General features: G+C 37.4%; 54 protein-coding genes and 1 tRNA gene (2 of these 55 running past the window's edge). 27 read left to right on the top strand and 28 right to left on the bottom strand.

The window, feature by feature from the left end; translation table 11 throughout:
• The 4 genes from pheT to KX723_RS05145 form a co-directional block, all read left to right on the top strand.
• On the top strand, positions 1-2,131 hold the 3' portion of the coding sequence (gene pheT, locus KX723_RS05160) for a phenylalanine--tRNA ligase subunit beta (RefSeq protein WP_218813369.1). It extends 254 nt beyond the left edge of the window; only the last 2,131 of its 2,385 coding nucleotides appear in the window; the start codon falls outside the window, past its left edge; it ends in the stop codon at positions 2,129-2,131.
• A gap of 116 nt (positions 2,132-2,247) precedes the next feature.
• A complete protein-coding gene (locus tag KX723_RS05155) occupies positions 2,248-2,547 on the top strand; it encodes an integration host factor subunit alpha (RefSeq protein WP_218813368.1) in 300 nt (99 codons plus the stop codon).
• 108 nt (positions 2,548-2,655) lie between these two features.
• Entirely contained in the window at positions 2,656-2,826 is a 171-nt protein-coding gene (locus KX723_RS05150) for a hypothetical protein (RefSeq protein WP_218813323.1), read from the top strand.
• A gap of 97 nt (positions 2,827-2,923) precedes the next feature.
• Positions 2,924-4,660 carry a hypothetical protein gene (locus tag KX723_RS05145; RefSeq protein ID WP_218813367.1) on the top strand — a complete coding sequence of 579 codons (1,737 nt, stop codon included), beginning with the start codon at positions 2,924-2,926 and terminating at the stop codon, positions 4,658-4,660.
• A 328-nt stretch (positions 4,661-4,988) separates the two neighbouring features.
• Here KX723_RS05145 and KX723_RS05140 read toward each other — a convergent pair whose 3' ends face one another.
• Genes KX723_RS05140 through KX723_RS05130 form a run of 3 tightly spaced genes read right to left on the bottom strand, consistent with a single transcriptional unit; the run spans position 4,989 to position 6,342 of the window.
• The gene (locus KX723_RS05140; protein ID WP_218813366.1) at positions 4,989-5,234 is read right to left on the bottom strand and encodes a hypothetical protein; all 246 of its coding nucleotides are present in this window, start codon (positions 5,232-5,234) and stop codon (positions 4,989-4,991) included.
• 34 nt (positions 5,235-5,268) lie between these two features.
• The gene (locus KX723_RS05135) at positions 5,269-5,427 is read right to left on the bottom strand and encodes a hypothetical protein (RefSeq protein WP_218813365.1); all 159 of its coding nucleotides are present in this window, start codon (positions 5,425-5,427) and stop codon (positions 5,269-5,271) included.
• Between the two features lie 24 nt (positions 5,428-5,451).
• Positions 5,452-6,342: an Rpn family recombination-promoting nuclease/putative transposase gene (locus tag KX723_RS05130; RefSeq protein ID WP_218813364.1), complete on the bottom strand. Its 891-nt coding sequence runs from the start codon at positions 6,340-6,342 to the stop codon at positions 5,452-5,454.
• A gap of 254 nt (positions 6,343-6,596) precedes the next feature.
• Here KX723_RS05130 and KX723_RS05125 point away from each other — a divergent pair, with 254 nt between their 5' ends.
• From KX723_RS05125 to KX723_RS05105, 5 genes are all read left to right on the top strand, one after another.
• Positions 6,597-6,932, top strand: a complete 336-nt coding sequence (locus KX723_RS05125; protein WP_218813363.1) for a hypothetical protein — start codon at positions 6,597-6,599, stop codon at positions 6,930-6,932.
• Between the two features lie 392 nt (positions 6,933-7,324).
• On the top strand, positions 7,325-7,891 hold the full coding sequence (locus KX723_RS05120) for a helix-turn-helix transcriptional regulator (RefSeq protein ID WP_218813362.1): 567 nt from the start codon (positions 7,325-7,327) through the stop codon (positions 7,889-7,891).
• Positions 7,884-8,558 (top strand): helix-turn-helix transcriptional regulator, encoded by a 675-nt coding sequence (locus KX723_RS05115; protein WP_218813361.1) that lies wholly within the window; start codon positions 7,884-7,886, stop codon positions 8,556-8,558. Before KX723_RS05120 ends, KX723_RS05115 begins: the two co-directional genes overlap by 8 nt.
• A 131-nt stretch (positions 8,559-8,689) precedes the next feature.
• On the top strand, positions 8,690-9,325 hold the full coding sequence (locus KX723_RS05110) for a response regulator (RefSeq protein ID WP_218813360.1): 636 nt from the start codon (positions 8,690-8,692) through the stop codon (positions 9,323-9,325).
• Positions 9,326-9,538: 213 nt separating this feature from the next.
• On the top strand, positions 9,539-10,558 hold the full coding sequence (locus KX723_RS05105; protein ID WP_218813359.1) for an FAD-dependent oxidoreductase: 1,020 nt from the start codon (positions 9,539-9,541) through the stop codon (positions 10,556-10,558).
• Between the two features lies 1 nt (position 10,559).
• On the opposite strand, the gene KX723_RS05100 is transcribed toward KX723_RS05105, so the two are convergent.
• Genes KX723_RS05100 through KX723_RS05085 form a run of 4 tightly spaced genes read right to left on the bottom strand, consistent with a single transcriptional unit; the run spans position 10,560 to position 13,049 of the window.
• A complete protein-coding gene (locus tag KX723_RS05100; protein WP_218813358.1) occupies positions 10,560-11,327 on the bottom strand; it encodes a queuosine precursor transporter in 768 nt (255 codons plus the stop codon).
• A 46-nt stretch (positions 11,328-11,373) separates the two neighbouring features.
• Positions 11,374-12,123: a VUT family protein gene (locus tag KX723_RS05095; RefSeq protein WP_218813357.1), complete on the bottom strand. Its 750-nt coding sequence runs from the start codon at positions 12,121-12,123 to the stop codon at positions 11,374-11,376.
• Positions 12,110-12,403 (bottom strand): hypothetical protein, encoded by a 294-nt coding sequence (locus KX723_RS05090; protein WP_218813356.1) that lies wholly within the window; start codon positions 12,401-12,403, stop codon positions 12,110-12,112. Before KX723_RS05090 ends, KX723_RS05095 begins: the two co-directional genes overlap by 14 nt.
• A 28-nt stretch (positions 12,404-12,431) precedes the next feature.
• Complete coding sequence (locus KX723_RS05085) at positions 12,432-13,049, bottom strand: S24 family peptidase (RefSeq protein ID WP_218813355.1); 618 nt, start codon at positions 13,047-13,049, stop codon at positions 12,432-12,434.
• Positions 13,050-13,448: 399 nt separating this feature from the next.
• Between KX723_RS05085 and KX723_RS05080 the strand changes: the two genes are divergently transcribed.
• The 5 genes from KX723_RS05080 to KX723_RS05060 all read left to right on the top strand — a co-directional run bounded on the left by KX723_RS05080 (position 13,449) and on the right by KX723_RS05060 (position 18,174).
• Positions 13,449-14,372, top strand: a complete 924-nt coding sequence (locus KX723_RS05080; protein WP_218813354.1) for a phosphotransferase — start codon at positions 13,449-13,451, stop codon at positions 14,370-14,372.
• Between the two features lie 11 nt (positions 14,373-14,383).
• Positions 14,384-15,529 carry a PAS domain-containing sensor histidine kinase gene (locus KX723_RS05075; protein ID WP_218813353.1) on the top strand — a complete coding sequence of 382 codons (1,146 nt, stop codon included), beginning with the start codon at positions 14,384-14,386 and terminating at the stop codon, positions 15,527-15,529.
• A 23-nt stretch (positions 15,530-15,552) separates the two neighbouring features.
• A complete protein-coding gene (locus tag KX723_RS05070; protein ID WP_218813352.1) occupies positions 15,553-15,927 on the top strand; it encodes a response regulator in 375 nt (124 codons plus the stop codon).
• 73 nt (positions 15,928-16,000) lie between these two features.
• Entirely contained in the window at positions 16,001-17,218 is a 1,218-nt protein-coding gene (locus tag KX723_RS05065; RefSeq protein ID WP_218813351.1) for an aminotransferase class I/II-fold pyridoxal phosphate-dependent enzyme, read from the top strand.
• Positions 17,219-17,262: 44 nt separating this feature from the next.
• Entirely contained in the window at positions 17,263-18,174 is a 912-nt protein-coding gene (locus KX723_RS05060; protein WP_218813350.1) for an aminoglycoside phosphotransferase family protein, read from the top strand.
• Here KX723_RS05060 and KX723_RS05055 read toward each other — a convergent pair.
• The 13 genes from KX723_RS05055 to KX723_RS04995 all read right to left on the bottom strand — a co-directional run bounded on the left by KX723_RS05055 (position 18,163) and on the right by KX723_RS04995 (position 30,283).
• Positions 18,163-19,035, bottom strand: a complete 873-nt coding sequence (locus tag KX723_RS05055; protein ID WP_218813349.1) for a PhzF family phenazine biosynthesis protein — start codon at positions 19,033-19,035, stop codon at positions 18,163-18,165. The two genes, KX723_RS05060 and KX723_RS05055, sit on opposite strands and share 12 nt — an antisense overlap.
• A 69-nt stretch (positions 19,036-19,104) precedes the next feature.
• Positions 19,105-20,079, bottom strand: a complete 975-nt coding sequence (gene virB11, locus KX723_RS05050; RefSeq protein WP_218813348.1) for a P-type DNA transfer ATPase VirB11 — start codon at positions 20,077-20,079, stop codon at positions 19,105-19,107.
• Between the two features lie 14 nt (positions 20,080-20,093).
• Positions 20,094-21,158, bottom strand: a complete 1,065-nt coding sequence (locus KX723_RS05045) for a TraB/TrbI/VirB10 family type IV secretion system protein (RefSeq protein WP_218813347.1) — start codon at positions 21,156-21,158, stop codon at positions 20,094-20,096.
• Between the two features lie 10 nt (positions 21,159-21,168).
• Positions 21,169-21,885: a TrbG/VirB9 family P-type conjugative transfer protein gene (locus KX723_RS05040; RefSeq protein WP_218813346.1), complete on the bottom strand. Its 717-nt coding sequence runs from the start codon at positions 21,883-21,885 to the stop codon at positions 21,169-21,171.
• A 1-nt stretch (position 21,886) separates the two neighbouring features.
• Complete coding sequence (locus KX723_RS05035) at positions 21,887-22,594, bottom strand: VirB8 family type IV secretion system protein (protein ID WP_218813345.1); 708 nt, start codon at positions 22,592-22,594, stop codon at positions 21,887-21,889.
• 35 nt (positions 22,595-22,629) lie between these two features.
• Entirely contained in the window at positions 22,630-23,631 is a 1,002-nt protein-coding gene (locus KX723_RS05030; protein ID WP_218813344.1) for a TrbL/VirB6 family protein, read from the bottom strand.
• The gene (locus KX723_RS05025; protein WP_218813343.1) at positions 23,625-23,978 is read right to left on the bottom strand and encodes a hypothetical protein; all 354 of its coding nucleotides are present in this window, start codon (positions 23,976-23,978) and stop codon (positions 23,625-23,627) included. The genes KX723_RS05030 and KX723_RS05025 overlap by 7 nt, the downstream gene beginning before the upstream one ends.
• A 158-nt stretch (positions 23,979-24,136) precedes the next feature.
• Positions 24,137-24,814, bottom strand: coding sequence for a type IV secretion system protein (locus tag KX723_RS05020; protein WP_218813342.1), 678 nt, complete (start codon positions 24,812-24,814; stop codon positions 24,137-24,139).
• Positions 24,804-27,224: a VirB4 family type IV secretion/conjugal transfer ATPase gene (locus KX723_RS05015; RefSeq protein WP_218813341.1), complete on the bottom strand. Its 2,421-nt coding sequence runs from the start codon at positions 27,222-27,224 to the stop codon at positions 24,804-24,806. Before KX723_RS05015 ends, KX723_RS05020 begins: the two co-directional genes overlap by 11 nt.
• Before the next feature lie 3 nt (positions 27,225-27,227).
• Entirely contained in the window at positions 27,228-27,524 is a 297-nt protein-coding gene (locus tag KX723_RS05010; protein WP_218813340.1) for a VirB3 family type IV secretion system protein, read from the bottom strand.
• A 25-nt stretch (positions 27,525-27,549) separates the two neighbouring features.
• Positions 27,550-27,861, bottom strand: coding sequence for a TrbC/VirB2 family protein (locus KX723_RS05005; protein ID WP_218813339.1), 312 nt, complete (start codon positions 27,859-27,861; stop codon positions 27,550-27,552).
• 87 nt (positions 27,862-27,948) lie between these two features.
• Complete coding sequence (locus KX723_RS05000; protein ID WP_218813338.1) at positions 27,949-29,655, bottom strand: type IV secretory system conjugative DNA transfer family protein; 1,707 nt, start codon at positions 29,653-29,655, stop codon at positions 27,949-27,951.
• Positions 29,639-30,283 (bottom strand): hypothetical protein, encoded by a 645-nt coding sequence (locus tag KX723_RS04995; RefSeq protein ID WP_218813337.1) that lies wholly within the window; start codon positions 30,281-30,283, stop codon positions 29,639-29,641. Before KX723_RS04995 ends, KX723_RS05000 begins: the two co-directional genes overlap by 17 nt.
• Positions 30,284-30,567: 284 nt before the next feature.
• On the opposite strand from KX723_RS04995, the gene KX723_RS04990 reads away from it, so the two are divergent.
• The 3 genes from KX723_RS04990 (at position 30,568) to KX723_RS04980 (ending at position 43,416) form a co-directional block, all read left to right on the top strand.
• Complete coding sequence (locus KX723_RS04990; RefSeq protein ID WP_218813336.1) at positions 30,568-37,932, top strand: ankyrin repeat domain-containing protein; 7,365 nt, start codon at positions 30,568-30,570, stop codon at positions 37,930-37,932.
• A gap of 497 nt (positions 37,933-38,429) precedes the next feature.
• The gene (locus KX723_RS04985; protein ID WP_218813335.1) at positions 38,430-41,111 is read left to right on the top strand and encodes a hypothetical protein; all 2,682 of its coding nucleotides are present in this window, start codon (positions 38,430-38,432) and stop codon (positions 41,109-41,111) included.
• Positions 41,101-43,416, top strand: coding sequence for a hypothetical protein (locus KX723_RS04980; protein WP_218813334.1), 2,316 nt, complete (start codon positions 41,101-41,103; stop codon positions 43,414-43,416). Before KX723_RS04985 ends, KX723_RS04980 begins: the two co-directional genes overlap by 11 nt.
• Before the next feature lie 43 nt (positions 43,417-43,459).
• On the opposite strand, the gene KX723_RS04975 is transcribed toward KX723_RS04980, so the two are convergent.
• From KX723_RS04975 to KX723_RS04945, 7 genes are read right to left on the bottom strand one after another with little or no spacing between them, the layout of a single operon-like run.
• Positions 43,460-43,957 carry a hypothetical protein gene (locus tag KX723_RS04975; RefSeq protein ID WP_218813333.1) on the bottom strand — a complete coding sequence of 166 codons (498 nt, stop codon included), beginning with the start codon at positions 43,955-43,957 and terminating at the stop codon, positions 43,460-43,462.
• Positions 43,945-45,285, bottom strand: a complete 1,341-nt coding sequence (locus KX723_RS04970) for an HsdM family class I SAM-dependent methyltransferase (protein ID WP_218813332.1) — start codon at positions 45,283-45,285, stop codon at positions 43,945-43,947. The genes KX723_RS04975 and KX723_RS04970 overlap by 13 nt, the downstream gene beginning before the upstream one ends.
• 35 nt (positions 45,286-45,320) lie before the next feature.
• A complete protein-coding gene (locus tag KX723_RS04965; RefSeq protein ID WP_218813331.1) occupies positions 45,321-46,712 on the bottom strand; it encodes a hypothetical protein in 1,392 nt (463 codons plus the stop codon).
• Positions 46,679-47,305, bottom strand: a complete 627-nt coding sequence (locus tag KX723_RS04960; RefSeq protein ID WP_218813330.1) for a hypothetical protein — start codon at positions 47,303-47,305, stop codon at positions 46,679-46,681. Before KX723_RS04960 ends, KX723_RS04965 begins: the two co-directional genes overlap by 34 nt.
• A gap of 19 nt (positions 47,306-47,324) precedes the next feature.
• Positions 47,325-47,966 carry a DUF6475 domain-containing protein gene (locus KX723_RS04955; RefSeq protein WP_218813329.1) on the bottom strand — a complete coding sequence of 214 codons (642 nt, stop codon included), beginning with the start codon at positions 47,964-47,966 and terminating at the stop codon, positions 47,325-47,327.
• 26 nt (positions 47,967-47,992) lie between these two features.
• Positions 47,993-48,913 (bottom strand): hypothetical protein, encoded by a 921-nt coding sequence (locus tag KX723_RS04950; protein ID WP_218813328.1) that lies wholly within the window; start codon positions 48,911-48,913, stop codon positions 47,993-47,995.
• 12 nt (positions 48,914-48,925) lie between these two features.
• Entirely contained in the window at positions 48,926-49,699 is a 774-nt protein-coding gene (locus KX723_RS04945) for a Cro/CI family transcriptional regulator (RefSeq protein WP_218813327.1), read from the bottom strand.
• 181 nt (positions 49,700-49,880) lie between these two features.
• Here KX723_RS04945 and KX723_RS04940 point away from each other — a divergent pair, with 181 nt between their 5' ends.
• From KX723_RS04940 to KX723_RS04900, 9 genes are all read left to right on the top strand, one after another.
• On the top strand, positions 49,881-50,189 hold the full coding sequence (locus tag KX723_RS04940; RefSeq protein ID WP_218813326.1) for a helix-turn-helix domain-containing protein: 309 nt from the start codon (positions 49,881-49,883) through the stop codon (positions 50,187-50,189).
• Positions 50,096-51,127: a tyrosine-type recombinase/integrase gene (locus KX723_RS04935; protein ID WP_218813325.1), complete on the top strand. Its 1,032-nt coding sequence runs from the start codon at positions 50,096-50,098 to the stop codon at positions 51,125-51,127. Before KX723_RS04940 ends, KX723_RS04935 begins: the two co-directional genes overlap by 94 nt.
• A 54-nt stretch (positions 51,128-51,181) precedes the next feature.
• A tRNA-Pro gene (locus tag KX723_RS04930) sits at positions 51,182-51,258 on the top strand.
• A gap of 294 nt (positions 51,259-51,552) precedes the next feature.
• Positions 51,553-52,164, top strand: coding sequence for a hypothetical protein (locus tag KX723_RS04925; RefSeq protein ID WP_218813324.1), 612 nt, complete (start codon positions 51,553-51,555; stop codon positions 52,162-52,164).
• Entirely contained in the window at positions 52,112-52,282 is a 171-nt protein-coding gene (locus KX723_RS04920) for a hypothetical protein (protein WP_218813323.1), read from the top strand. Before KX723_RS04925 ends, KX723_RS04920 begins: the two co-directional genes overlap by 53 nt.
• Before the next feature lie 222 nt (positions 52,283-52,504).
• Positions 52,505-53,371: a hypothetical protein gene (locus KX723_RS04915; protein WP_218813322.1), complete on the top strand. Its 867-nt coding sequence runs from the start codon at positions 52,505-52,507 to the stop codon at positions 53,369-53,371.
• Between the two features lie 70 nt (positions 53,372-53,441).
• The gene (locus tag KX723_RS04910; protein ID WP_218813321.1) at positions 53,442-54,515 is read left to right on the top strand and encodes an RCC1 domain-containing protein; all 1,074 of its coding nucleotides are present in this window, start codon (positions 53,442-53,444) and stop codon (positions 54,513-54,515) included.
• Between the two features lie 123 nt (positions 54,516-54,638).
• Positions 54,639-55,088 (top strand): universal stress protein, encoded by a 450-nt coding sequence (locus KX723_RS04905; RefSeq protein WP_218813320.1) that lies wholly within the window; start codon positions 54,639-54,641, stop codon positions 55,086-55,088.
• Positions 55,089-55,259: 171 nt separating this feature from the next.
• Complete coding sequence (locus tag KX723_RS04900) at positions 55,260-55,484, top strand: DUF378 domain-containing protein (RefSeq protein WP_126322690.1); 225 nt, start codon at positions 55,260-55,262, stop codon at positions 55,482-55,484.
• Positions 55,485-55,620: 136 nt separating this feature from the next.
• On the opposite strand, the gene KX723_RS04895 is transcribed toward KX723_RS04900, so the two are convergent.
• Positions 55,621-56,820: a DNA recombination protein RmuC gene (locus KX723_RS04895; protein ID WP_218813319.1), complete on the bottom strand. Its 1,200-nt coding sequence runs from the start codon at positions 56,818-56,820 to the stop codon at positions 55,621-55,623.
• 29 nt (positions 56,821-56,849) lie between these two features.
• Here KX723_RS04895 and KX723_RS04890 point away from each other — a divergent pair, with 29 nt between their 5' ends.
• On the top strand, positions 56,850-57,671 hold the start of the coding sequence (locus KX723_RS04890) for a transglycosylase SLT domain-containing protein (protein ID WP_218813318.1). Its footprint extends 1,026 nt past the window's final position; 822 of the gene's 1,848 nt are visible here — the first part of the coding sequence; its start codon is at positions 56,850-56,852; its stop codon lies beyond the right edge, outside the window.

Here is a 57,671-nt window from a genome sequence, read left to right as displayed (position 1 = left end):
ACGTGCTGGATTAAAAGTAGCCGTGGCGTGTGTGGGTGCAACTTTACCGAATGATATACGCATAAAAGAAGCAAAATTACGCGGTGCACTTTCTCAAGGCATGTTGTGTTCCAACGCCGAATTAGGCCTTGCTAAGGAATCAGAAGGCATTTTAGAGCTTCCTTTGGATGCACCGATTGGAAAAGATTTACGTGATTACCTGCAATTAGATGATTATGCTATTGATGTTCATCTAACCCCGAATCGTAGTGATTGTTTGAGTGTGAAGGGATTAGCACGAGACTTAGCAGCGTTAACAGATAGTTCGCTGATTACGCATGCCATACCGAAGCATGCGCAGGATATTTCCGATCAATTACCCATCACTATTAAATCGACTGACGATTGTCCGCGTTATTGTGTGCGGATTATTCGGGGAATTAATCCGGACGCACAAACACCGATTTGGATGATAGAGCGTTTACGTCGATCGGGTTTTAGAGCGATTCATCCGGTGGTTGATGTCACCAATTATGTATTACTCGAATTAGGACAACCGCTACATGCCTTTGATTTGTCACGTTTAGATTCAGAAATCATTGTTCGCCGTGCAAAAAAAGATGAAAAATTAGTTTTATTGGATGGTAAAGAAGTCTCATTAGATAAAGATACCTTAGTGGTTGCGGATAAAACACAGGCACAAGCGATTGCGGGTGTGATGGGTGGTCTTGATTCATCGGTATCTAAGCAAACAAGCGATATTCTTTTGGAAAGTGCTTTTTTTAATCCCACTGTGTTGGCCGGACGTGCGCGACATTATGGTTTAAGCAGCGAATCCGCTTACCGTTTTGAACGGGGCGTGGATCCTGATTTAGCACCACAAGCCATTGAACGTGCAACACAACTACTCATTGAAATTGTGGGTGGAAAAATAGGTCCTGTGGTTGAAAGTCAATGGGCGCTGGCTAAACAAACAGCTATTACGCTGCGCCAAGCACGGGTGAAAAAATTATTAGGTATCGTTTTAACGGAAGCGGATATTGAAGCTATTTTACAGCGTTTAGGTATGGTTTTTAGCAAACACAGCCGTGAAGAAAACAGTTGGCAAGTAACGCCGCCGCGTTGGCGTTTCGACATAGATAAAGAAGCGGATTTAATTGAAGAATTAGCACGCGTACACGGTTATCATAATATTCCTGAAACATCCCCTTGTGCAGCATTACATTTTATGGGGAATTCTGAAAGTAAATTACCCTTAAACCGAGTGCGCCGATTGTTAGTGGATCGTGATTATCACGAAGCGATCACCTATAGCTTTACATCACCACAACTACAACACAGTATTGATCCACAACAAACGCCTTTTACCTTAGTTAATCCTATTTCCAGCGAACTGTCCGTGATGCGCAGCAGCTTATGGCCTGGTTTATTAAATGCGGCGCGCTATAACCAAAAGCGTCAACAATCGCGCGTGCGCTTATTTGAGACAGGACTTTGTTTTCAAACGGTAAAGGAAGCATTATCACAAAATCCTATGCTAGCAGGGATTGCGGTGGGTGATAGTGCAGCAGAGCAGTGGGGATTAGCAAAAAAAAACTTAGACTTTTTTAGTGTGAAGTCCGACATTGAGGCTTTATTGCGTTTAACGGAACAGCTTTCGAATACACAATTTATTCCAACCTCGCATCCTGCCTTACATCCTGGTCAATCGGCGGAGTTAATACAAGGAGAAGAGGTTCTCGGTTATTTTGGTGCCTTGCACCCTAAATTATTAATGGAATTAGATTTGATAGGTCCGGTTTATTTATTTGAACTATCACTGAGCAAGATGATACAAAGCAAATTACCTTGTTTTGAGGCTTTTTCTAAGTTCCCGCTGGTGCGCAGAGATATTTCTTTCTGGGTAGAAGAAACATTTTCGGCTCAAGCTATTTTAGAACAGGTAAAAAAAGATGCTGGCGATTGGCTGAATGATTCTTATTTATTTGATGTGTATCACGATAAGGAAAAAGAAAAGGCTAAGCGTAGTCTTGCGTTGGCTTTGTTATGGCAACATCCTTCTAGAACTTTAGTCGATACGGAAGTTGATGATTTACTCAAGAAAGTCATTCAAGGTTTAGAACAGCATTTTACTATTCAATTAAGAGAATAGTATACTGTTTGGCTGCGTTCTCGCTAGCCTCGCAATCCTCATGTATGTTGTAGGAACGAAGGGGGCTTCGTTTTCACGGCATCTTGCCGAAAACCCAACTGCTGTGAGTATAAATAATGAATAAAGTCTTAACCAAAGCAGACTTAATTTCTTGCTTAAGGCAACAAGACCCTAATTTAAGTGGTGCTTTAGCCACGCAATTAACGGATGCGTTTTTTGAAGAAATTATTGATGCGCTTGAAAAAGGCGAGGATGTAAAGCTTTCAGGATTAGGCAGCTTCCGTCTTAGAAATAAAAAAGCACGTCCAGGGCGGAATCCAAAGACAGGCGTTAATACCATTATTTCATCACGCAATGTGGTACTCTTTCAAGCAAGTCAGAAATTAAAAGCAACGCTAAAAACTAAATCCTCTTAACTCCCTTGCGCTCACGTTTTTTTGTACATTTAACATCTAGTACTATTAGATAATGTACAGATACTTCCTTTTAAATGATCTTATTGGGTCAAGTAGTCGAATCGTACGATGAGACAGGAAAGCATTGTGAAAGCAATGCGAAGTCGAAGAGCCCGCGATAGGCGTGCGTTGACGGGCGAAGCAGGAAACGCATCACGCCGTAAAGTCATTTGTGGGAGGCACGGGCATGAACTCCGAAGGAGTGAGTGCGTGCCGGACGCAGGACGTATCGCGGCCTAATTTCAGTCGCGTCATGCGAACGAATTTCGGGGACACGATGGCCGAAATTCTTCGGGAGCATAGCGACTCACTTGTATTTTTTAAAAGGACATAAATCGTGCCAAGATTTACCCTAATTGAAGTGGTTAATTTTCCTGAACATGCCATTGATCTCATTGCGCTCCCTATTTATCTACAAAGGGGCGTGTATAGACATCGAGATGATATTGATTGTGCAAGCGAAACAGAAATTAAGGAGCTAGTAGAAAACTTAGAATTGCCAGAACCTACTATCACGCGAATGATTGTTGAATATGAAGATATAGGCGATAACAGAAGGCTAATTAATAGCCTTACTGTAAAAAATTATTTTCTTTTAGGTCAACACTACATTCCTTTTAGAAACCCCCGGAGTAGAATCCTTTTGTTCACTCATACTGATCAGGTGGGTAGAATGTATAGCGGCATGTTACCTGCAGAAATGCTGGTTCCTCTATTGCGTGCTAGAGCGAATAGACTTAGGGAACAGCAGCGAGATGATCAAGATATATTGCGTACGAGATTTAATGGACATGTAGCGCAACGACCTAGAATACCTGAAACACCTCCAATCATTACCATTAATTCAGCGCAGAATACGCATATACCCTCTGTGCGTCAGTCAGTTATTGAAGCAATTAAAAAGTTACAAGCACGTTATCAGGGTACATTGAATGAAACAAATAGCATCGATCAACTGGAAGCAATGCTGATAAAACTCAAGCCTAACGCTTTTTATCTGGCTCCTAGCATTATTAGGGGGGCAAAACAGTCTATAAATAGTTTGACTCGAATAGCGTATGAAATTGAGAGCGGTTCTGGGTTAACGGTGAACTATATTACTGCACTGGTTTGGACGGCAATAAATGATAATGATAAGGGGGTGCTTTTAGTTGAAAAAGAGGAGGCTTTAAAACGGCTTGTCTATAACCTATTTGAAATTCAACGCGGCGGTAATCTAGATGAACAGGGAAACGACAATGGCGAAGTTGAGAGCCCCATTTGTTTTCGCGGCACTATTAATAAGCTGGTAGATACACTCCATATTATTCATTCGGATGTACAGATAATCTATGCTTCAAAAGAGTCAGCGTTATTAAAGTTTCCTGCCCTGCTTAGGGAATATGCCATCAATTTTATTAAAAACAGCACTAAAAAAACGATACTATTTGAGCAAATGAAGCGTAATAAAGAGGGCGATGGCTATCCCATACCGGGATCTGTTTTAACAGGCATTAAAGAGGAAGTTGAAAAAAATTTTAAAGATGAATTTAAAGCCTATCTAAGTAATCAAGATCTGGATGAGATTTTTTCCAGTTATGGCTGCGTTAATCTGACAGAAAATAACTTTAATGCCATTAAAATATTTATAGATAAAGAATGCGCAGAAAAAATTGCCGTATTTCGAATGCATATCAATAAATTAAGCGAGCACTTGAGAGCTTCTGATATGGCAGAGAGAAATAAACACGCCATTGAAAGGCTAAATAATGCGCTTACTGATATGTTAGATGGTCTTATGGAGGTTGTTAATAAAGAAGGCGGTGCTGATGAAGGTTATTATGTGATGTTTAAAAGAAATTTTAGCCAACTATTGAATGAGAATGCGCTATTTGCTTCTTCTTCAACATTGGAAATATTACGCCAGCAAACTTTAATGTTGCTCAATAGGCTGATAGAGATTTTAATTGGAAAAAAAATAGCGTCTATTTCGTCTGGAACAGCACTTTTTAAGCAAAAACAAGCGCTACAGCTTAGCTTAAAAACTGATTTTGAATACGCAATAAATCATTTGTCAATTGCCTGTAGTCGCTAATAAGACTAGCAACGCCAACCCGCAAGCGGAGTTAGTGCGGCCTTGCGGGTTTTCTTTATGGGCATTACAATAGCTGCCTTTTCGGGGCGTAGCGCAGCCTGGTAGCGCACCTGCATGGGGTGTATAAGTTTTAAATTAAAAAATTAATAATAATCAACAACTTGCGATATTTTGGTTACTCTATAATGTATCAAGAACAACTACAATCTGCATATAAAGTATCACTTGTTGTTACAAATTTACTACACCACTTGCCAGCATAAATCATGTTCAGTCGCGCAAAAGTCGCGCGCGGAAATTTGCTTGATAGGGTGTATTATTTACAGAGTTAATGCAAGGTAGTTGAAGTATCAAGTCCCTCTACATCACAACCCGTAATGCGTTTAATCTTCTTAGGGGATAGACCTTCTTCTAGCAAGTCTTTGGCTATACGGAGACATACTTTATCGGAGAAAGCTAAAGCGGCACGATCCATTAATTCTAAAAGCGTTTCTTGCTCTTTTTTAGGGTGACCAATTTCGTCAAGAGCTTTTTTTAGTCTCGCGTCAAATGCAGGGTTAAGGGAATAACGCATAGAAAATTTCCTTGTTATTTTATAGATAGAGCTTTTAAGCTAGCTCCATAACTTCCTTTTCAGATAAGCCAGTTAGCCTTTGGACAGCTTGTGGCAGCATGCCTTCAGCTAGGAGATTCTTGGCTATAACAGTGGCCTTGTGGTGTTCACCTTCTTCTCGGCCTTTTTGTTCAAGTAGTTGAGCTGCGTTCATAACGTCCTTGCTATTTTGTAGGGGTTAATGGCTAACCAAATCCATGATTTCCTTTTTAGGTAAACCGGTTAGCTTTTGGACTGCTTGTGGGGACATGCTTGCTTCAGTTAGTAGTTTTTCAGCGATGGCTAATAGCCCCTGCCGTGCTTCTTCTCGGCCTTGCTGTAGACCCTGTTGTTTTAGTTGTTGTGCTGCATTCATGACATCCTCTCGGTAATCTTCGATAGATTTAAGCTTCTCGATAAGCTTATTAACATTGGGCGTTTCACCCTTCAAAAGCATATAATAAACTAATCCATTAAACAAATCATGCTCAGGTTGGATAGATTCCACTAATTTAGCCAGTTTATCAGCAATAGTATCTAAATCTCTGGTAAAGATGTGTTTTTGCACAATTTCTAAGAGAGCGAGTTTCTTGTGCGTATATATCTCTTCATCCGGCATTAGGTTTATATCTATAGCTATGGGGTCATCAAAAAAATGCTCTTTTGCAAATTCCTTGTCTTCAAAGCAATCGATAAGCTTTAAACTATACGGATACGGGCTTCTCCCGTGATAAAAAAGGATAGGTATAACGGCTGGTGCTTTTTTATGTCCTTGGTCAAGATGCTGTTTTATAATACCCAACTTGTAGCGAAACATACGAATAGGCATTAGTTCTTTAGGTGTGCTTTGGTGTTCGACATTGATGTATACGTAACCTTTGTGACCCGCTACCTTTAAAGAATATAAAATATCTGAATGGTGTTGACTTAAGTCATCGTCGACGAATGAACCTGGCTCAATTTTAAGAGTAGAAAAATCACATTTTTTCTTAATTTTTTCCGGTAGATAAGCTTCAAAAAAACTATTAGCTATTTCAATATCACTAAAAAATTTCCTAAAGATGGCATCGTGAGGAGTTGGCGTACTCATTTTTTATTTTCCTTGTTCTTATTTGAGTAACTAAAGTGTATCTAAGAAGGTAAAAAAAGATAATATTCGATTTATATTTTGAATAACAGATTATTTTTTTATATATTTTTTAATAAAAAATGACTGTTGAACAAATTATATATTGACGCTAGTATAAAAATTCATACAGAAGGTGCGTCCCCCAAGGTGAACTAGACCTTGAGGACAAACACAATCTAACAACCTTAATATTAGTATTACTAAGGAGCCAGTTTATGACCGCACGCGTCATTATTTTAAATCAATTTCCTCGTCTAGAACAGTCTGCTCGTGATTATCAGTTTCAAATTAAAGGTTTGATTCGGCAATTAAAAGAACTTATAGATGCAGCGACTAATCTTTTATTTCCGATACAAGTTAAATATAACTCTAGCGATAATCTATTAAAAAGTGGCAAGATCGATCTAATGGATATTAAGGAATTACATAAACTTTATTCTAAAAAGTTGATTGGATTAGAAGCGAGCGTGACCGCGCTAATCTCTCGTAAAAGAAAGCTAAATCAACGCTATCAAGATTCTTTCAGTCTATTGTTAAAAAAGAGGGGTTAAATATCAGTCCCCTCAACTTAGCATTGAGGGGACTATTTAAATCCGTATTGATTTCCTAACCGCCAAACCCCCGTGAAGGGGGGACAGCTACACAGGTGCTACGAACACCCTATCACTGTCTGGCCATTATCGGAGTGACCCGAAAATGACTATGAAAAGCTTAAATCGTTTTGCTGTTCTAAGCAAACTTAAAAATGTCAATATCCTGTTTTTGGAACTCCTGAAATTGGAATTCCAGTTTCAGGAGTTCCAAATTAAGGAATTACATATAAGTTTTTATCTATTCATAATAATTCTATCTAAAATAAAAATAGGATTAGGATGCGTGATGTATAGATATATTTTATTTTTAGTGTATCGCTGCACTAACTCTCAATTACGTGGGAGTTAATATGGCTCACGGTAAAAATAGAGAATTAGCTTGGTATAAGACCCTCATAGATCAAGAGCAATTTCTTAATTCTCAAGCTAAATTATCTCTTATTAAAAGAGGAGTTGATAAGCCTACAGATTTACAATTACGTCTAGAAACATTATTGCTTTCACATAAAAGCCTAAAAAATACTGTTTTTTTAGGTAACCTTTCAGAAAAAGAGCTTATTTGCCTTACTTTGACGGCATGGGGAGTAGAGGCGAAAGAAATAGCAGCCATGTTGTATATAGAGAAAGACTCTGTGCATAAAATTCATGCCAGAATCTGTAAAAAATTAAATGCAAAAAATGTTCCTAATGCCGTATTTAAAGCAGATGAAGCAGAATTTTTAACTATAGATAATATCGATTATATTGTCGATTTTATCCTAGAGTTCAAAAATAAAAATAAATATTTATCCAAAATAAATAAAGAAACGACAGTCAATAAGATTGACGATCTAAGAAATAATACCCAGCCATCCTACTCTAATAATAATGACTTTATAAGCGATACTACTTTACCCTCCAGGAGTCATCATGAGTAATGATATTAGCAAAGATGATATTTATAAACAGATAATGGAAATGCCAGAGCATAGCCATTATGCTAAAGACCTTAATTTTAGTTATATCGCTGATGGTTGTAATGAATCAACAGCAAAATATGCTGATGTTGATTCTCCTAAAAATTTACATGGAAAAACGGATTTTCAGTTAATTTGGGCTGATACTTCAGCAGAATCATTTATAAAAGGTGATATAAAAACATTAAGAGGAAGGCCTCAAGTTGGAGAAAAGGAGTTAGTACATGTATTTAATGGAATCGATGAATTTTTAATTACAAAAACGAAATTATTTAATAACAAAGGGGAAGTGAGGGGTATTATTGGGAGTAGCGTACGTCTTGTTGGGCTTGGAGTAACTGAAATAAAGGGGAAAATTGATATTGAAAAAAGAAGATTAAATTTAGGAAAGGCTTTTAACTACCAAAATTTAACGATAAGACAAACTGAAGTTTTTAAGGAATTAATGGAAGGGCATTCTACAGAAGAAATAGCTATTAAATTGAATCTTAGACCTGGAACAATAAGATTTATTATCAAAGAATTGCAAAGTATAACGGGATGCAGATCTTTATATTCTCTAATAATTACGGCTGTAAAATATGGCTGGCAGTATTTAATGAAAGATTACATTTTTTTTAAAAAATAAATTTAATAAATACACTAATTAACACTATATATTATAACAAAAAAGAATAATATTACCACCTGGCAGTGTTTTTAATTTTTTATACATTTCATAATTCTTTCTCTAATGAACATTCCTCAAAGGAGATGAAAATGAATAAAAAACAAGAACAAGAAACTATAGAAATACAGGTGACTAAAAAAGCCTTATTGATAGAAGATCATGAAATTATTCAAAAAATAGTAATGAATCGATTAGAAGAATTAGGCTATGACGTAGAGCTTGCTCAAAATGCAACCCGGGCTATAGAGTTATTAGAAAAAAAATCTTATTCGCTCATTGTAACGGATATCGGACTGCCAGATAAGTCCGGAACTGAGGTTATAGAAAAAGCGCGTCTGCACGAACTAAATCAAGGCACTCCACTTATTGTGGTAACTGCACATGCTAACGAGTCTGATAGGGAAGCTTACCTTGAGTTCGGTGCTGATGATGTTTTAGTTAAGCCCAGTGACTTAGAAACTTTGAGAGAAAGTATTCAATCTTGCCAATTAACTCCGTCTTATGAAAGAAAATTACATTATAAAATGAGGGTTTGTATTTCTGACTTTCATGAAAACCTAATAATCCCTGAAACAAAGGATGAATTTCAATTATTTATTGACCGCTTGAAGGTCACTTCAGATCAAGGCTTAAAGATTTTACAAGAATATCGATTATGGATTGATTTTGAAAACTTAAAAGACACTATTAGTAAGGAGGAAGAAAGTAGAAAAATGCTAGCGTAGCCGACATAATATATTATTGGTTTGGTACTCAGCAATGTAACCGAACACATCAAGCTAAATCTTAATATTTAGCTTGATGTACTGTCGCTACCCCCAATGAGTTGTGTAGAATTTATTAACATCAATTTAATAAATAATAAACAGAATTATTTTATATTGCATTTAAATTAATGAAATGCGTATCATATATTCTTTACACAAAAGGGGGTTTTTTTGAAACATAAAGTTGCAGTTGTGGGTGCTGGCATCATTGGAATGACCAATGCAGTTTGTCTTTTACAAGAGGGCTTCTCGGTTACCATTTTTACTAAAGATAAACCACTTGAAACAAATTCAGATGCGGCTGTAGCAACCTGGTATACGCCTGGTGATTCTAAGCCGATTTTACATAAATATTGTTTAGAAAGTTTAACTAAATTTAATGAATTAATAGAGTCGGAAACTTATTCCGGTGTGAAAAAAATTCCAATCATCCTGTACTTTAAAGGAGAAGAAGACTTTATAAACAGTGTTTGGGCAAAAGAACCCCTGAGAACATTAATTAATCTTACTGAGCCGCCGGCTGATCAGGCAAAAATACCAGGATTCCCCTTTTCAGTGATGGTGCATAATCCTCTTATAGACCCTACTATTTATCGGCCTTATATGCTGAAAAAATTTGAAGCATTGGGTGGGACGCTTAAAATAGAAAAAGTTGATTCTTTAACCGAGCTGACCGATCTGTATGACATTGTTGTGAACAGCGCAGGATGGGAAGCTAAATATCTAACTCATGATCCTTTGATATACCCAGCTCGAGGGCAAACAGAAACAATGAAAGTTCCTCAAGGTTTAGGAAATGGTTATTCTCTAAACGTTGAAGCGGTGGATGCTTATGTTGTTTTTCGTCCTTTAAGTGAGGATTGTGTTATTGGGACGACCTATCAAGTAGGTGATTGTGACAGAGCGGTAAGAGAAAGTGATAAAAAAGCAATTTTTCAAAAAGTTTCTGCTTTTTTTCCTTATGTTAAAGATAAGAATATGGAGGCAACCTCAAAAGCGGGTATTCGTTGTGGAAGACCTGAGGTGCGGATAGAGGGAGAGGAAGTAAATAATGCTCAGGGTAAACAATCGCTCATTGTGCATTGCTATGGGCATGGAGGCACTGGGTATAGTGCTTCTTGGGGTAGCGCAGATGAAGTGTTGAAGCATTGCATGTCGTTTTCTCCCACGATGAAGCCAGCTTTTCGGTAAATTAATTTTCTTCTGAGTTATTATCTTTTTTACGATACTGAATATTAAGGCTAAAAGGATTAAAGTCTGTTTTTGTATCGTAAATATCTAAGTTTTCAATAATTTTAGTATGTTTTGCTAGTCGTATTGCAAAGGGTAAAAGTAATAACTCAATAGAAACCATAAAAGCCCAAGAACTAAGTATATGATGGATGAAGTCATTGAGGTTAGGTATCAAGCCATAAAAAGCAATGGGCGCATACACTAATTCGTTGAAGACGTAAGCTGTCAACGTAGCGCTAATAAATCGAAGTCCCATATATTTACCGTCAAGCAAAATTTTTAGCTTGGCGACTAAATAGGAATTAACCATTTCTGTTATACAATAGCTTAGTATGGCCGCTACGATAATACGATTATTAACATATAAGAAAGAGGTTAATGCTTCTTTCTCTGTGGAATAGGGGGAGAGGAAAGCAACAACAAATTCACCATAGAATAAAAAAATTAAATAAAATAATATAGCAGACCAAACAGCAATTCTTGCATTTTTATATCCATACACTTCAGTAATGATATCAGAAAACAAATAAGTTAATGGAAATACGATGGAGCCTGCACCTGTTGATACCCCTAGTATTTTTATTTGGCGAGGATCAAACCAATTAGAAGCGAAAAATACCATGATATAGCATAGAATTAAAAACCATAGGTACTTAGGTTGGATTATTAATTTTTTATTGTGATTGCTTAATCTTTTATTGTGATTGCTTAATCTTCCTAACATCATGGCTAGTGATCCTCCATTTAATTCTTCCTTTTTTAAGGGAAGCTATTTACTGGCTATTATTGCCAAATTTATTATCATCATAGGTATAATTTACTTCAAGTGAAAATAGGTTAAATTGCGTATTGGTATCGTAAATATCCATTTTTTCAAGTTGTTTGATTTTTTCAGTAAGATAAACAGCGACTGATAATCCAATAATTAAGGTTATTCCAGCAAAAAGGATTATTGGCGGCAATTCAGTAGAGATTAGTGGGCTATAAATTTTTATTAGACTGAAAACAATTCCACTGATAATAAGCGATACACTAGAAGTTAAGAGGAACCTTAATTTTATGTGGTATCCATTCATACCGAGTTTTAATTTTGCTATAAAAAATAGATTGAAAGACTCGGCTATAAAATAACTTATAACTGAGGTAAAAACACTTTTTAAATAGGTAATAATGACTATATCGAACAATGGGTTATTTTTAGAGTAACTTGGATATGGCATGTAAATAACACATAGTCCATAGAGAATAAAAAATACGTTGAATAGAAGTGCACACCAAGCAGCGCGCCGCGCATGTTTATAGCCGTAAATTTCCGTAATGAGATTAGATAGCAGAAAAATGATGGGAAAAATTAACAAACCAGCATTAAGTGTTAATCCCCCTAAAGAGATAGTACAAATTATGAACCAATTACTTAAAAGGCTGGCCATTGAGTAAGTAAGTGTTATAAACCATAACAATCTAGGGCTAAATTCGATAATATCTTCGTTGCTTTTATTGTTATTTTTCTTAGGATTTATCAATGGGAGGCTCCTCAAATGAGATAGTTAAGCCCTTAGCGAGTGCTTTACCGGCTGCTAATCCAAGTTTTTCACGTTCATCCTTATGTAATTGTTTAAAATGGCTGTTGTTGAATTTATCCCAGGGTTCTTGGAATGAATGCCTTTTAAATGGGATTGTATTCGTAATAATGAGTTTATTTTTTTTTATTTTTACACTATTAGGTCTAATTTCGTCCTTATTTATCCCAAGATAATTACATAGTAACTTGTCTAATCTTTTTAATAATATTTTAAATACCATAACTCTCCGTGGTTAGGTTTAAAAGTCACTAAGTTTTGGCATTTATTTGAATGATAACACCTATAATAGTGTGTAGTTTAGCGGACAGAATGACAGGTTTGGTCGTATTATCGATAGATTTAAGCCATTTTTTATTATGTTCGATGCATAATTTTCGTATTAATATTTTTTGATGGTTTTCCATTTTGACAGCCACTAAATTTTCATTTTCTGGTTTTTGTTCTATATCAACAATAAAAAGAGAATCTTTTTTGAAAAAATATTTTATTTCTTCGTCTGATAATAAAACAATCGCCTTTTTAGGGCTAGTTGTTAGTTTAATAGGAATCATTCCTATTTTTTCCGAATTAATAGCACTAAAGGAATAAAGAGGTAATTTTACTTCATCACAGAAAGAAGTTAGTTTTTGTTTCTTGAGGCTTATTTCTGAGGTTTCCTCTAGACCCATTAACAGGTCATTAATGGTGATGTCGAATCCGTCAGTTTTAAAAAACTCTACAATCTTAGATAAGGTATCGATCCTGGGGTTTTTGACCCGTTTACTGGGATGATGATGTATCAATTTAAGTAATACGGAATGAGGCATGTTGAGCATTTTTGCGAGTTGATAGAGCGTGAAATTGATGCCATCACGCGTTGATTTCATTTGCATTAACGCTTTTATCGTCACATGTATCTTATTAGCTCTAATATCCACTTTCTATACTTTAACTTCTTTTTTATATAAAAAACTTCTCTTTATCTTGACTATGTTCTTTAAGGAACATAATATAACTACAAAAATATAACACTTATTTAACTATAGAGTTTACTTAAAATTTAAAAAATTTTACATCAGTTAGATCTGCTTTCACAGAAAATTTATAATAAAAAATTGAAATGGAATTACAAAAAAAAGAAACAGTACGGCAACCAATTATCTATGCCTTATTAATCAAAGATGAAGTGGCTGGCCGAAAAATATTGCATGTTCAATTATCCCAACTAGGTTATCAAGTTGAAATAGCAAAAGCTTTCCCATTCTGTACCACGAGAAGGCGCTAGTATGATAAGAAAATGGCAAGCAGATATAGAGATAAACGAAGCTCAGGTGAGAAAATGCTTAGAGGTACAATTTCCTGCTCTTCTTTTGAGAAAAGTGTGTTTTCTAGGTGAAGGTTGGGACAACCGTGTTTTTTTAGTTAATCAATCCATTATTTTTCGTTTTCCTAGGCGGCGTGTTGCTGGTGAGCTGATTAACAGGGAAAACCATATCTTAAAACAGCTTGCCCATTTCTTTTCATTGCAAATCCCTACACCACTTTTTGAAGGTAAGCCAACACAGGATTACCCTTATTCGTTTCAGGGATACCCGTGTATTAAAGGGGCATCAGTGGGTGAAGCCACACTCACAGAAAAAGCGTTGCTTAACAGTTTAAAGCCACTTGCACTGTTTTTAAAGCAACTGCATTTTTTTGATGAAAACCAAGCCTTAATGATGGGGGCTAAGTCACAGCTATTTGACAAAACAGAGAAAGGTAGAATAATTGCCCTTTTACGGGATAGGGCAGAGCAACTTATTTTACTTGGATATCCCATCGATAAAAAGCAAATCCAAGCAGAAATAGATGGTATTCGATCAATACGCTTATCTGACGTTAGGTGTTTAGTGCATGGGGACTTATATTTTAAGCACTTAATTTTTCATCAAGAACGATTAAAAGGTATTATTGATTGGGGCGATGTGGGTATCAATCATCCCGTTGTTGATTTAGCTATTATTTGGGGACTTTATCCTAAGAAATATCATGCTCATTTTTTTGATATTTATAGGCCGGTCGACTCGAATATTTGGCAATACGCACGTTTTTTGGCTATTTATATGGCAATAACATTGATTCTTTATGGCCTTGATATTAATGAGAAACAATTAGTTTCAGAGGCTAGCGCAAGTATTCAAAGGATAAATTATAAATTAATAAAAAATTAAAAGGAGTATCTATGTCAGAGAAAAAGACTGTTGATCCGATAGCCACTAACATTATTGCAAATTCACCTGGATTTATTTATTGGAAAAATAAAAAAGGTCAATACATGGGTTGTAACAATGAGCTTGCTAGAATTTCGGGGTTAAATGATAGAAGCGAAATAGTGGGAAAGACAGATGATGATTTTGAGTGGGGAAAGGGGCAAGCTGAGCAATTTAGAGCCGCCGACCTTGAGGTAATGCATGATAAATGTGTGAAGGTTTATGAAGATAGGATGCCAATAAAAAAACCAGATGGGCATTATCTCTACATTAGAACTGAAAAAAGACCTTTGTATGAGGATGGAAAAATTATAGGGGTAGTTGCTAATGCTTTTGATATTACCGATCAAAAAGTTCTTGAGGAAAAGCTAAAGGAGCAAAAAGAGATTTCTGAACAGGCAAATCTAGCAAAAACTGAGTTTATTAGAAATATAGAACATGATATTAGAACCCCTTTTAATGGCATTTGGGGTGTAATTCATTTGTTATGGGAGCAGGAAACTGATCCTTTTAAAAAAGAATTATTAGGTGATGTTACTCAGTGTGCAAAAGAATTTTTAGATTATTTCAATGAGATGTTTGATTTTTCCAAGATTTCATCGGGTTTATTCCCTGTAATGGAAAAGAAGTTTAATTTACAGAAACTTTTAGATAGTGTCTTAAAAATGGAAATGCCAGCGGCTAAAAATAAAAATTTGCCTTTGTCTTCTTACCTGTCCAAAGATTTACCACAGATTGTTATGGGCGACCACTATCGCTTGTGTAGATTGCTTATTAATCTTGTCAGTAATGCTATTAAGTTCACTAAAGAAGGTCAGGTATCTATTCATGTAAAATTGCTCAACAAAACAGATGATTCCTACCTTATTCGTTTTACGATCAAAGATACTGGAGAGGGAATACCACTCGAACAGCAAAATCATATTTTTGAAAAATTTTCTCGCTTATCACCTTCTAATAAAGGTCTGTATAAAGGTTCAGGACTAGGGTTAGGGATAGTGAAACAGTTTATAGAAGAAATGAAAGGAGAAATTGATTTGAAAAGCAAGTTGGGTGAAGGTACAGAGTTTATTTGTACTATACCTTTTAAAATTCCATTGACTAACGATTTTGCATGAAGCATTAGGATGTAATAAGAATTATGAGTATTAAGTTATTAGTAGTTGAAGATGATTTAATGGCTAGAATAGTGGCTAAGTCTATCTTAACTCAATTAGGTTATGAGTTTGATATAGCTGAAAATGGCGAAGAAGCTATGGAGTTATTTAAAAAAAATAAATATGATTTTGTCTTCATGGATATAGGTCTACCGGGTATGAGTGGTATTGATGCAACAAGAAAACTACGCGAGCTTGAAAAAACTGGAAATTCAGTCCCTATCGTTGCACTGACAGCACATGCTGAAGAGTCTTATAAAACCTTGGGCTTAGAGGCAGGTATGCAAGAATTTGTATTAAAACCTTTAACTAAGGAAGTCGCGCAGGCTATCATTAATAAATATGTGAAAAAACAATGAGTTAAGTTAATCTTCCATTTTTGTCGATTAATATATTACTATAGGAGAAAATTATAATTATAAAAGGGTAGCCATGGTTTATAAAAATTGGATGCAAGCTAAGATTGTGCAATCCAATTATTTCCAAGATATCGCATTTGATGAAATTAATCATTTGCTATTCGTAAAAAGAAAGGGGAAGGAAGTTACATTAACCTGTGGAACCTCTCTCATTGAGTTTGTATCTTGTTCTTATTTGGGTTTAGATCAAGATAAAAGGCTTATTAAACACAGTAATGATCATTTAGATGAATTGGGTATTGCCTTTTCTTGTGCGCGCACCCGTATGCAGCCTGCCATTTGTTCTGAACTCGAATTTCTTCTTAAAAAGATTTATTGCGGTGCCCATCCTATTGTGTTTCCTACGATTCACATGGCGCATTTAGGATTTTTTCCTGTCTTGGGATCAGGTCAAATGCCCAGCTTTCCCGTGGTAGGGAAGGGTTTTGTTTTTTTAATTGACAAAACTGCTCATTCCTCTATCCAAATTAATCGCGGCTTGCTGGAGCAGTTTGGTAAAGTCATTATAGTCGATTGCAAAGATCAGCAGCATTTGGAAGATACATGCAAAAAAATTCAACAAGGCGCTTATACGGCCGTTATTATTGCTGATGGTATCGGTTCTATGGGTGGGATAGTACCTATTAAGTTTCTACTTGAGTTAGCGGAACGATATAAGGGATATGTTTATCTCGATGACGCACACGGCAGCTCTATTCATGGTAACCACGGAGCGGGATATGCGCTAAAATGTTTAGATTATCAACTTCATCCCCGTTTGATTCTTGTTAATTCATTAGCAAAAGGTTTCGGCGTATTGGGTGGTGTATTATTATTTGAAAACAAAGAAGATGCTGATTTTATAAAGCGCTTTGCACCTACTTATGCCTTTTCGGGACCTTTATCCCTCTCAGTGGTTAATGCGGCGGTGGCTTCAGCAAAAATTCATTTATCGGAAGAAATACACCGTTTACAGGATGAACTATGGGATAATGTGAATTATTTTGATTCGTTACTCGATAAAAACTGTATTAATGCAAATATATTAGCTCCTTTTCGCGGGATTCTAGTAGGGGATGAGTTGAAAGCCATTGAATGTACAAAAAAACTTAAACAAAGAGGGTTCGCTGTCACGGCTGCAATGTATCCTACAGTAGCTAAGGATCAGAGCTTATTACGGATTGCAATTTCAGCCGCGCATAGTAAACAGGATATTTCTTTGCTTTGCCAAAATATTAAGGAGATTCTTTAATTTTTCAGTATGTGGCATAAAAACTCCTTAAAAATTAAATCGTTATGGAAAAACACAATCTTTTACAACCTCTGCATCTTCCAAAAGAATTGGTCAGAAATATTCTTAATATCTATAGACTAGTGGGGAAAGAATGGTTAGATAATTTACCTGACTTATTGTCTTATTATGCTAAAAAATGGCAATTGACGGTTAAAGATTGTTTCAATAATGCGAACTTTAATGTTGTGGCCGAAGTGATTTTGGACAATGGTCGTTCTGCCATTTTAAAATGTGGTGTTCCTAGCAAAGAATTTATGAATGAAGTAGCTGCACTTCAGCATTTTAATGGCGTAGGGTCTGTAAAATTATTGGATGCAGAAGCGGGTGCAGGTATTATGTTATTGGAAAGGCTTATACCAGGCACTTTGTTAGAAGAGATTCCTGATGAAACACAACGTGTAATAAGCAGTGTAGAACTCATAAAAAAATTGCATAGACCCTGCCAAGAGACTGCTGTATTTCCTAGTCTAGCCGATTGGTTTCGAGGGTTTCAGCGTCTTTTTCAATATTTCCAGGGTGGAACAGGGTTTTTTCCTAAGCAGTTAGTTGAACGTGCAGACGCTATTGGCCAAGAGTTATTAATGTCGATGGGTTCTACTGTATTGCTACATGGGGATTTGCATTACGGTAATATTTTATTATCAGATGAGTATGGTTGGCTAGCGATTGATCCCAAAGGCGTGATAGGTGAACGTGAATATGAAATTCCTTTCCCTCGCTTGAAGGGTGAAATTAATGAAAGCCTTATTAAGCGCCGATTAGACCAATTCATAGAGATATCTGGATTTGATAAATCACGTGTGTTGGGCTGGGCTTTTTGCAAAGCAGTATTAGCGGCCTGGTGGTCATTTGAAGATCACGGTGAGGTTTGGCAACCTTTTCTAACGTGTGCCGAAATAATATCAAAGCTTTGAAAAATAAGCTTGCCCTTTAATCTCAATATTCTTCTTTGAAATAGAAATAAAGATTTGGCTGGGACTCTCTAAATTAGCACCTTGCTCTATGGTAAAAGAACCTTCTGATTGCTTACGATTAATACATAATAATTGGCCTAATGTCGCTGCTGCCGTACCCGTAGCAATATCCTCTTGATGACTGAATAAAGGATTAAAATTACGCCCTACATAATCAGCGTTGGGGTTCTCTGTATCATCAGAATAGGCATAAACGCCATTAATCGCGTTTGTTTTGCACCACTGAGAAATTAAATCTAATTCAGGTTTCATACCGAATAAAGCTGCTCTATTAATAATCGGGACAAATAGCTTAGGGCTTCCTATAGATGCGACAGTACAAGGCAAATTTTTAGCGACTGAATCTGTATCGATATTTAACATCGCACTAATAGCAGAAAAATCTATAGGGGTACTTAATACTTTTCCTTTATTTTCCAGCGACATGGACACCAAGTCGTTATCGAATTTCACATCAATTTTAATATTATTTTTGTAGGTATAAATATTAGGGCGCTGATTAACATTGGATTTAAATAGGTAAAAAACTGCTCCCAGCGTACCGTGACAGCATAGCGGAAGTTCTTCTTTGGTTGCAAAGAATCGTAAAAGATATCGATCTTTATCTGGTATGATATAGACAGTCTCTGGCAGATTTAGTTCCGTTGCCGTTTTTTGCATAGCTTCTTCACTAAGTGTAATCACGCAGTCCACTATTGCACAGGGATTCCCACCACGATTACCTACTGAGAATACATTAATGATTTTAGGATTAATGGGAATACTTAGAACTCCTTTAAATAGGGCAGAAAGATAGAGCACTACATCGTATAATAATTTAAATTTCCTATCAATAAAGCTAATAATTTATTGGTAGGAGAGCAGTTTTCCCTATGGCCTATTATCAAAATAAATCTCGGCTATTTCTACAAACCTTCCTGGATGAGTGCTGCGTTTTAGCTGGATAACGATAGGGATAATGGATTGAATATAACCCCGTAAGTTTTCCTCAGCCGATGTTGAACGCGCTTGTTGCATCATAAAAACGAGCTGATCAAAACAACCTTGCGGGGTATCGGCATGTACCGTGCTGATACTGCCTGGATGGCCACTATTAGCGGCTCTCAGAAACGACCACGCCTCTGTGCCACGTAACTCAGACAATAGAATTCGATCGGGTCTTAGGCGTAAACAGGCTTTAAATAATTTCTCTGCTGTGATGGTTTGATCGTCTTCATTAAACAATAAATGCACGGTATTGGGCTGATTAACCTTGACCTCGCGCGTATCTTCTAGCGTAATCAACCGTTCTGTCTCTGGAATCAATTTTAAACACGCATTCAGAAATGTGGTTTTACCTGTGCCGGTTCCGCCACTAATGATCATATTTTTTTTGGTTTTTATGGCTACTTTTAAAAAACCAAAAATGTCTTTATTGGCGTGCAATGTTTTTAGTAAGTCTGTTGTTCGTGCATACGTACTCTCATTGGCAGCGGTATATTGGTCAAAAACCCCACTGGCTTGATAGTCTTGTAAACTCATATCACGCCGTGAATGACAGCGAATTGAAAAAATAATTTTGTTTTTTTCACAAGCAGGCGACATCACACATTGTACTCGTTCGCCGGTGGGTAAATAACCGGAGATTAAAGGATAAGGGAATTGTTTATGATTAAATTCCGCAATCAGATTTGCTAAAGTTTCAAGAAAACCAGGTTCGAGAGCTTCTATGGTGTATCGGTTAAATTTCCCCTTTTCTTCAACAAATACTGCACCTGGCTGATTAATACACACTTCGGTAACGCCGTTGGTTTGCAAACAGGGTTGTAACGGTGCTAAGTATTTTTCTAAGGCTTTAGTAGACATTGGTTTTTTATTGGTTAAAAAATATTCATTTTAGAATGCGCGGTTTTATTAACCGCACTAAAATCTAGATCATGCGCCACAAATACTTGGATCGGGCTGCCTTGATTAACCCATAGGGTTGGTGGAATCATACCGGCCTGTAGCGTTTGCTGAGCTGTTTGGTTGAAACTATTGGCTATCGCCATGCGGTAAGCCTGTGAAGCGTTATACGACGCGTTACTATCCACACCGACATTCGATGTGCCGACCCCTAAGATCGAAAGCAATGCCGTTGTACCAAACTGTTGCCAGAAATGATGATTAATTGTATCGGCTGACATCCCAGCCATTCCAAGTGAATCCACACCAGGCGAAGCCAGATTTAAGCTAATACCGTCCGGTGTCATTAAACGCGTCCATACCACAAAAACTCGTGATTGGCCTTGCAGCATGCCGCTTTTATATTGACCAATTAAACGACTACCTGGTGGTATTAATATTTGCGATCCATCCTCGGCATAAACCGGCTGATCAATCGTTGCTCTTAAATTACCTGGTAAATCAGAATTGATCGCGGTTTCTAAAATGGCATGGATCATATGTCCTTCAGCAATTAACTGATTTAAAGAACCCATTTTTGTTGCTTTAACACGTTGATTGGAAGCGGTACTGGCTTGTTGTAAAAACTGACGGTTAGCATCCATTTCTCCCGCATTCACTGTTTTATCGGATTTGACGGTATGACTATGATCATTACTTGCTTGATTTTGATTAAATGTCATCATCGGTGCGGCTAAGCGCTGTTGTAATTCTTTTTGTTTTTCTTCCAATAAAGCGAGTTGTTGTTCTGATAATGGCTTTGTTTCGGTTGAATAGGATTTTTCTTTTGGTTTTTCTGGTTGGGTACTTGGTGTGGTGTAGCTTTCTTCTACTGAAAATTCGCTTTTAGGCGTTGTTTTTTTAGCATTAAAATAAAAATGCGTCACTAATAGCAGTAACAGTCCACCGAGAATAACCAGCAGTACCCGTTTTTTACCGGCTGGTTCTGTAATCTCGGGTAATCCTTCAGAGGAGGGTGTTTGTGAGGTTGGTTTTACCATCGTGTTATTCCTATTGCCCATCACCTAGAAGGGCATCGTTATAAACACTGGTTACATAACGTCCACTGCGTAAGGTAAATTGCTCGGCAGTGGTATTAACAATGACGTAGTTTCCTTTCACGTGGTAATTAACAAGCGTCTCTTTACGTTTTTTATCCACCACAAAAATAGCCGGCAAACTACTTTTGAAACGAAAGTAAGTAAATTGACCGTTACAATCAAAGGTTTCAATCGGTGCTAGACGTTCATCACCTGTAAAACTATATTCCCAGTTGATTTTGGTAGGATCGCACATGCCCACCGCATTACTTTGCCCCTTATTGTCATAACCTGCCACCGGATAGTTAAATTTTAATTGATAGGTGGGTAAAATCTTTGCATCGTTGGCATCTAATTGAAAGTTATAGCTATTGGCATTGGTTAGTACGGTCATATTGGTTTTAGAGGCCGCTGTCGGTTTGATAAACAAATTATTTTTAACCGATACCACTTGCCAGGCTAAACTATCGCCAATAGATATATTTTGTACTTCCTCCTCCGGTGCAAAAACGATTTGTGTTTGGTAACCATACGCGCCATGAATCATCACTACATTATTGGGATCATAATTGACTGTTTTTACATGCCTGTCCGCCGCAACGGATCGAGGCAATAAAGCGGCCTGTACAAAATTCATGTGTCCCATCATGCATGAGATAAAAACAAACAGACTTATTTTTTTATTCATATTATTTTCCTTCTTCATGGCTTAAATTAATGGGTGTCACTTGATAATACTGAACGGTAAATCCCAGTGGATTTCTATCTAATTGAGTTTGCGTGGCTGTAATCGATTGATATTGCCATTTCACAATCGCTTCCTCATGGGCGATTTGTTGCGTATTAGCGGATTTATCACGTAATTGCTTTTCAAAACGAATCGCCGCGGTATTGTCATTCAAACGAGAAACTGACACTACGCGCACTCGAATCGCTTTATCTTTACCGTATTTTTTATAAGGGGATGTGCTGACTTGGCTATCCACTTCCATCTCATATTGTTTACGAATGTTGGGATTCGATTGTGCCCAGGCTAATTGATAGGGCACTTCTAAATTATCACTGTCATAGCTTTCACGATTCATCACATAATGAATCAGGAAATAACGTGTCATTTGCCAATTGGCGCTTAAGTGAGTGGGTTCTAACTCACCCAGTTTAGTGACTTCACCCGTCGCGTTATTAAAGGTATAGAGATAAGGGATTTTTTGTTTGAGTGGCACTAAACAAGCCAGCGTGATGAGTGCCAGTAATAAGGCAAATAATAAGCCCGCGTTAGCTATCAGTGAATAGCGTAACCAAATGCGCTTACTCTGATAGACATCGTAACGCCAATCCGCTGCTGTTTGGTAATAGGCTTCTTTTATATCGCTGTTAACTTTTTTTGTCTGACTCATCGTTCTTTACCATTTTTGTTATTTTAGAAAAATGATTAATTATTTTTTCCTTGTTGTACCGCCTCATTAATCGTAGATTGTTTTTGAGCGGCTGCGCGGTTTGAGAATGCACGGCGAGCATAGTTAAAACCGTGGCTGGCTAAGTGCGCCGCCGTATTGATACCACTGCTTGTTAAAGCCGATTTCACCATACCACCGACTTGACTTAAGGCGGCTAAGGTAAGGCCGGAACTTAAACTACCGGCTATGGTTAGACTTTGTTTCAATAGAAACGCCGTGATTAACGATAATCCACCAAAAAGTCCTACCGTAAAAAAATTAGGTTTACCAACGGAGGCTTCATAGGATAAATCCGGTAATACCAGATTGATAATCGACAACATCAAGACCAGAATGCTAGTGGTTACAATGGGCACCAGTGAAAAATTAAATAACTTTCTTAACCAACTCACAAACCAACCGCGTGTGGATTCAAACAGTATAAAGGTTAAAAAAAGTGGCCCTAACGCCAAGGCAATGGCCATCGCTAATTTGGTGTAAATTAACAAGCCTAATGCCGAAATACAGCATAAAAAAGTAAATACCCAGACAAAAATACCACAGAAAAAAATGTAGAATCCTTTACTAAACATAATTTTTGCTGCTTCCATTCCCGTACTAAAGACTTGGTTCAATCCTTGTGCAATCGTTTCATCAGGCATTTGATAAGGTTTCTGACTAATGATTTGTGCAATATAGTTTGGCTCATTGGTAAAAATATTGTAGATCAGTAAATGGTACAGTGACCAATTGGTACATAAACTACAAACGACTAATAAAACCATTAAATGCCGACTAATCGTCATGAGATCCGCGCTCAAGGTGTGCGTGGCAAAACGATAACCAAGCAACATGATATAGAGCGTACTTAATGCGACCAGTGTGTTGCTATAGTGTTGCACCCATTGCTCATAAGTCGTTTGTACAAAGTAACCAATCACATCATCAACCGCTGCGAGTGTATCGGTAATAAAACTTTGTACCGAAAGCATTACCATTCTAAGTCAGTTTCTCCTTGCGATGCGTTTACTTTTTTCCAAAAGGCAGGGTCTCTGAAATCTTGTAACGTTGTGGTGGATGGAATAGAACCTGCGCGCATTGATTCGTGATAAAATTTTTGAGTCCATGTTTCACATAGCTTTTTCAAAGCATCATCCTGCTTAACGCCACTGTAATAATCGGCACATTTATCAATAGGAAAATTGGGGCCCCTTACGAAAAAATTTTGCTTCATCCAAGATATCTTTTTTTCGTTCATCAGTGGATTTTTATGACATCCGACTAAAAACAAACTGGCCAAAATAATGAGGGCTGCAATAAATGCAGGATAGTTTTCATTGATCATAGGGTTACTCCTTAGCCTATATTAATTTTTGTTCTCAGAACCATAGCATCATCTGGCGCATGCAAGGTCGCTGTTGAACAACTAATGATACAGATTCCTAAACATATTATTAATGTCAAATAGGGTGTAAATTTTTGCATAGTCATATTCCTTGGTATTTACCTAATGGACGCCACAAAACGCGCATTTTGCAGGTCAAGATTGACCTCGGCTTGTGCATTAATGGCATGTTGTTGATTCATCAACGCTAATTGACGCAACACTTCAATCTGAATTAAATTATTTTCGACGGTGAGACGGTTTTCTAGATCAACCGCTTCTTTTAAGGTACGGGTTGTGCCAATCTGTGAACGCAATTCATTTGCGTAGTTAATTTGTTCTTGAATTTTATCATAGCTGAGTTGACTCGCGGCTCTTGTTACTAGAGCAGTTTTTGCTCGTAAGCTATAGAATTGTTGATCAGATCGATTCGGATTTACTCGATTGTACAGTGCCATTGCAGATGGAAATTCTCTCGCTAATAAACGCAGTACGAGTCCTAATTGTCCATCATTACCACCTTGCGTCACCAGGTTTAAAAGTGAACCCCAACGATCAGCTTGTAATCCCCAGGACTGAAAATCATTAAAGCGCCAATTTCCCCATTCAGAGCGGCCAGATACCGCTTGCTGTATTTGGCGATTTAATCGTGAAATCGTCGATTGAATATCCGTCATCTGCATTTGGTAACCTTCTATCTGCGCCGCAATATGCAATAAACCGCTAATAAAGGGATCGGCGTAACTGGTTAATGGGAAAAATATCAGCCAACTTAATAGTATGATTTTAGCCCGCATGTGATTTTCTCCGTTGATGGAAAAGCGGTAACCAAATGGCCGGATCATTGCCGACTTCAGTACGAATGGTATCGAGTAGGGCGATGGTTTCGGTGCGTCCTGAAATGACAGCAATCTCGTCTTCCAAGCCTTGTAAATTCGCTCTTAAGACGACCGATGTTTTACCTCGTCCATAATTCAATAAAAAATAATGGCTTTCATTCGGTAAGGTTTTAATCAGTTCAAATTCGCGTTCGCTTAAACCAAAATGCTCAATATAGGTTTTTCGATCCGCCATCGGATTGGGGAAAAAGATCTTACATGCAGCGGCTTCATTAATCGCCGTATGATTCGTTGATAACGTGGTGTCGTAGGCGGCTTGTGTCGCTAAACCAAAACAATTATTTTTCTTACGTGGCGTACGTGATAAATCATTAATAATATTTTTAAAATAATCATCTTGTAAGGCTAGCCAGGCTTCATCAAGAAAGATAAGGCCGCGTTGACCTTCCAGTTGTTGACTAAATCGATGTAATAAATACATCAAGGTCGGTGTTTTACAGGATTCGTCTTTTAGAATATGGCTTAAATCAAGACCGATGACATCCGCTTCATAGTGCTGTTGTTCAAAACAATCCTGTGCATTATCAAATAACCAACTATTTTCACGACCACTGTGCCATGACTCAAACCGCGCACGCAGTGATCCTTTACTATTCTTCCCAAAAAACGGTGCAACATGACAAAATTGTCGTTCCAATAAATCTAAGCGATACAGGCCAGCAATGGCTTCTTCAATGACTTTGATATCGGATTCATCTAAGGGTTTAGTCGGCGATTTTAAAAGCTGTTTAAAAAGCTGTAATAGAAAGGTGCGGTTTTCAGGTGTATCGGTTAATTGGCAGGGATTAAATCCCGTTGCAATGCCTGGCTTTAAAACTTCATAGGTGCCGCCCAAAGCCCTGACTAAGATTTCCAATCCGCGATCTTTATCAAAGATCACACGTTTGCCACCAAACTTCATACTTTGTGCAATCAGAAATCCAACCAGTACCGTTTTACCACTGCCGGTGGCACCGACCACCATAAAGTTGCCGACATCTTTATCATGAAAATTAAAGTAATACGGACTACCGGATAAGGTTTCTAATACCGTAACGGCATTACCCCAGAAATTATGATCACGTTGACCCAAGGGCGAATCATGCAAGCTAGCAAAGGCGGCGATATTTTTAGTAGAGATCTCCGCTTCGCGCACGATATAAGCAAAGTTCCCAGGTAATTGCGCCCAAAAAGCACATTCACAACCGACATCCTCTCGCACACACACAATATCGCGATCCGATAACAAGGCAATGATTTCGCCTACGTGTTGGTTTAATTGTGCTTGGCTTTCGGCATAACACACTAAACTAAAATGATGTTTACCGTAATTCACTTCACCGCTGGCAGTGTCATCAAACGACTCATCAATCTGCTCGGTTTGTCGTACCGATTCTTCTTTGGTCTGCTGCATATCACGTTGCTGATCACGCAAACGTGTTTTAGCCAAATAACGATCATAGAATCGGAAGGATTGAGTGAGTGTATATTCTATTCGTAGCAAATTAAGACTATCTAGTATCCCTTGATAGGTCATCGCTGGATACGCTTTAATCGAAATGACGGCGGCAAATTGCTTCGACTGATCACTAGCGCGGTATTCAATCGTGCCCGTATGACGATTAAAAAATAATCGCTTTCGCGGTAGATAACAGGCAGCATCCTTTTTGAGTAAGGGGGTAGACAGTTTATCCCCATTAATCAGTTGACCGATAAACGTTAACGGCTGAGAAAATGAAATGTTATCTTTTTGGTAAGCGCCCAGTAATCGCGGTTGATAATCTGATAAAGTTTGTAGCACTTTTTGAGTGATAGCCATTAAGGCTTCGTGTGTTTTAAGTAATTGTTGCTGCTGGGCGAGCTTATCTGCTTGATGGTTTAATTTTTTAAACCAATCAAAACCTCGATTTAAAGTCCCTTCGGCTGATTTAGTGACAATACCGATGTAAGTTTCATTCTTAAACATTGGGCGTTGTTGAATTTGCGTGCGATAGTTTTCATTTAGCTGCCAAGCAAAGCCTGGTTTAAATTCTCCATGAGAAAAATCGGTTGTTTGACGACGCACTGTCCAAAAATAAATGGCAACTTCAGAGGAAAAACTTTTTAATAAACTGTTACGTCTATTTTTATAGTTATCTAAGATCGCTTCACTGTGTGTGAGTCCATCAATACCTGCCAGTTGAATGATCTGAATAAGTTTGCCACCTTTATCGATCAAGGTGTCGTCGTTATAGTGCCCTAAAATATTAATGTGCCGCGACGCATTGGCTTCGTTTCTGAGTCGTCGGTCTACTGGGTTATGTCCAAGCTTTCTTATTTTAGATAGCATGTTTTATCCTGGCGAATAACTATTCGTGCCGCCCCAAAAGCCACTGTTTAAAACCGGCGGGGTTTGGGTCATGTATTTCAGCCAACATCGAAAAAATTGTAGATCCTTTGTTGCTAGCCGAAATAAAATTAGATGTACGACTCCAACTAAAGGGATACCGATTAACGTATGTAGATCAATACAAATCATCATATTGACGGCGACATTAGCGAAAAATAAACGCATGGGAATGCCCATGAATAACGGTGGCCGTGTTAAGGCGAGTGCTAAGGGATCAACTTCCAATACGTATTCTTTCACACCGTGTTCCTAGTTATTTTTAAAATTAAAAAATAAAACTATGTAATGCTCTTGCTACGCCACCGGCACCAAACATAATGGCAATACCCACTAAGGTTTGTAAAAATCGTTTCCACTCTAAATAATGGCCAGCACACAATAATCCCATGCCAATAATGGCAACCGTCGCAATCGCTAATCCCGTTGCACCATAAACGGCATCGATAACATAATTAAGACCTTGACCAACAGGTGTATCACCGCCATAAGCCCATGACAGGGAGGGGAAAAATAAGAAAAGACTCATCGTTAAATAAATCAGTTGAAGTCTTCTTTTTTTCCCTTTTCTCAATGACATATTTTTTGATAAGAATAGAAGAATTTAATAGTTATATTTTAACGCATTTTTTATAAAAAAACACTATAAAAATAGCATTTTTATTAATTATTTTGTAAAAATAACCTTTACTTTTTTATGCTGAAATTTATTTACTTTACTAACGTAAAACGCTTCGCCTGATTGTAATTCTTGTTTAATAGCATCAGGGTGAATAATGAAGGATTTATTGCGTGTGACGCTGCCCATTCCTGTTCCCATTGAGTTTTCGTCGCTAATTTGCGCGGTGATAGAAAACCCGTCTCGCGTTCCAATCCAACTGGCTACACTTTCTGCACTTTCATGGTCATTGAGTCGGTGGCAAATTAACGTATTAACGCAATTTAATAATTGATTACCAAAATTATCATCGACACGTTTTAAATCAGCTAAACCTTGTGTACCAAAAATAGCGTGAATACCTTTGCCGCGTCCCATATTCACGAGATTTAAGACTTGCTCACCGGCAAATACCGAAAACTCATCAAACACCGTAAAAATACGTTGCTTGGTTTCTAAACGATCAATCACCGCTTTAATATCATTGATGATTAACTTGCCTAAAACCTTCGCAAAACTGGGAAAACGTAGGGCGGGTAGGGCGAAATACACCACGCTGTTCGTTTGAATGATTTCTTCTAAATTAAAGGTATTCTCCGTTTTTTCAAAAAAAGCACCGAGTTCTGAATGAATCAGCAAGTTTAGATGGGCTTGTAACCCTGTGATGTCTTTTGCGTCATACTGTTGTAAACGTAGTACACGGGTTTTAAGTGTTTCATTTGTGATGCTGCGTGTTTTAAGCGCTAACTCTCGAAAATCTAAACAGTTAACAACGGTTTTTAAATCAAAGGGTTCTTTGAGGTGTAATAACACTTCAAATGTGGTTTGTAAGTAATCTTCAGCAATTGAACGGTAGTAATCATTTTCCCACTGATCCTTGAGACTGATTAATTTATCTTTAAGCTCTGTGTAGCCGCCGTGGGCGAGGGGATCATAGTGGTGATTATCAGCGCAGTTAAAGCCGTAGAAAGTATGTCCGTGATCCTGTGATTTTTTCTGTAGCCAGGCGACGTTTTCTTCGGTGGGTTTGCCGTCGACAATAATCAATGGATACGCTTGGCTTAAAGCACGTTGATAAAAACGCCGCAAGGTAACTGTTTTTCCGCCGCCTGTCGTGCCTAATACTAAGAGCATCTGATTGATAGCGCTGTCAGGTATGACAATCGCTTCTTGTTCGTCAGAGAAGCCTAAAAGCGTTCCTTTTGGGGCTTGTTTATTCGGTTTAAGAAAATATTTTTTCCAATTTAACTTATGCTGCTTCGATGAGGATTCTCTACCCCTTTGAATGGCCTTAAGTTCCCATTCATGCGTTGAATTCGGAATCCATTCCGTCATTCCTAACAAACCAGCAAAAAGCAATGGAAAGCCAAGCATATAGTAAAACGCCTGCGGGTAAATAAAGACTAAGGCAGAACCAAAGCCGTGTGTAAACAACACTTTCCAAAAATACTGAGTTAAAAACCCCGTATGAATAAAATCTAAAAAAGATAATGTGAAATGTGACTGCCATGCCATCAATAAACTACTGGCAAGTGCCAACACCAGACCCACTAGAAATATTGACCAAACGGAATAACGAAATACTCGTATTAAGATAAGGAAAAGCAAAAGACCGAGCAATCCGACTACGCTTTGCCATAAGCAACAAAGACCAATCAGCAAACATTGAATAGTTTCGCGTGGTCGTTCTAAAAAACCGCTATCCTGTAAGGGCATGCACGTGTGTTAATTGTTTTTCTAAAAATGTTTTTAGTACATGAATTTTGACGAAGGGCATGGCTTTTGCAGCTTCTTTTAGTTTAGGTACCATCGAGTCATAACAAAAATACCAAACCTCTTGTAAGGAAAACTGGGTCGCATAGGTTTTTAGAATATCATCTAAACGCTGTCTGCTTTTAGAAGTAAGTTCTACTTCAATAGCGGCCTGTTTTCCATCGGGAAACATTAATATACCATCTGGTAAATGGCCTTCTTTGCCCACGCCTAGTTTACATTTTTCATGCTTTAGCTTTCGTTCGCTAATCCAGGTAGCATCCGGATAAATTGCCATTAACTTAATATGAAGATTTATTACCATACGATCATGGTGATAATTCGCGAAGTTGATTCGACGCATGGGAGGTAATGGCGTGAAACGTGCACCAGTTGGGGTTAATCGAAATATTCCATGCGCGTTATACCAAATTCGTTCATACTGTAACAAATTATGACGAACTAGCTTACTGAGTAATTGGTAATTACGGGGTTTTCTCAGAGAAAAGCGTTGGTTAATCTGCGGCATTTCACAGAAACCAAATTCATTGATAAATTTTAAAATCTCTACATCACGTGATGTTAATTTCAAAAAGGGTTATCCTAATTATTATTATATAAATAATGGATACTTTTTGTATGGAAATCAAGTCATTTGCATATTAAAAAATAGTTAAACAAGTTATCCATAGGAGCGGGACTCTTCATAAAAGTCCAAGCGACTGTGGGTAACTTTTCAATTCTTCTAGATTCCTTCTTTATATAAAATATAATCTAAATAAATCCTATTAAGACAACTGCTACCCAATATGATAAGTTAAAATAAAATTATTTTTCAATGATTGCTTTACTGTCTGGATATTTAGGATTACCTTTATGGATTATCAAACTACAATTATGAACAGTGCGTCTACTGATATTGTAGAGGCTTCGGTACAGCCTCGCGATATAGGGATAGAAACCCACCATGTATTTTATCGTGCGATACGTTCGGGTGACGTTGAAAGACTTGATAAACTCATTAATCAATGCTCAGATCCAGTTCATCCCGAAGCGCTAGATAACCTACTTGCAAGTGCTTATGAGGAATTAAAGTTAAAAAATGTATCATTATCTGATGCGATAGAAAACTTTGTAGAGGATAAACTAATAAATTTACGTTTTTTTTCTAATCGTGATGGAGATAATTCTACTCAAACTTCTATTGAAACTATCAAAAGGCGTATTGCTTTACTGCTTGAAGGAATAGAGTTTTTAAAGGTGGAGTATTCTGGTGAAAAAGAAGTAGATGAAAAATTTTTGTTTGTTAGTCGGTTTATTGCAAAGAATATCCGCCTACTAAAAAGACAATTAAAATCGACCTATAACAAATTACCTTGGGAAGAAATAGAGTTTTGTTTGGTCATTTTCATCTCTTTTCATGTGAAACATCAAGAGATTAATCTATTTTATAATTCAGTTTTGAGTAGAGAAAGGCTATTGAGTCATTTGCATCACTTTGTAGAAAATTTTAAGAAAGAGAAAATAATTATCGAAGGTGCAGGTACTAATTGTGTTAATAAATTGAGAGTGCCTCTGACATGCAAGCGTGAAGATGTTATTGTAAATATTGTTACCGATTATCCGCCGCTGAAAGATTTGTATAATGATTACAAACAGCTTAGAGATATCTATTATTTAAACAGAATGGCCTATTATATAGGATTAGCGTTACAGGTTGATCCTCGAAAAAAAGAAGGACAATTAACCATTGAGAGAGCTTTGCAGGTTGTGGGAGAAGGGTTAAAAAACACCTTAGATTCCCCTAACTTGTCGAATGCTACCAGTGGAATGTTATTGTTAGATTTACCTAAGCATACGAGAAAAATCATCATAGCGTTACGTGATTCATTGTCACATGCGTATTCCCTATCGAAGCGGGTAGAGATTGAAAGGAAAGCCGATCCTAATTTCTTTGCTAAAATCCAAGACGATCTAAAAAAAATTCATCCTACCCTCAAAGATATTATTCAAAGTAAAAGATTTGAAACGATCAGAATATTATTAGAAAGAATTTTAGAGAGTCAGTGTGCCGATGAAATGAAAGCGATTGCTAAGTTGTTGAATATGGTTCCGCCATATTTCCATGAAAAAATGTTTAAAGAAGTAAAAACAAGAGAACATGAGAAAATTTTAACGCTTATCAGTATGTTAAAAAATAAAGTACCTGAAAAAACAAAGTATGAGGAAGCGTTATTTAATAAAATTGAATACATCCTGCATTTTAACCAAAGTGATGGTTTAAATTTCAATCGTAGGTCTGGAGATGATTATGGCTTGAACTTGGGGTTATTAAAGCTATTAAGCACTAAAATAACAAACGAAAAAATTGATGATAATTATATGAGGGGAGTAAAATCCTTAGCTAATAAGTTATTAAAAAATATCACGCCAACGTTAAAATCTAATAACTTAAAAGAAATTTCTGAATTAGTAGTGAAACTTTATAAGTGCGTTAAGCCAAGAATACCAGAGAATAATTTAAACGAAATAGTAGAATTAATTGAAAAAATTTTTTTTATTGCTGAATTTGAGGCAGGCCAGGTTAAGGGAATAGAGGCGTTGAGGAAAAGCTTAGATAGGCAAAAAGATAAAAAAAGTTTTTTGACTATTGAGGCTAAACAACAAGAGAAACAAACTCATAAGAGTTACCTGAAAGAAAGGATCGTCACACTTAAGCATATTGTAAACAATAAAAAATTTCCTTTTTATAAGCAAGATAAAATATTACAAGCTGCAGTGGAAATGCTAGTGCTCGATATTATGGCGATTATGGGTGATTTTGCAAATCGATTTGAAGAAAACGGATTTTTTTTAGATCAATTTTCACCTCTTTTAATAGCCAAACAATTACGTAATTACTTGGCACATGGCGATGCTTTAATTGATATATTATTATTTGATCCATCCATAGCCCTGATTTCTCAAGCCAAAAAACTGATTGAAGAAGCGACTACTCAAGATCATAAGAAGATAGGTCAAGTGGTAGAAGATAATCCTGGCAAAGTAGCGCATCACTATCATAAAAACCTTGCTATCTTGATGGGTCAGGAAAACCTATTTTCTTCTATAGAAAAAGGTGATTTTGAAGGGTTTCAAGCTTGTATTAAACAAGGGGCAGATATTCATGCAAGAAATATCCATGGATGGACAGCATTACATTTCGCTGCTAAGGGTTCTAATTTACGGATTGTTAAATTTCTTCTTGATCACAATTTAAGTATCGATGTAAAGAATAGAAATAGCCAAAATCCCTTACATATTGCGGCTACCTACGGCAGAAACGAAGTTCTAGCGTTTTTTTTAGAAAGTGGCCTATTAGTGGATGCCATTGATAATCATGGCGAAACACCGCTACACCTTGCTGTTAAAAATGGACACAAAGCTAGCGTTGAGATTTTATTAAAAAATAAAGCCAATACGCGGGTCAAAAATATGCATGGTTTTGCCCCTCTGCATAATGCGGTGCTCGCTAATCATCAAGATGTTGTTGAAATTCTATTAGATAGCGAATCAAATGCGGATGTTAATGAGGCGATGAGTGCTTTTACTGCATTACACCTTGCATCCGAAAATGGTTATTTATCGTTAGTTAATTTCTTATTAGATAAGAAGGCAAATGTTAATGCGAAAACAGATAAAGACACGACACCGTTACACCTTGCTGCACTTAATGGCCATCTGGAAGTGGTTAAGGCGCTGATTTCAAAAGGAGCATACGTTAATACAAGAGAAATGGGAGGGTGTACACCCTTACACTATGCCACTGAGACGGGTCGAGAGGCAGTTGTTAAGTGCTTATTAGCGCATGGAGCAGATGCTAATGTAGCCGATAAAACCTATAGTAACACACCGTTGCACTATGCGGTAAAAGATGGACATGAAGGAATTGTTGAGGCTTTATTAAAACATAAAGCAGATGTTAATTTGCTTACCCAGCAGTGTATGACACCGTTGCACTTTGCTGCTGCAAACGGCACTGTGGGAATAGTTGATAGGCTTCTTAAACAGGATGTTAAGGATATTAATGCTAAAAATGAAGATGGTGCCACACCCTTACACTTTGCCGCACAAAACGGTCATCAGGAAGTCGTTAATGTTTTAATAAAAAATAAAGCGGAGGTTCATGCTCAGGCTAATGCGGGAGGAACGCCATTACATGTCGCCGCTTATAATGGCCACCAGGCGATTGTTGAGCTTTTAATAAAAAATAAATCCGACGTGAATGCTAAAACTAAAAGTACTATTACACCCTTACATCTTGCTGCCTTGAGTGGACAGCAAGCCCTTATTGAGATTTTGCTAAAAAATAAAGCTGAGATTGATGCTCAAGATAAAGATAATGCGACACCTTTACACTATGCCGTTCAAAATGGCTGTAAAGAGGTTGTTAAAGCTTTATTAGCAAAGGATGCAAATATTAATGCGAAAAATAGAGATAATTTTACAGCCTTGCATATGGTTGCTCAAACGGGTGATGAAGAAATAGCTGATCTTCTAATAAAAAATAAAGCTGGCGTTAATGCTCAAGCAGATAATAATATGACCGCCTTACATCTTGCTACATATAATGGCCATAAAAATATTATTTATCTTTTAATAAAAAATAAGGCTGAAGTTAATATTCAAGATATTACAGGCACTACACCCTTACATATTGCAGTAGAAATGGGTGATAAGGCGCTTATTGAAATTTTAGTAGAAAACGGCGCTGACCTTCATATCAAGGATGCGTGTAACCACACGCTGTTATTTTTTGCAATGAAGCATCATGACAAGGAAATGATTGAATTTTTGATAAGAAAAGGAGCTGATGTCAATGCGGAAGGTGATGAAGTTTTAACATTAGCTGTTATAGCGAATTATAGAGATATTCTAGAAATTTTGTTAAAAAATAGAACGGATCTCAGTGTAAGTGATCCTCAGAACGCTACTCTATTGCATCTCGCGGCTAAAAGTGGCCATAAAGAGATCGTTGAGCTTTTAATAGCCAAAGGTGCTGACGTTAATGCCATTGCGCTTAAGCATATAACGCCGCTCTATTTTGCAGCACAAGAAGGTCACAAAGAGGTAGTTGAGGTTTTAATAATCCATGGCGCTGATGTTGATGCTTTATCGGATGAAGGATGTGCACCACTGCATATAGCTGCAGTACAGGGTCACCCTGATGTGGTTGAAACTTTATTGCGTGGTGGAGCAACGATTAACATTAAGGATAATAAAAATAGAACCGCTATAGAATTAGGTGTGGCACATAGTCGCTTGGATGTGGTCAAAGTATTATTACAGAACAAAGAAGAAAGCATTAATGCTAAAAATAATGACAATTGGACACTATTACACATTGCTACGCAGACAGGTAATTTAGAAATCACAAGCTATTTGATAGAAAAAGGCGCTGATATTCATGCTAAAAATATTTCGGGTTCAAAAGCGATACATATTGCAGCCAGAGAAGGTCATAAAAACATTGTAGAGTTTTTTCTTAATAAGGGTTTTAACATTAATGATCAGGGTGTAGCGAATCAAACGTTACTACATTATGCGGCTGTAGGAGGACAGTTAGAGGTTGTAAAATATCTGATAGCGCAAGGAATTGACGTTAATACTAAAGATGTTAATGGCGCAACACCACTACACCTGGCCGTTTATCAAAATCATAAAGATATTGTTGAAGTATTATTAAGCGAGGGCAGCATTTATAATGCGGCTGATAGCCTCAATAGAACTCCATTAAATATCACTAAAAATGAAGCTATTCTCAATTTACTTACATTAATTAAAAAACTATTTGAAGCGGTAAAAGAAAATAATCGCTTAGAAATTAAAAATCTACTTAAAAAAGGCGTATGTGTTAATGCTAAAAATAAAGAAAATAGCACTCTTTTACACTATGCTGCATGGAAAGGATATGCTGAAGTTGTTAATGTTCTATTAGAAAACAAGGCTAATCCGAATGCATTAGGTAAAAATGGTTGGACTCCGCTACATTATGCCGTTCAATTTAATCACTTAGAAATCGTTAAATCTTTATTGTCAAGCGGTGCAATATATAATGCCATGGATACGGATGGTAAAGCACCCTTAGATTTTGCAGATGTTCAACAAGAAGTGATTATTGGATTGCTAAACCGAATAAATAAATCGTTTAAAGGTGTTCAAAATGCCCGTTCTAGGGTTATTGAGGATCTAAAAAAAATAAAAGCAATTGATATTATCAAAGCTATTATGAAGGCTTGTAATAGAGAAGGACAAACGCTTATTGTTGCTGCAATTCATCATAATTTTCATAAAATTGATCAATTAAAGCAGTTATTGCAAGATAATGTGGCTGAACAGATGTCGATGGCTGATATATTACTAGTAAAAGCAGGCTATCCGGAAGCGTTAAATATTCTTCAAAAGATTTTTGATAAAAGGAAAGCGCTGTTTGGATTAGATAATCCAGCTACATTAGATGTTCAGAAGAAAATAGCTCATATTGCGTATAAGCAGGCAAAATATACTGAAGCTCTAAATAATTATAATGAAATTTACCAAAAACAAAAAAAAATATTAGGATCAACTCATCAAGATACTTTAAGTACAAGAGGCTGTATTGCTTTAGTGCTGTACATGCAAGGCAAGTATTCAGAGGCTTTAGGTCTTTATGAGGAAGTTTACCAACAACAAAAAGAAACATTAGGCGCGGGTCATTCTGATGTTTTAACAACTCAACTTCATAAGGCATTAGTATTAGGGAAGCAAGGTCAATACGAAGAAGCGCTCAATCTCAATCGAGAAGTTTTTAAAAAAAGAAAAGAAACATTAGGTGCAAATAATCCATCGACTTTAAATGCTCAAAATAATATGGCCATGGTACTCATGAGCCAAGGTAAAGACCAAGAAGCATTGAAAATTTACCAAGAGGTTTTGAAGCGGAAGAAATTAGTTTTAGGTATAAACCACCCCGATACCTTAAGGACACAACAGCATATTGCAGGGATTCTTTATCAGCAAAAACAATACAATGAGGCTTTACACGTTTATCAAGAGGTTCTTGATATCCAAAAAAATGTTCTAGGCGTTGATCATTTTGATACTTTAAATACACAACACCATATAGGGGATATACTTTTTTCGCAAGGCAGGTTTATTGCAGCAATAAAAGCTTATGAAGAAGGATTTGATCAAAGAAAAGTTATTTTAGGGCCTGATCATCCCGATATTTTAAATATTAGAATCAACGTAAAAGCTATTGATGAGACCTTGAAATACGGCGATCCGGAAGGAAGAAAAGGGGTTGTAAATATTCTATCGCATATTCAAGGAGATAGTCCTGTATTAGATAAACATTTTACGCCGCTCCAATTGGCAGTGAAAAAGGGCGATTTAGAAGCCGTTAAAACAGTGATTAAAGAGGAACAGATAGACATTAATGCACTTGATAGCTTAGGTAATCGATCCGCCTTACATTTTGCTTCCGAAAGTGGCTATTTGGAGATGGTTTGTATTTTATTGCAGAATGGATCAGATATTGAAGCAATGGATATTAATGGCGCTACACCATTGCATTATGCGGCTCATCATAACCATAAAGAAGTGTTTAACGCTTTATTAGAAAATGGAGCAAATGTTAATGCAGTGGATAATTACAATAATAAAGTCGCCGATCTGACGACAGATGTTTCAATTAAGGATATCTTGAAATTAACACAAGAATTATTTATTGCTATTAAGATAAATGATTTAAATAAGATTAAAATTTTAGTGCAAAAAGATGGGGTTATTAATGCTACCATCAATGACAACCGACTGACTCTACTGCATCATGCTACTTATAGCAGTGATATAACACTTATTGAATTTTTAATCGATGAAGGATCAAATATAAATTTTCCTGATCGAGAAGGTTGGACAGCGTTGCATTACGCTGCGCAAAGAGGCCAAAAAGATATTGTTGAAGCTTTGATCAGTAAAGGAGCAAACGTTGGTGCCAAAGATAATTATGGTAAAACACCCTTAGCTTTAGCGGGTAGAGGAAAATATAGAGAAATCGTCACCGTTTTATTAAAGCATCTACAACGGGGCAGCCATGTTATACAGTCGCATAGATGTCAATCAAGGACCTATTTAGGCGAATCAAAATTCTTTGCTCATCATTCTCCAGAAGAAGCTGAAATTAATCAGAGCAAAGATTATAGGGTTTCTAAAAGAAGATAGCGTATTCTAAAAATATATATCTTTCTTTTTTCTCATATCCTTTTTACTTTGATTTACTTTACTGCCCGCCCAAAGCCAAGACCTCAGTTTTACAAGTATCGTAGAGACGATGGAAAAGTGAGGTCTTGGCTGGTTTTCACATCGTGAAATGGGCGGGCAACCTAGATAAATCAAGCTTAGACGTGTTTACAGTCTACTAGACTCCAAATAGCTAGCTCAATATAGTGGGTAATAGCTTACTTATTTACTGCAAATACACAAAAAACATCGATAATAGGGTTCCTTATTTTTGCATGTCGATAGCGGTTTCTAAATCAACAATTCTTAATTTATAAAGTGATTATTATAAAAATAATAAATCCATCTTAAGTTAAGATAATTATTAAGTTAGTAAATGATATATTAAGGGTAATTTATTTATCTGTTTATAAATAAATTTAATGATTAAGCACTCGGCCTGATTTTACTAAAAAATTAAATACTTAAAAGGAGATAGTATGGGTATTGAACGACTGGCGTTTATGATGCTTAAAATCTTATGGGAGACACTCGAAGGACTGCATCTGGCACATGTAGCTCATATTGCTGGTAAGGCTGGTTATAAAGGCGGGAGCCATATTAAACACGCTATACAACAGCGATGCCAGGAATGGGAAGACAAAAAAAATCCAGATAAATCACTCGAGAGAAAAGCAGAAACATCCTATGATTTCCAGACTGTCGGTAATACCTCTCTTAATGGCATCCATAAGCAAGCAGAAGATTATCTGGTTAATTTAGAGGGTAGTGTTAGAAATTTAGATAAAGCAAAAAAATATTTTGTAGATATCCATTCTACCTTAACGGATATTACTAAAGACTTAGAATCTAATGATAGCAGAAAGTGTCCATCCTATTTATTAAGCCTTCAGAATAACCTTGAACGCTTTAAAGCGGAATTTAGTAAATTTTTATCTTCGATTGAACCGCCACCTCGTCAGTTATTGTATATAGCTGGTTTAAATAAAATAAAAGTAATTGAGCGGTATAATAGTAGTTTAATAGACATTAAGAATTACATTAAGCGATTAGAAGAAATAGAACAAGCGATTGCTAATTCAGAAATAATGCGTGCACCTTCGACAAACAACGCAGAACTTATTAGTATCTATGCTGATATTGTTCTTGCATATGCAAAATTTCAACAAATTGACATCACTAAACTCAATGATCCATTTGACGGTAAGCCAAGCTGGTCTCCCTTACTAATTGAAGAAAAAGAAATAGAAGAAGTTGGACAGCGTATTTTTCTACATGCAATGCATGAGGCTGAAAATTCCAAGAAGGAAAAATTACTTATTGCGGAAATTTTCTTACGTAAACCCATTTCCCAGCACGAGATGAAGCAAATGGAGGTTGATCATCTAGTCTATGAAATGGCTAGCAAGTTACGCGGTTGGCAAATCAAAAAGTGCGATGAACTTCTTCAATTTCTCAGCGAACTGAAAGAAGGAACAGCATTACCGAAGCATGATCGCAATGGACTGCTAGCGTGGCTTCAAGCAAATGAAAAGAAGCAAAGCTCACTCCAGTTGCTCAAAGAAATCTTAGTTGAACCCTGTTCTTTCAGCCAATGCAGTATGGGAAATGAATCAGATAAATCGGCAGAGAGCAAGCTCAAAAAACTATTATCTATCGAAAATTCAGAGAAGTTGATCAAAGAACACCTGGCTAGTCATTGGAGTACTATTTGGGAAAAAAATGATACTTTGATTCAATTACCTAGCTCATTTAATACGAAAATATATCCGAGTCATCGAATGGAGCTAGATAATGCCTTAGAAAGGCCTTATGTCGTTTCTGCTGTCATGCATAAGTTAGCCAAAGCGTTGATGGTAGATATTCAATACTTAAAAGAGGAATTAGCGGATAATAAAGATTTTTATGCTGGTATGGATACTACCTGGGTAAATAAACAAACAGAACTCTGTGAAGCCCAAAAAAATCAAACCCATGAAGGGGGTGTAGCACGTATCAAGAAATCCCAAACACGTATGCCTGCTATTAACTCGTTGAGTAGTAGTTTATATCCTTATCTGTATCGTTCTGAAACGTTCAATCAAGAAGATAAAAAACGGCAAGTGCCAACCGTTGATGATTTATTACAGGTGATTTATTTCGGGATTGATCCTAATGGGGTTTGTCAGTGGGAGCCGCCTTACCCAACGATTTCTCAAAATAATCAACTCATGTATTATTTTATGCCAACTCAGGAACAAAATGACTCCAAAACGGATGCCTGGGTTTATGCTTACAAAATTTGTCAGGCGGATAGGATATCTGTCTTATCTCATTTATTTCTTGTTCCTCAGAATTCTTTAGCCATCATAGAGAAACACAAATTAGTCTCTGATATTGCTATTAAAAATGGCCTTTCAGTTCAAGTGATACAAGCTACTTCCAAAGATTCTAATAAAACACTGTCTATTAATACTAACAGTAAAGCATTGCGTAGTGTGACACCGAAAATGGCGCAGGAAATAGAAAGTCTTTTTAACCAATTGCAAAATTACTATGTGTTAGCGTTAGTGAGAATGGAATTAGAATATCTCAGTCTATTGCCGTTCCTGAGACGATTTAAATTCAAATTTGATAATTTCTTAAAATCTAATGATGAGATTGGCAAAGAGCGACTGGCGAGCGCGAAAATATATGTCAGTGATTTATGTGCGGTATTATCAGAAGAGAGAGTAGAGCTTATTAATCAGGCGTTAGTTGATTTGGAAGCCAGATATGCTAGTAGGGCTAAGGATGCCAGAAGTAAATATAACGGCCATAAAGGTGAATTATACACTATCATGGAAAAGCTAATGAATGGTCCTATTGCTGCAATAAAAGAACAGATGAAAGCTCTTGAACCACCCATTGATGAGCAACAAAAACAAGAAAATGCAGTAGTCGTAGATAAGGAAGATGAGGAAAAAGAAACCATACAGGCTCGAGGAGAAGAGGTTCTAAAAGAGAAAGATGCGGAAATAGAACGTCTAAAAGCGTCATTAGCGGCACGAGAAAGACAGATGTCACCGCAACCTGGCATAGCTGGATCACGGGTAACTTTATTTTCTGTACCAACTACATCGCAAGCAGCTAATACGACAGCTGAGAATTCTGTTTTACCCGAGCATAACTATGCGCCCTAATACAGGAATTACCATTTCAGATACTGTAAGCCCGCTGTTGCAGCACAATCAACTTCTCCGCGACTGGTTAAACGATTGTTTGTCGCCGTCTAAAACCCAGCTTCAGGTATGGACATCGGATTGGATTGAATCCTTGCGAGCAGGGCTGAAAAAGGCAGATTCAGCGTTTATTAAACAGGGATATGAAGAACTGATTGATCAACTTAATAACCTGCTACAACAGCAATACGCAACTGACGAGAACGTACAAAGTAATTGGGTGTCTGCTTTATTGCTACTATTACTCGTGATGCATGTCTATCGAGAGACCACTGCAGAATGCTGTCACGATCAACTAATAGAATGCCCATCAATGCGATGGACAGAGCATGCCAATCGCGTGATGGCGATTGCACCTAAAGTGCTTTATTTAAAGCAGTTAAGCCGATTAGTACGTGAAGCCATATCTAAAAAACCCATCGACAGCATAGTAGACCGTGCTTTATTTCAGATTCACCAGCATGCACTGAAATTCTGTTTTAAACAATTTTTAAATGGGCTGCGTCATACGGATCAAGACTGCCCACCGCCTGATGAAGAACATAGCACATATAAATCTTACGTTCATATGATTTGTATGCTACATGTTTATATCACTCAATTATCTGATTTACCGCGAAAAGAAAAAGAATACTTACCAAATCTATTATTGAAACAATTAACAAAACTTATAAAAGATACCAGTGAACTGGATTTATCGCCTTCCTGGATGGATCGCTTAAAACAATGGATACAACAATTTTTTGGTAAATTGAAATTGTTGTATACGACAATACCAAGTACTACAGAAACCTCTTCTTCAGCGTTACTCGCTATCAGTCAACAATTAAGAAAATCTGCTCAACAAGCGGCTCAAAAAAAAGAATTACATTCCCCAGAATTAATACGAGAACGTTGTTGGTTGTATTTTTCATTGTACGAACAGATCATTGCACAGTACTGGGACAGCGAGAAGTATGCGCTGAATTATCAATCGACGACACTGGCCTTATTTGAGAGTTTTATGAGTACATTTAATTGGCCATTTACCTTTAGAAAAGGGATTTTACGAGAAAATCCGTTAAAGCCCTCTCGATTCAAATTCAGTCGAAAGAAAACAATACCGCTTGAGCATTGTGAGCCCCTACTAGATAAAACCTTAACTAAATTAAGCGAGGATTTCTTTAAAACGGATTGGTTTTATTTGGATTCGATTCCTCATCCTGAAAGGCGCTCTTTTTTACATTGGTTAGTTTCTCGACACGAACCTCGTCTTATTGCAAAAATTAAGGACTACATAAGCAAAGAAGGCATAGAATTTCAACAAGATGAGATTCTAGAGTTAGATAAAAGAAATCTCTATCGTTTAGTGCAAGCGGTTCATGAAGATTTTTGTAAAGAGTTAAATTTAATCACGCAAATGATCCTAAGTGTTTGGTTTCGAGACGCTGGAATCAGGGTGTCGCATGCGGATTTAGCTCGTATGTTATTAAAACCAGGATGCTGGTTATATCTAAACCCGGAAGTACCATTGACATTGGAATCCTCGATTACTAGATTTGCCTTTTTCATGTTACAAGCTATCGAGCGTTTGGGTGCTGGTATATATTTTTTTCCACCCTTGCAACAACGTTGGAGTACCTTTCAAGCAGCGTTGACAGCGCATTCGGGTAAGGTTACAGAATTTATACGCCAGCATGATGCTGATATTGCAGCAATCCTTAAAAAATTATTCTTAATGTTTCACCCGGATCATCAGTCTGAAGCAGAGAGAAATGATCCAATATCAAAGAATTGGGCGCAACGCTATCTTTACCGGATTCAGCATACTAAGAGTAATTTACAAAAGTTCAGGGAGCTAGCTGCCAATGAACAACAAAATATTGATGATGAAACTGAAAGAAAAGCCGAGTCATTATTGAAATGGCTGAAGGATGTCGTATTGGATTGCATGGATTGTCATGTTGCGCAGCAGCGAATGGCAGTCAGACTTTTTTCTCTTTCTGATGATGACTTACGACGCTGCTATGATCATAAAACCTATGAAACAATTACGAAACGTAAGCAGATAGAGGCTGATACGATAAGTGAACGTAAAAAATTAAAGGAGGAGCTAAAAGAGAAGGATGCAGAAATAGAACGTCTAAAAGCATTATTAGCAGAACAAGAAGGACAAACGCTATCACAACCTAGCATAGCTGGATCACGGTTGACACTATTTCCTACCCCAACTACATCCCAAGCGCCTACTGATGTTGCAAATCTCGTCATCGCAAAATGCCCTTAAAGAATGCCAATTCCTTATGAACAGCTTCTTATCTTTATATCATTTATTTCGATAACAGAGTGATATGACTAAAATCATCAATAAAGTGGTTGATTTGAAGCATCATATTATTTTTTAAATCGAGTAAAATATTCTCATTGAAAACGTTTTTATCAAATTTTTTTAATTTTAACGCGATCAATCTACGTTTAATGGCGCGTCTGCCATAAGAAAAACGCCAGGACTGTAAGTTTATTTGACCTGCATAATAAGCTAGTTCAATCATACTCATGGCTTGTTTTGGAATTAATGGATTAATATAACCGCCGCCATTACCACCGCCAATAAAAGGTTTTGTCTGCACCGTTGCAAAACCAAAGGTATTGACCACGATACAGGGAACATTTTTTATTAGCTCGTTTTCGTCTAAAAGACTGACATATTTCACCACGCCATTATTTAATTTTGTACTAGAGACAAAGGGAATTTCCCCAGCGGAGTAATCATATAAATTACTGGACTCGCACCGTTGTATATCAAAATAAAAATCTATTGTTTGCATAAATAAGAAGGAATAAGGTTTTTTACGACGATTTTAGTTTGTAATGCTAATTCGGTATCTGAAAATTGTTCATCCTCTAAATAGCTCTCTGGGGCGTATTCAAGATAGCTATCATAATGGATTGGTTTTTGTATAAATTCACGCTGGCTAGCCTCTACCTTAATATTATTAAAGTGTGAAATAAGCGCGTGTTTTATCGCTTCTATATTATTTTTCTGTGAAGAAGCACTAACCATAACGCCTTTCCTTTTTACAAGTCCATCTTTTAACCAAGCCCACATAACACTAGAATCCTGATGGGGGATTCCTTTTTGAATAATAATGGCATAAGTACATACATTGACAGGATAAAACAGGTCACCTGGCAACGTTATCACGGCTTTTAAAGTGTTTTCCTCTAATAGCGTAGATCGCCATTTTTTAGCATTCGATAGCAACATGACGGAGTTAGGAACGATAGCGAATAAATAACCTCCTTTTTCCAGCTTGTTTAAAGCAAAATCTATAAATTTATATTCTTTTTCATCGGGGTTTTTAAGGGAATAAGGAGGATTCATGAGGACTTTTGATACTTTTAAGTCCATAAATTTCGTGGTTGTAAAACAATTTCCACCTTCAAGATTAATGCGGCTACTTCCTCTAAATATCATATTTACGAGCGCTAAAGCAGCAATCTCTGGGTCTTGTTCTATGCCATAAATACCTTCTGACTTAAATTTTTCAAATTCTTCGTGGTTAACTTCATTTTTTACCTTATCAAGCGCAGAAATTAAAAACCCACCTGTTCCACAGGCAGGGTCTAAAACTTTATCTTTGTTTGTAATATTTAATACCTCAACAGCAAAACGAGTGATATGGTTAGGCGTGAAAACAATCCCCATTTCTTTTGCTGCATTGCCATATTTTAAAAATTTCTCATAAAATATACCCAAAATATCCGTACCCGAATGCATTGCAGAACGAATATTGATACTCTCAAGCACTTTCAGGGTTTCTAATAATGCTTTTCTAAATTTAATGTGGTAATCGAAGGTCGGTGGAGCAGATATTTTTATGTAATGTATAAATTCTCGTTTGTCTTTTTCATGTAATGCTTCTTCAGCCCTATTATTTAACTCGTTTATCATGGAAAGGCAGTCATTTTCACGATTTATATCGCTGTCTTTTAATAAGGCTAGAATGGTGGTTGCAACAACCCGTACCCGATTGCTTTTATTGATTGAGCCATCATGTAATATTTGGTTAATCTTAATTGCTTTTTGGTAATAAACGTCATCTATAATCCTATCTCCTTTTATAGTGAGGCTATTTTTTTGTTTATTGCTCATTATCTCTCCTCGTTAGAAATTCTTTTAAAATTTATTTATGCGGTAGCACGAACTATAAAAGCGTTTGATGGTTGCTCAGTGAATTTAAAAGAGTTTCTAAAAAAAGAAGAGGGGTTTTCAGGATTATTTATTAATGGTTGAGCTTGTGCTTGTAGCGGATCAATTTTTTCCCATGAACTATGAGAAGATAAGCTATCACAAAATGAATAGGATTCAGATAACTTATCGGTTTTCTGGGAGACAGCTTGCTCAACGTGAGGCTGCGCGGCCAGTTTTAACTGCTCCATGCTGTATTTTGGGTTCTCAAGCACGGTTTTTAAATGACGACGCAATGTGTTGAAATCCAATGCAGACACCCATTTAAACAAAATAGGTTGTCGATAGCGCTGCGTAAGTTCCTCCCCAAATTTCACAATATCAATGGAGTTTGTGAGCATGTCTGATAAATAGTTAATCTCTGAGAGTATTTTGTCCGGAATAGGAACGCCTTGATTCTGATAAGATTGCATATAATTGGCTAAAACAGTCGATAAGTCCTGTTTAAAATTCAGTAACAAAACATCTGAAGCAGAAAAGGAGTGTCTGTTATGTTTCTCCTCTTGTTCTTTTAGTAAGGTAGACAAACGTTCAAGTGTCGATGTTAATAATGTATCTTGATGTTCAGGCGGATCGTTGTCGATTAATGTTTGGATAACTTGAATAGTCGTTTGTACTTTCTCACGATATATCGTTTCATTTAGCCGCTCTTTATGGCTTTGTATGTGCTGGGAAAAAGCGGCTAAGCAATCTGATAAACAGTCTTGATTGTTATGAATTTGTTCGATAAGCCAGGCTTTCCATGCTTTATGCCAGTATTTTTGTTGCCATTGCCACCAGTGATTAGGCTGTTGTTTAATAAGTAATTGAAGTGACTGTTGTAACAATTCATGGCGTGTTATGACTATCTGTAATGCCGGATCAGATAAGGTCAGTGCTTCAGAGGATTGGACATCAAAAACCATAGGAAAAGAAAGTTGTGCTAATAACGCTTGCTGTGCCTCTAAGAATTGTAAGCGATGATGATTAAAAAATAATCCAACCCATTTCTTTATAGGCGTTGGAATTAATAAACGGTGTGATGCTAGAGTAATAAAACCATATTCTTTAAGTTGATACCTTTTTAATTGATACAACCATTTTTTTTGATTTACATCGCCATACTTTTCGATAGCACGCTGAATTTGATTAAATGTAGCGTTATCAAGCTTCAATTGATAGTGAGGCAACGGAATAGTGGGCAACCCTAACGATGGGATACATTTTGCAAAAATAGAGCCAGCATCATCACAAGTTACTTGCCCTTGAGATTCGATGGCTTTTAAGCGTAATAACAACGCTTCAATCACTTGTTCTCTTAATAGGTGAAGTTTATTTGACTGTAACAGCAAAAAATACTCATAATTTCAGCAATAGCCGTGGGAAGACGCACAGAGCTCATCCATGCTTTTTGTTTTGCCCCTAGTTCTTTTTGTGCTTCTGAAAAATGATCTTGATATCGGGTAATAACATCCAATAAAAATAATAAACCTTGGCTTGAATGATATTGAAAAGGCTCATGTATTTTCCATTGTTTATAGGTTTGATTAATCATTTGTTGAGTCTTAGTATCATTTTCTACTTTTGCCTCGTTAAAACGTTGCTCTAAAATAGGGTAACTGAATGAACGTGCAAGCGATTCTTCCCAAGTTAATCGATCTAAAATGGATTGATCCGTTTTTAATTGTTGAATGATATTTTTAAAAACCGGCCATGCTTCATGAGGCGACTGGTGTTTTGCTCTGGCTAATGCCATGTGTAAGGCTTTACGATCGGTAACAAAGTGTGAGGCATGGTAAACGGATTTTTCAGTGAGTTGTTCACCGTTATTTAAAACAGCCAAGCCTTCTGGCTGTAGATAAGCAAGACCCCAGGTTTTATTTGATTTTATGTTTGAGTGATGCGCTTGATTATACTGCGAGATGGTTTCAACTAAATTAAACATAATTTGTTCCTATTTATTTTTATTTTTCGGATTCAAATTGCTGAGTGGCTTTTGAAAGAGACAATGGAAAATTTACCTCCAATGGGCTACTACCGTTTTTATAAACCAATAAGGCGCGCTTAGGATCACCGACTAGCATCGGATCGGGTTGACTATTAGCAAAGCCATTAGCCTCGTTATCGTGTTCTAAACTGCCTCTCAATACACGGGGATAATTAATGCTAGGATTAGCGTGGTACTTTTGGTAGCGGGTTATAAAATCTTGGCGTAAAAATGATAATGTCTTTTCGGATTGCTGGCATAAGTAAATCCATCCGCCCACGTCACGTATGACACAATGTATAATCGGATTATCAAATACCACACTGTTATAACGACCAATCGTCCGTATGGTATGGATAACTTGTGCCCACGCATTCTGTGCAAACTGACGACTATTGCCTTGGATCAATTCAATTAATTCGGCTGCTATGGGCATGCCCCATACTTCGCGATCGGGGTTTCTCAGGATATCCAATATAGCGGCTTTCACTTTGGCGAAAGGATAGGCACGGAGACATTGCCAGTACGTCTCTAGCAATAAATTAGACATTTTTCGGTTAAAAGATTCTGCTAACAGGGTTAGCCATTGCAAAAATAATTCTTTGTCGTTGTCATGCATGTTGTTTTCTCCTGGTTATTCTTTGGTCATTGCAGAACATTGAGCCATTTTTTACCCACGGTAAGGTTATGATCTAGCGTAGGGCTTAACCCACGCTCAGCTAAGCTATTAACGCGTTTTACGGGCGATGATTGTTGACGGTGTAACGATTCTCGTTGTTCTTTAGCTAGCCAAGTATTGATATGTCGAGGAATCGTCAGTGTTGTTTTACGTTCGGCGGGATTTGCTTCATTCCAGGATTGTATTTGGCGTAGTTCTTGTAAAACGTTGATATTTGGATACGTTTTTTGCCAATTTTCTAGCTGTGTAGGCGTTACCAAAAAATGATGGTTATTTTTTAGCGGTATGGCAATGTCGATAGCGAGTGGCGTTTTTACTAAACATAAGGATTTATTAACAAGAATTTTTAATGGGCTGCTGCTGGGCGCGACATCTGTCGCGCCAACATCACCATCCTGTTTCTGAAATGGTTTCTGATCCTGATTCTGTTTCTGATTCTGATCCTGTTTCTGTTCCTGGCTTCGGAGGGGCTTAGAAGGGTCTAAATAAAATAAGTCACGGTATCTTTCATAAAAGGCGTTTCTAAGGGGTATATTAGCGAGTTTTTTATAGATTTTATGAATATGTATAACACGCTTATCGCCTTTTTTAAGTGAGCCTAATTCATCCGCCGCCATGTCATGTACCCAAACGTGATCCGTATCAGCGTCATAGGAACAAAATTTTATTTCTATAAGATCGTTGATCCCTTTTGAAACGCCCTCTAAGGGGATTCCTGTTTCATGAGCGATAAAATAGAGGGGTAAATAATAAAAATGAATCATGTTAGCGTGACTACAGGTCATTAAATACAACGCAAGGACTTTTGCTTCTAGCCCACAATCTTTTATTTTTTTACCCATTGGGCTTATCCAAAATTTGGATGAGATTTGTGCATAATCACGCATGATATTTTTCCATTAGTTAATATTTAATTTATTTTTCTGTTCTTGATGGGTTAATTTCGATAAATGTGCGGCTTTCGATATTGATATTTTTTTATGATCAATTTGTTCGATCAATTCAGAACAACCGTGCTGTAATATCTTTTGGATACGCCTGAAGGTTCTTTCACAGGAAAAACCTAATATCTTAGCGGTAATGTCTCGGGTCTTTACGCCTTTAATTGTGGGCAATTTGCCCACATTATTTCTACCGCGACGCTCTCCAATGTATCTTTTTAGCGCAATTCCTATGGCTGCTCGCTCGCTGCTTAAAAATGTTTGAACTAATACACTGGGTTCATATTTTTTTTCTAGTAGAGCGGATAAAGAAATCCGCCAAGAAAGTACCGTTTTCTTTTCATGTTTCTTGCTGGTTTCGATGGATTCTAAGCCATAAATGAGCTGATTATTTTCATCTACGCAGATAGCGCGGTGTTCATGCAGCGATAGGTTTTTTTGATCAGTAAAATAAGGAATTTCTTCTGGGATAACGATGTACTTTAATGGTAAGTGCATGAGGGTTGATGGAAACGTATCAAGCTCTAAGTTGTATTTAACTTTCCAAGGAATTAACGCCTTATAGTTAAATTTTCCTTTGCTTTTAGTTTCAATACGAAAGGCAATGTCCGGTGGAATGGAACTCCCATCAAGATAACGATAAATAGTTGCTCGGCTAACCCCAATTTTATTGGCCATTTTAGTAATGCTTCCAAAGTAACGAATTATTTTTCTTAGAGTTGTTTCGTGCATAAAAAAACTCCTTATTATTTTTTTGGTTACCGGCGTAGTTTATGTAAAAAAAATGTACGCATGCATACATTTTTATTTAGTAATCTAAATTAAGTTTCAGTTAATCAATTTGGATAAATTGAACTGGGGGAGCAATCAATATCCGTAGTTTGATTTGTTTGTACAAATAGGAGTTACCAATATGAAAACCTTCAATCTTGAAGAAGCGGCGCAATTTTTAAAGATGAGCCCAGGTGGTCTTCGAAGGTTAGCGGCAAGTAAAAAAATTGCTGCAGCTAAGCCTGGGAGAGGGTGGTGTTTCCTGGAAGAAGACCTTGTTAATTATGTTCGTTCGCTTTACGATCAGCCCTGTAACCAAATATCGCAGGGTGTCTCTAACAATAAGAGGAGAAAAATATGGCACTCTGGAAACGAAACAAAATCTGGTGGATTCAACTATCTCACAACGGAGATAAAATACAGAAATCTACTGGGACTACCGACAAAATAGCGGCACAAGAACTGCATGATCGATTGAAAGCAGAGTTGTGGCGCCAAGATAAGTTAAAAGAAAAACCAAAATATATATGGCAAGACGCAGTGGTAAAGTGGTTAGATGAAGTAAAAGATAAGCGTAAGCGAAGTATGAAAGATGTAATATTACAGCTTAACTGGGTAGATCCTCATCTAAAGGACAAAAAGCTAATAGACATCGATCGCGTTTTACTTGAAAAAATAGCAAAGATAAAAGAAAAGAGGAAGGTATCGCCCTCTACCGTCAACCGAATGCTAGAAATAGTAAGGGCTATTCTCAATAAAGCAGCTAATGAATGGGAATGGATTGAAAAAGTACCTAAGGTTCCGCTTCGTTATGAAGGGGAAGGACGTGATCGTTGGTTGACTAAAAGAGAAGCCAATCTACTCTTAGCAGAATTGCCTACGCATTTAGCTGATATAGCTGCATTTTCTTTAGCAACAGGATTACGCAAGGCAAATGTTTTAGGATTACAGTGGAAAAATGTTGATTTAGCAAATCGACATGCACAAGTTTCTGCCAGTCAATCGAAAACAAGAAAGGCAATTCCTGTTCCTTTGAACACCGAAGCGCTTACTATTATTCGTAAGCAAATAGGTAAACATAATGAGTTTGTGTTTACCTACCGAGGAAAACCTATAAGAAGATGTAATACACATGCTTGGAGGAAGGCATTAAAACGAGCAAAGATAGACAATTTTCGTTGGCATGATTTGCGGCACACATGGGCGTCTTGGCATGTACAAAATGGTACCTCCTTACAAGAGCTACAGCAGTTAGGTGGGTGGTCTTCTTTTGACATAGTGTTACGTTATGCACATTTGAATAGTGACCACTTAAAGAAAGCAGCAGAAAGGATAGTTACTACAAATTTACTACAATTCCCAAAACAGCATGTGCTACAGGCTAGCTGAATAAGAAATAAACTGTTAGAATTCCCCGCAGTTTTTAGGTGTTTTAAAAAACATCGGGGCGTAGCGCAGCCTGGTAGCGCACCTGCATGGGGTGTAGGTGGTCGCTGGTTCAAATCCAGTCGCCCCGACCACGAAAATCAACACCTTCGCTTGTTCTTGCTTAACGTCAGTTTTGTATAAAAAATGGCCATTTACCTACCGTAACGTCTCGAGTTTTATCCAATGAATTCATTTTTCCACGCACGGTGTTTATTTTGCCTGGCTTATCAGTATAATTGATTACAGCTGTTCAGTAATTAAACAAAATATGATATAAGATTTTATCGGCTAAGAGGGATATAGCGCAGCATTTGATATAGAAGGTGGATTTCTTCTTAAGGAATAGCAGGGAGAATTATAATTATAAATACCGTTTCGAGTATCCTATGGCAAAAAAGGAAATCAACCCAAGCAGTACATTAGAATTAATCAGCGCAATCATCAACGATGTTTCTGACATAGATAGCGCTGAAAAAAAAGTAATCTTAGATACAGCACTACAAATGGCTCAAAGCTATAGTGAAAAAGATTTGCTCAAAAATTTTAAACAGCTGCGTGAATTAACCCCGTCAGAAACGGATAAAACATTAATACTTGCAACTTGGAAAAACAAGGAATTGACACTTGTTCAAAAAGCACATTTTCTAGCTAAGCATGCTGCAGCACTTACGCCAATTCCATCTAAGAATTTCATTGATAATATGTGGAAATTTTTAGGTATCGTGAAAAATGATAAAGAGTTAAATTCATTGTTAGCCAATCCACAGGGTTATATTAATAGCCAGCAAAATTTATCCGCTTATGCGCTACAAATTTTACAAATTATTATTAATGATCCGCTATTTAATAATTTACCCGCCATTAACCGACCTGCTACCAAGGATGTTTCTACGCCTATCGCCAATCAAATGCACCAGCTGAACTTGCCACAATATGCTTCTACCGATGAGACAGGAAAGCATTGTGAAAGCAATGCGAAGTCGAAGAGCCCGCGATAGGCGTGCGTTGACGGGCGAAGCAGGAAACGCATCACGCCGTAAAGTCATTTGTGGGAGGCACGGGCATGAACTCCGAAGGAGTGAGTGCGTGCCGGACGCAGGACGTATCGCGGCCTAATTTCAGTCGCGTCATGCGAACGAATTTCGGGGACACCATGGCCGAAATTCTTCGGGAGCATAGCGACTCACTTGCGATGCAGCAAGATTTCCTCAGTGTATTAACCCCGATGTAGCCGATGAAGTGCTGGCAAAGTCCAAAAAAGAATATCACGGCCCTAAAGTGATGGGATTTGCGGGTGCGATGGTAAGTTATCATCGCGAAGCCATTAAGTAAACGGCTTTGAATGTAAAAAAAATGAAGATGGGTGCATGCCATACGTTTGCACAATTAGCCGCCGATCATTTTTTAGCGTTGATTGAAAATGCTCAGCTAAATCCGATGCCCATAAAGATATTTAACCATCAAGCTGCACTCGGTTCACATACGTTTCTGTTGGTAGATCATACCTCTAATGATTTAACAGATTTATCAAATTGTTTGATTGTTGATCCTTGGGCCGTGGCCATGGGACATCGAGATAGGGATGGCGTGTATACCGAGGACAACTATCCTTTTTCTGACATGACAAGCAATTTAGTATGTTGTTACGATAATCAAGCGCCGGTTATTACGGATAAAAAAACTAACAAAGCGACGAGTGCTTCATTTGATCAGGAAATTCAAAGTGCTGTTGCAAATAGAGGATTCTTTTCAAATCGATCCGCCACTCAAAGACAGGAAGGTTTAAGCGAGTCTCAAATAACAACCGTTAACTTTCTAACTGAATTATCCGATATGACGGGTCAAGCCACTAAAAAAAGTTTAATGCTAGCACTCAGTGATGCCGTTAAGGATAAGAGCTTATCGTCTAAAAAAGCGGTCATATTAGCGACGGTTGCATCACAGGCAAGATTCATTGAAAAAGACGGTAATCATTATAAATGGAAAAAACCAACAACGGTTGATCAATCAACGTTACCCGCATTTAATAATAAATCAATGCTACTATTTTGGGAAAATTTTATTAATAGCAAAGCGATTGAGCCTATGGACGGCAATTTAAAAACAATGGATGCCAGTATGCTGGATAAAATAATTGGCTTTTTAAATAAACATAATGAAGTTTTAGAGTTTAATCAATCAGCTAACATAAGACCCAGAATTTGATACAGCGTGATGAATTGTCTTATAGTTAGAAATTATATTTTATAACTTCTAATTATAAGGCTTCATTACGATGTATAAAAATCAGCACGCGTCCAATGAATTAAAAATTAAACAAGTGGCTTGTGGGCAAAACCATAGCCTTATCTTATTAGATAGCGGGCGTGTTTTTGCAATGGGCAGTAATCAACATAAGCAATTAGGTTTATTCGCGCAAAGTAATTATTTTACGCCTACCGAGATTGTCAATATAGAACCTATTGATCATCTCAGCGTTGGCTTTGCGCATTCTTTACTGTTAAGTAAAAATAAAACACTCTGGGCCATGGGAAGTAATAGTGATAAACAACTTGCCTTTAAAGAGGATTCTCCAGAGCAGCTAAGTTTACAAAAAGTCTCTCACTTAGCCGCCATTACGCAGATCATCGCGACTGATTTTACAAGTGCCATTTTGGAAGGGCAAAGTATCATTCATCGCTTTGGTATCCCCGCATTAAAACCCCATCGCTTGCTGAATGATAAGCTATGCTTGCTGCCTGATTGGGTGGTGATGCCAGAAAATTTTAATGTGGTTGATATCTCAGTTGCTCAAAGGCATGCGTTGCTTCTCACCACTGAAGGCGAGGTTTATGGTCTTGGCTCTAATGAATATGGTTTGTTAGGATTAGGCGATGTTCCTAGCTGCGAAACCTGGACTAAGTTAGATCTACCCTGCGCGAAGCATATTAAAGCAACTAGCTTAGGCAGTGTGGTATTAACCCTAAACCATGCGCTTATGGTGAGCGGTATAAACTCATACCAACAATTTTCAAGTGCCCATACCAGAAAAATTATTCCTCAGTTTGAAACCCTCGCAAGCGGGGTAAGCACCTTTGATGCTTACGATTCACACACCTTGTATGTAGCGGCTAATCAGCTCTTTGCATTAGGCTGTAATGATAAGGGGCAATTAGGCCTAGGTGAATTGAATGGGCAAAAAACAGCGTTGGCAGCACTTAAGCCTTTTATTTTAGCAAAGCCCGTTATAGATACCCATATGCAAACTCAAATAAAAAAACCTGAACTTGCATTTTTTATGGCATCTAAAGATAAAATGATAACGCCCGAAGAGGAAGAGCAAGATCTTGCCTGGGAAAATTCATTATAACAATCCGCGGTAATCGCTTCTTTATGCGCTAAAGCCAGTGTTCGTGTGAACATTTACTGCTATAGTAGAGCAAGAGGAGCAGTTTACCTTATCTTATCTATTGGCAAAGCAGGAGATAGAAGAATGGCCATTTATCAACACATTTTAGTCGCAATTGATCTGCATCCGACCTGTGATGAAATTATATTAAAGCGTGCGCATGAATTAGCAAAAATGAACAATGCTACCTTGTCGGCTATTCATGCGGTCGAGCACATTAATGCCTATGGCGTTGCGCAAGCCTATCCCGCTGTCATTGATCTAGAGGGTGAAATGCGCGTAGAAGCAACAAAACAATTGGCTCAATTATCTAGCAAGTTTTCTATTCTCGCTGATCGACAATACGTTGAAGTCGGTTCACCCAAGGTCGTTATTTTAGATAAGCTAAAACAGTTGAAGTCAGATTTAATTATTATTGGTAGTCATGGACGTCATGGTATCGGTGTATTATTTGGCTCTACGGCAAGTGCAGTTATTCACCATCTGACGTGTGATGCCCTGGTTGTCAAAATACCTGACCATAAACTGACATAAATTGGATGCCTATAGCACAGCTAAACATCCGAGCGCGAAGAGTATATTTGTTTATCTACGATTTTTGAGCTACAGTAAGAAGGTATTATTGCAGTAGTATGCCAAAAATAAGACATTTTACTTGATGCGTGTTACTTGATGTGTGTTACTTGATTAAATAAAGGAGTATTTATGTTCAAGAATCCGAGTGTTTTAGATTGGGTTGCACTAGTTATCTTATTTATTGGTGGTTTAAACTGGGGGTTAGTCGGTTTGTTCCACTTTGATTTAGTCACTGGTATTTTCGGCGATTACAGCCCTATCGCAAGAATCCTGTATATTATTATCGGTCTTTGCGCTATTTATGTGTTAGTTCGTGCGCTAAGCTGCTGTAAAAAAGGGATATCAGTACCTTAAAACTTTCGTCATGGTGAGCGAAGGTCAGTGAGCGTGGCCATCCGTCATTGCGAGTGCTACAGGCACGAAGCAATCTAGGAAATACGTAGCTGGATTGCCGCGCGCCTCCGGCGCTCGCAATGACGAGTTCGTAGAATTATTCCAAGACGTTGGGTGTTAACTCAACTTTTTCTATTTTCTCAAAACGTAAACTGATCTTATCTGCTGAGGTTTTAGCTTCTTGAATATCGGTATGTGCTTGTTGAATATGCTTGTATAGATTATCCATACGTTGCCTAAACCGAGAAAAGTCTTTGCTTAATACCGTCAGGTGTTCTTGAATCAAATGTACCTGTTCACGCGTTGCCGCATCTTTTAATACCGCACGCGCGGTTGTTAAAATAGCCATCATCGTCGTTGGCGATACTAACCAGACGCGTTGACGATGCGCTTCTTCAACTAAATCATAATAATTGGCATGAATTTCTGCGAAAATGGCTTCAGCTGGAATAAATAACAAGGCACCTTCAGAGGTTTCGCCAGGGATAATGTATTTACTTGAAACGGCCTGAATATGATGGCGTATATCGATACGAAACTGTGTAGCGGCTGCTTTTTGTTCACTTTTTGGTAAATCATGATCGGTTAATTTCCTAAAACCTTCTAAAGGAAATTTCGCATCAATCGCGATACTGCCGGTGGGAGGCGGGAGCAGTAAAAGACAATCCACACGTTTTCCATTACTGAGAGTGTGTTGCAAACTAAAATGGGCGGGTGGTAGCACATTTTGAATCAGCGCATTTAATTGCACTTCACCAAATACACCTCTAGAACGCTTATCCGCTAAAATTTGCTGTAAATTAATCACATTATTAGAAAGCTCAGTGATTCTTTTTTGTGCTTCATCAATCAGGGCAAGCCGTTTTATGACATCCGTAAAGGTTGCAGTGGTCTGTGCAAACCCATCAAATAAGCGTTTTTCTACCTGCCCGCTGATCATTTGTAATTTTTCTTGCGTATTTTCAGTTAATTTATCCATACGTTGACTAATGGATTGCAAGCCTTGTTGTATGCTGTCTTGTAAAAGTTTTAAATTACCGAACTGATGCTGATCAAATTGTTGTCTGTGCAAATTTAATTCGCGAAGTAATTGCTCTTTTGATTCGGCGGCATGACGGTGATCCGCAACCCGTGAATCACCGAGCTGATTGAGTAAACGATTAATATCCAACCAACGGCTTTCCATTTGTACTAACTTTTCATGTTGGCGCTCTAGTTTATAAAAATGAAACAGCGCAAATCCTATTAAGCTGGCAAGCAATCCTAAAGTGATATATATAAAGTTAATGGCAATCATTTTTTCCTATTTCCTAAATAAGCAATCAGATGATTAAAAAATATCTGAGCAGCTTGTTGTTAATGCTCGTATTCTATTCAAACGTTCCGTATGCGGATGACAGCAATCGACAGCGCCAATTATTTTGGCAAGCACGCCAGCTTTTATTAGCCAAGCATTACCGGCAATTTGAACAATTAAAAGATCAGTTAAAAGATTATCCCTTATATCCTTATTTATCTTATATCAAAATAAAACAGCAACTAGCTTATCAGAATGTCGTAGCAATAGACGACTTTTTAGAAAGCTATAAAGACACACCGTTGGCCAATAAACTACGTACTGAGTGTTTAACCGAAACGGTTAAACACAGGGATTGGACACATTTTATACATTATTATCGTCCGATTTATGCCCCTACACTACAATGTTATTACCTGAATGCTTTATTAGCGACGAATCAACAACAAGCGGCCTATAAAGCGATACCTGAACTATGGCTAACACTGAATTCACCGCCTTATATCTGTCATCATGTATTCTCACGTTGGGAGCACTCAGGCGAGCTGACGCATGCATTAGTTTGGAAAAAATTAGAACAAGCCATTCAACGAAATAATACACCTGTTATCCAGCATTTAGGGCAGCTGTTACCGGCAGATGAAAGACAGCAGCTTAAGTTATGGTATCGGGTCCATAATCATCCGTTGTTGGTGGAGCAAAGCGAACAATTTGATGCCGACGATCCGATTGATAGAAAGATTTTATTAGACGGTATACGTCGCTTAGCAACAAAAGATCCCAGTGAATTGGTTGAAACATGGCCACTACTGGCAAAAATGTATCAGTTTAACGAAGCAGAAAAACAAAGC

It is taken from the genome of Rickettsiella endosymbiont of Dermanyssus gallinae, from assembly GCF_019285595.1.
GTDB lineage: Bacteria > Pseudomonadota > Gammaproteobacteria > Diplorickettsiales > Diplorickettsiaceae > Rickettsiella_B.
The sequence above is the reverse complement of the archived record's forward strand: the minus strand, read 5'-3'. Positions and strand labels throughout refer to the sequence as shown.

Bases quoted from the DNA above. Each gene is read 5' to 3' on its own strand.
- KX723_RS05000 (WP_218813338.1), bottom strand. From the start codon at position 29,655: ATGCCCTTACAGGATAGCGGTTTTTTAGAACGACCACGCGAAACTATT.
- KX723_RS04960 (WP_218813330.1), bottom strand. From the start codon at position 47,305: ATGTTTAATTTAGTTGAAACCATCTCGCAGTATAATCAAGCGCATCAC.
- KX723_RS04955 (WP_218813329.1), bottom strand. From the start codon at position 47,966: ATGCATGACAACGACAAAGAATTATTTTTGCAATGGCTAACCCTGTTA.
- KX723_RS05045 (WP_218813347.1), bottom strand. From the start codon at position 21,158: ATGGTAAAACCAACCTCACAAACACCCTCCTCTGAAGGATTACCCGAG.
- KX723_RS04925 (WP_218813324.1), top strand. From the start codon at position 51,553: ATGGCAAAAAAGGAAATCAACCCAAGCAGTACATTAGAATTAATCAGC.
- KX723_RS04975 (WP_218813333.1), bottom strand. From the start codon at position 43,957: ATGCAAACAATAGATTTTTATTTTGATATACAACGGTGCGAGTCCAGT.
- virB11 (WP_218813348.1), bottom strand. From the start codon at position 20,079: ATGTCTACTAAAGCCTTAGAAAAATACTTAGCACCGTTACAACCCTGT.
- KX723_RS05035 (WP_218813345.1), bottom strand. From the start codon at position 22,594: ATGAGTCAGACAAAAAAAGTTAACAGCGATATAAAAGAAGCCTATTAC.
- KX723_RS05140 (WP_218813366.1), bottom strand. From the start codon at position 5,234: ATGCGTTATTCCCTTAACCCTGCATTTGACGCGAGACTAAAAAAAGCT.
- KX723_RS05155 (WP_218813368.1), top strand. From the start codon at position 2,248: ATGAATAAAGTCTTAACCAAAGCAGACTTAATTTCTTGCTTAAGGCAA.
- KX723_RS05110 (WP_218813360.1), top strand. From the start codon at position 8,690: ATGAATAAAAAACAAGAACAAGAAACTATAGAAATACAGGTGACTAAA.
- KX723_RS05150 (WP_218813323.1), top strand. From the start codon at position 2,656: ATGAGACAGGAAAGCATTGTGAAAGCAATGCGAAGTCGAAGAGCCCGC.
- KX723_RS05065 (WP_218813351.1), top strand. From the start codon at position 16,001: ATGGTTTATAAAAATTGGATGCAAGCTAAGATTGTGCAATCCAATTAT.
- KX723_RS05085 (WP_218813355.1), bottom strand. From the start codon at position 13,049: ATGAAATCAACGCGTGATGGCATCAATTTCACGCTCTATCAACTCGCA.
- KX723_RS04905 (WP_218813320.1), top strand. From the start codon at position 54,639: ATGGCCATTTATCAACACATTTTAGTCGCAATTGATCTGCATCCGACC.
- KX723_RS04970 (WP_218813332.1), bottom strand. From the start codon at position 45,285: ATGAGCAATAAACAAAAAAATAGCCTCACTATAAAAGGAGATAGGATT.
- KX723_RS05125 (WP_218813363.1), top strand. From the start codon at position 6,597: ATGACCGCACGCGTCATTATTTTAAATCAATTTCCTCGTCTAGAACAG.
- KX723_RS04945 (WP_218813327.1), bottom strand. From the start codon at position 49,699: ATGCACGAAACAACTCTAAGAAAAATAATTCGTTACTTTGGAAGCATT.
- KX723_RS05115 (WP_218813361.1), top strand. From the start codon at position 7,884: ATGAGTAATGATATTAGCAAAGATGATATTTATAAACAGATAATGGAA.
- KX723_RS04950 (WP_218813328.1), bottom strand. From the start codon at position 48,913: ATGCGTGATTATGCACAAATCTCATCCAAATTTTGGATAAGCCCAATG.
- KX723_RS05130 (WP_218813364.1), bottom strand. From the start codon at position 6,342: ATGAGTACGCCAACTCCTCACGATGCCATCTTTAGGAAATTTTTTAGT.
- KX723_RS04980 (WP_218813334.1), top strand. From the start codon at position 41,101: ATGCGCCCTAATACAGGAATTACCATTTCAGATACTGTAAGCCCGCTG.
- KX723_RS04895 (WP_218813319.1), bottom strand. From the start codon at position 56,820: ATGATTGCCATTAACTTTATATATATCACTTTAGGATTGCTTGCCAGC.
- KX723_RS05090 (WP_218813356.1), bottom strand. From the start codon at position 12,403: ATGGTATTTAAAATATTATTAAAAAGATTAGACAAGTTACTATGTAAT.
- KX723_RS05070 (WP_218813352.1), top strand. From the start codon at position 15,553: ATGAGTATTAAGTTATTAGTAGTTGAAGATGATTTAATGGCTAGAATA.
- KX723_RS05040 (WP_218813346.1), bottom strand. From the start codon at position 21,885: ATGAATAAAAAAATAAGTCTGTTTGTTTTTATCTCATGCATGATGGGA.
- KX723_RS04935 (WP_218813325.1), top strand. From the start codon at position 50,096: ATGGCACTCTGGAAACGAAACAAAATCTGGTGGATTCAACTATCTCAC.
- KX723_RS05075 (WP_218813353.1), top strand. From the start codon at position 14,384: ATGTCAGAGAAAAAGACTGTTGATCCGATAGCCACTAACATTATTGCA.
- KX723_RS05100 (WP_218813358.1), bottom strand. From the start codon at position 11,327: ATGATGTTAGGAAGATTAAGCAATCACAATAAAAGATTAAGCAATCAC.
- KX723_RS04910 (WP_218813321.1), top strand. From the start codon at position 53,442: ATGTATAAAAATCAGCACGCGTCCAATGAATTAAAAATTAAACAAGTG.
- KX723_RS05005 (WP_218813339.1), bottom strand. From the start codon at position 27,861: ATGTCATTGAGAAAAGGGAAAAAAAGAAGACTTCAACTGATTTATTTA.
- KX723_RS05020 (WP_218813342.1), bottom strand. From the start codon at position 24,814: ATGCGGGCTAAAATCATACTATTAAGTTGGCTGATATTTTTCCCATTA.
- KX723_RS05030 (WP_218813344.1), bottom strand. From the start codon at position 23,631: ATGGTAATGCTTTCGGTACAAAGTTTTATTACCGATACACTCGCAGCG.
- KX723_RS04900 (WP_126322690.1), top strand. From the start codon at position 55,260: ATGTTCAAGAATCCGAGTGTTTTAGATTGGGTTGCACTAGTTATCTTA.
- KX723_RS04990 (WP_218813336.1), top strand. From the start codon at position 30,568: ATGGATTATCAAACTACAATTATGAACAGTGCGTCTACTGATATTGTA.
- KX723_RS04940 (WP_218813326.1), top strand. From the start codon at position 49,881: ATGAAAACCTTCAATCTTGAAGAAGCGGCGCAATTTTTAAAGATGAGC.
- KX723_RS05025 (WP_218813343.1), bottom strand. From the start codon at position 23,978: ATGATCAATGAAAACTATCCTGCATTTATTGCAGCCCTCATTATTTTG.
- KX723_RS05060 (WP_218813350.1), top strand. From the start codon at position 17,263: ATGGAAAAACACAATCTTTTACAACCTCTGCATCTTCCAAAAGAATTG.
- KX723_RS04920 (WP_218813323.1), top strand. From the start codon at position 52,112: ATGAGACAGGAAAGCATTGTGAAAGCAATGCGAAGTCGAAGAGCCCGC.
- KX723_RS04985 (WP_218813335.1), top strand. From the start codon at position 38,430: ATGGGTATTGAACGACTGGCGTTTATGATGCTTAAAATCTTATGGGAG.
- KX723_RS05080 (WP_218813354.1), top strand. From the start codon at position 13,449: ATGATAAGAAAATGGCAAGCAGATATAGAGATAAACGAAGCTCAGGTG.
- KX723_RS05135 (WP_218813365.1), bottom strand. From the start codon at position 5,427: ATGAACGCAGCTCAACTACTTGAACAAAAAGGCCGAGAAGAAGGTGAA.
- KX723_RS05120 (WP_218813362.1), top strand. From the start codon at position 7,325: ATGGCTCACGGTAAAAATAGAGAATTAGCTTGGTATAAGACCCTCATA.
- KX723_RS05015 (WP_218813341.1), bottom strand. From the start codon at position 27,224: ATGCTATCTAAAATAAGAAAGCTTGGACATAACCCAGTAGACCGACGA.